Origin of the sequence: Haliea sp. (assembly GCF_040221975.1) — a bacterium.
Classification (GTDB): Bacteria; Pseudomonadota; Gammaproteobacteria; order Pseudomonadales; family Halieaceae; genus Haliea.
The window spans coordinates 112,900-169,865 of sequence record NZ_JAVJWR010000023.1; the positions used below are offsets into that span (position 1 = coordinate 112,900).

The window sequence follows — 56,966 nt, forward strand, 5'->3', positions numbered from 1 at the left end:
ATTGGCAGTTGTGTGGGCGGTGGCCAAGGGGTCCTTTCGCAACAAACTGATACTGGTGCCCGCCGCGCTGCTGGTCTCCGTGGTCGCCCCGGTCCTGATCCCCCTGGTGCTCATGCTGGGGGGGCTGTACCTGTGTTACGAAGGTTTCGAAAAGGTCGCTCACAGCCTGTTCGATTCTGCCGAGGACAAGGCGGCGCACCGGCGCGAATTGCGAGCGAAGCTGGCGGACCCGGCGGTGGATTTGGTGAAGGTTGAGCAGCAGAAAATTCGTGGAGCGATCCGCACGGACTTTATCCTGTCGGCAGAAATCATTGTCATCACCCTGGGTACAGTTGCAGACGCTGCACTGGGCAGCAAGATTGCTGTCGTTGCGGGAATCGCACTGCTGATCACGGTGGGCGTTTACGGTCTGGTGGCGTTAATCGTCAAGCTGGACGACGCCGGCCTGCATCTGGTGGAGCGCGAGGGCCGTGGCCTGGTGGCGGCGTCCGTTCGCGCTCTGGGTCGTGGCTTGCTGCTGTTTGCCCCGCGGCTGATGAAAACGCTGGCAGTCGTCGGGACCATCGCCATGTTCATGGTGGGAGGGGGAATCCTGGTGCATGGGCTGGCACCGGTCGACGCCGCAATCCAGGCTGTGACCGCCAGCCTGGCGACACTGCCGCTGCCAGGCTCTGTGGCGGCGGCCCTCGCCCCGACCCTGCTTGCGCTGTTGTTCGGTGTCCTCGCCGGGGGCCTGGCGTTGGGGCTGGTGCATGCCTTTGGCCTGCTGCGCCAGAAGGTTGCCAACTGACGCTGATTGTTATCGATAAGCTTAAGGTTTCACTAAGCTTGCGTCGTTAGAGTGGTCACCATCAACAGTCGCATGAGGCACGATGGTGGAGTCCACGACAATTGAGATGCAGAACGGCAACAGCGCCGTTCGACTGGCCCTCCCGGCCATGGCCACCCCCGGGCTGCCGGTGGTCGAGGCCTGCCCCGAGATCCACCCGCGGCGCGAGCGCCTGGAGCAGTACATTGCCAGCGTATTCCAGGCGGCCTGGGATGCGCGGGTGCTGGGGTTTCTGCCCCTGCTCTGCAGTTTGCAGCAGCGGGGACACTTCTCCGCTGCACTGGGCCTGCGCAGCGCCAACCACGGCCCCCTGTTTTGCGAGCAGTATCTGGCACGTCCCGCCCTGGAGGAGGTCGACGCCCTGCATGGGGGACGCTGCCTGCCCGGCAATCTCATGGAACTGGGCAATCTCGCCGCCTCTCACCCGGGCCAGGGGGCGCTGTTGTACCTGCTGGTCACCGCCGCCATCCACGATGCCGGCATCCGCTACCTGATCTTTGCCGCCAACCGTGCGGTGCGGCTCTCGATTCGTCGCAGTGGTTTCACGCCTCTGGCCATCGGTCCCGCCAGGCCGGAATGCCTCGGCGCAGCGGCCGCAAGCTGGGGGCGCTACTACGAGGGTGACCCCAGGGTCATGGTGGGCGATATGGCGCTGACCCGGCAGCAGGTACTGGCACAGCCGGCGCTGGCAAAGACTCTGTGCGACTACCGGGCCTCGATTGCCGTGCTGGCCAGCGCAATTCGCGAGCACTGTGCATGAACGCCCTGCTGCTGGCGCTGCACGAGCGGGCGCGACAGAGCCCGCGCGACATCGTGCTCAGCGACGGTGTTGCCGACACGACCGCGGCGGAGCTGGTGGATGAGGTTGAGGCGCTTTGCCGGCAACTGGGTGCACTGGGAATCGAGCGCCTGGCCCTGCTCGCGGACAATTCCCCGGATTGGGTGCGACTCGATCTCGCGGCGCAGAGCTGCGGCATCTGCCTGGTACCCGTGCCGACCTTTTTCAGCCCCGCCCAGCGCGACCATGTGTTGCAGGCGGCGGGCGTGGATGCGATCGCCAGCGACAGTAGCCTGCGTCCGTCTCTGGAGCTGCCGTCCGCCAGCGGCGAGCCGCTGGTACTGCGCCAGGGACTGCTGCTGGATCGGCTGCCCGTCACCGGGCGCGGGCAAGTCCCCGCGGAGACCGCCAAGATCACCTTTACCTCCGGTTCCACTGGTACCCCCAAGGGCGTCTGCCTGTCCACCGGGCAGTGTCTCAGGGTGGCGGCTTCACTGGTAACCGCGGTTGGCTTGGGGGCGCCGCGACATCTGTCCCTGTTGCCCCTGAGCACCCTGCTGGAAAATATTGCCGGCGTCTACATGCCCCTGCTGGCGAACGGCACGGTAGTGCTGCCGCCGTCTGCGGAGACTGGCCTGGCGGGCAGCTCCGGGGTGGATCCGCAGCAGTTGCTGCGGGCGCTGGAAAAGTGGCAGCCGCAGACCCTGATCCTGACCCCCCAGTTCCTGGCGCTGTTTGATCAGGCCCAGCGGGCCGGTTGGCAGCCCCCGGCGAGTCTGCGTTTTGTCGCAGTGGGTGGAGCCCGGGTGGCACCGGCCCTGCTGCAGCGGGTTCGCGCCGCGGGGTTGCCGGTCTTCGAGGGTTATGGCCTGTCCGAATGTGCGTCGGTGGTGAGCCTGAATACACCCGGTCTGGACCGACCGGGTAGCAGCGGCCACGTGCTGCCCCATGTACGGGTTACGGAACGCGACGGGGAATTGTGGGTCGAAGGGAATCGCTTCCTGGGATATCTCGATGACCCCGCCAGCTGGATGTCTGGGCCGGTCGCCACTGGCGACCTGGGCAGCATCGACAGCGATGGCTATCTGAGTATTTCGGGTCGGCGCAAGCACCTGTTGATCAGCAGTTTCGGCCGCAACATTGCGCCGGAGTGGGTGGAAAGCGAGTTGCTGGCGGACGGGCTTCTGCGCCAGGCAGTGGTGCTGGGAGACGACCGGCCCTGGTGCATCGCGTTGGTCTACCCCGCAGATGCCGGCAGTAGCGACAGCGCCATTGCCGCGGCCATTACTGCCGCCAACGAGCGTCTGCCGGACTATGCCCGGATTCGTGACTGGATTCGCTTGCAACAGCCGTTGTCGGCGGCCAATGACTTGCTGACGGCGAACGGACGCCCCCGTCGCCAGCGCATAGCGGTGCATTTTGCTGCCGCCGTGGATCAGTGTTATCCCCCTCTCAAGGAGTTTCGAGCCCTATGACCATGAATACACCGTCGACCGGGTTTTTCCAGCTGTTGCAGGACAGTACCCAGACTGAACGTGAAGCACTGCTCAATACCAGTCTGGTGCAGGATGCCCTGGCCGGGCGGGTCGGTACCGAGCGCTATGTCGCGTTTCTGGTACAGGCCTACCACCATGTCCGACATACCGTGCCCCTGCTGATGGCCGCCGGCGCCCGCATGCCCGGTGACAAGGAGTGGCTGCGCACGGCCCTGGCAGAATACATCGACGAAGAGCTCGGGCATCAGGAATGGATACTCAACGACATCGCTGCCTGTGGCTACGATGCGGACAAGGCGCGCCAGAGCACGCCCAACCGGGAAACCGAGCTGATGGTGGCCTATGCCTACCACATCATTGATCGCGTCAATCCGGTCGGTTTTTTCGGCATGGTCCATGTGCTGGAGGGCACCTCCATCAAGGTGGCTGACAGTGCCGCCGAAGCCATTGCCGCCACAACCGGCTTGCCGGGCAAGGCGTTCACCTACCTGCGTTCGCACGGTGCCCTGGATATCGAGCACGTACAGTTCTTCGAGAACCTGATGAATCGAATCGACTGCCCGCAGGATCAGCGGCAGATTGTGCACTGTGCGCGGCAGTTTTATCACCTCTACGCGGATGTATACCGCAGTGTCAGTGCCGAGCAGGCACTGCAGTTGGCGGCCTAGGAGTTGGGCATGCAATTGGCGGGCAAGCGTTTTATCCTGACCGGCGCTGCGGGCGGTATCGGCCAGGCTTTCGCCACCGCGCTGGCGGGCGCCGGCGTGCAGCTGCTGCTGGTATCACGCAGTGAGGATGCCCTGGAGGCCCTGCGCGGCCGGCTGCCGGGCAGCGGGCACCAGGTACTGGCAGCGGATCTGGCAACCACCGAAGGGCGTGCGGCGTTGATGGTGGCGGCGGGTGAGTCCGTCGACGGCCTGATCAACAATGCCGGCGCCAATGTCTTCGGCCTGTTCGAGGAGCGGAGTGAGGCCGAACTGCGCCAGACGCTGGAACTGAACCTGCTGCTGCCGATGCTGTTGGTCCGCGGTCTGCTGCCGGCACTGAAAGCCCGCAGTGGGACCATTGTCAATGTCGGCTCCGCGTTTGGCAGTATCGGTTTTGCGGGCAACGTCGCTTATAGCAGCAGCAAGTTCGGCCTGCGTGGCTTCAGCGAGGCACTGCGGCGCGAACTGGCGGACAGTGGAGTCAAGGTCCAGTATCTGGCCCCGCGAGCGACCAACACTGCGATGAACAGCCAGTCTGTGCAGGCCATGAATGTCGAACTCGGGACCGCCATGGATTCGCCGGAGCGTGTGGCCGGTGAACTGCTGGCTCTGTTGCGCGGGCACAAGGGCGTGCGCTTTGTCGGCTGGCCGGAGCGCTTCTTCATCAAGCTCAATAGCCTCTTTCCCGCCCTCGTGGACAAAGCGCTGCGGCGGCAGCTGCCGGTGGTGCGCCGCCATGCGCTGGCGGACGTCGGGGGGCGAGAGTAAACTCGGACGATGCGTATTCTCCTGGTTGAAGATGACAGTTCCCTCGCGGCGGGCCTGCAGGCGGCCCTGAGCCGGGAGGGGTTTGCGGTCAACCATGTTGGCTCGGGGAAGCAGGCACTCGCGGCTGTGCGGGCCGAGGTGCCGGATATGGTGGTCCTCGATCTGGGGTTGCCGGATATTGACGGACTGCAGGTGCTGGCGAACCTGCGCGAGACCAACCGCGGTCTGCCGGTGTTGCTGCTGACCGCCCGCGATGGTGCGGAGGACAAGGTCAAGGGCCTGGATCGCGGTGCCGACGATTACCTGGCCAAGCCCTTTGACATGAAGGAGCTGGCTGCCCGCCTGCGGGTAATCGAGCGGCGCCTGTCAGCCACCGCCGCAACCAGTCGGCTCAACGTCGGTAGCGTTGAGCTGGATACCGCTGCGCACGCTGTCACTGTCGCTGCACAGCCGCTGGAGCTGCCGCGGCGCGAGTACATGTTGCTGAAAGCCCTGATGGAGAGCACCGGCAAGGTCCTGACCCGGGAGGCGCTGGAGGGCAGGCTCTACAGTTGGGGCGAGGAAGTGAGCAGCAACGCACTGGAGGTGCATATCCATCACCTGCGGAAAAAGTTGCCGGAGGACTTCATCAAGACTGTGCGAGGTATCGGCTACACCGTGCCGCGACGATGAAGTCGATCCGTACCTCACTGGTCATCATGCTGGTTGCCGCATTCACGCTGGTGTCGTTTGTCGCGGCACTCAATGGCTACCGCGCCAGCATGGACAAGGCCGAGGTCCTGCTTGACGCGCAGTTGCGCTATGCCAGCGATATCCTCGTCAGTATCGATCCGGGCAGCAGCGCCATGCCCGCCAGTGTCGACGGCGCCGAGGGGTTCGTGTTTCAGGTCTGGGATGGCGATACGCTGTTGTTGCGCTCCGCCAGCGCACCGATTACCCCCCTGACACCGTTTGTCGATGGTTATCGCTATGTCAATTTTGGGGGCTACCGCTGGCGCACGCTTACCGTCGCCAGCGGAGAGAACCGCTGGAGCATGGTCGCCGAGCGCGCCGATGTGCGCCACCTGCTGGCGGAGAGCGTGGTCCTGGAATCGGTCACACCCCTGCTGCTGTGGCTGCCGGTGGCGGCACTGTTGATCTGGGTGCTGGTGGGCTGGGGCCTGGCGCCGCTGCGCGATTTGAGCCGGCAGATCAATCGCAAGGCCAGCGACGATCTGGCACCGCTGCAGTACACAGAACCGCCGGCCGAGCTGCGCCAGGTTATCGAGTCCACCAACGGTTTGCTGTTGCGCCTGGCAGCGGCCCTGCAGCGGGAGAAACACTTTGCCTCCCACGCCGCTCATGAATTGCGCACTCCCATCAGTGCGCTGAAGATCCACCTGCACAACCTGGAGGGAGAGATCGGCCCGGGCAGCAGCGCCCTGGCCCACGCCAACGCTGGCGTCGAACGCATGCAGCATCTGGTGGAGCAGCTACTTGATCTCGCCCGCACCCAGCCCGAGCTTATCAAGGCCAACTTCCACAGTATGGACCTGCATGTACTTGCGCAGCGGGTGACGGCGGACTGTTGGCCAGTATTTGAAGCGCGCGGGCAGTCCCTGTCGCTGACCGGTGAACCGGTTCTCATGCAAGGGGACGAAGCCATGCTGGAAATCCTGCTTCGCAACCTGCTGGACAACGCCCGCAAGTACACACCCGCTGGCGGTGAGATCGCGGTCTTTGCCGGCCGGCGTGGGGGCAGGGTAGTCCTTGAGGTGGCGGACAGTGGCCCCGGCATACCGGAGGGCGAGCGGGAGCGGGTATTTGAGCGCTTCTACCGGGTAAGTGAGCGGATCCAGGGCGGGGTGGCGGGAGCTGGCCTCGGGCTGGCGATTGTGCAACATATCGTGCAGTTGCATGGCGCCCGCATCAGCCTCGCTGGCAGCCCGCTCGGCAGCGGGCTGGCGGTGACCATCGAATTTACCGCCGGCGTTGGGGCACATGCGTAGCCCGGGGCGGCTCTGCCTGTTGCTGGCACTGGTTTTCGCCTGCGTGCCAGCAATGGCGAAAACACCGGTAATCGAGCTGGATATCCGCGATCACCTGTTCCATCCCGAGGAAATCCGGATTCCCGCCGACACCAAGGTGAAGCTGGTGGTCTACAACCGGGATCCGACGCCGGAGGAGTTTGAAAGCTACGAATTGAACCGGGAAAAGGTAATCATGGGGGGCAGCAAGGCCAATATTTTCATTGGCCCCCTGGCGCCCGGGGTGTATCCATTCTTTGGCGAATTCAACCCCCGCACTGCGCAGGGCCGGGTGGTGGTGGAATGAGGCGTCTGCATGTTGCTTAGTTCGGTCATCCTGGTGTTGCGCGAAGTGCTCGAAGCCGCGGTGCTGGTCAGTGTATTGCTCGCCCTGGCGCACAATGTGCGCCTGCGCAACCACTGGCTCTGGTACGCCCTGCCGCTGTCTGGCCTGTGCGTGCTTGCCTATTCGAGATCACTGGGCACCCTGACCGCGGCGCTGGACGGGGCTGGACAGGAAGTTACCAATGCCAGCCTGCAGGGTGCGGTGTTTCTGCTGATATTGCCCATACTGTGCCTGTGTACCGCCTTTCCCCTGTCCGGCCAGCGGCGACTACTGGCTGGCTTCATGACGCTCGCGGTGACTTTCGCGATAGTGCGCGAGTGCGCCGAAATCCAGATCTATGTGCAGGCATTTGCGGCTGCGGGAGATCAGGCAACGGCGGTGTGGGCGGGCAGTGGGCTGGGCGCGGGTATTGGGCTCAGTGCCGGTGTACTGGTTTATGCGACGTTGCGGGCGCTGGTACCCGCGACCTCGCGCCGTGCCTGTCTGGTGGCGCTGGGCCTGATCGGAGCCGGCATGGTCATGCAGGCCACGATGCTGCTGGAGCAGGTCGACTGGCTGCCCCACCAGGCGCCGCTGTGGGACAGCTCGGGTCTCGTCAGTGAGCAGTCTTTTCTCGGCGAACTGTTGTACGCGGTGCTTGGCTACGAGGCCACGCCGGGTGCACTGCAGGTGGTGCTGTATGGGGGTAGCCTGGCGGTCGCGGTGGCGGCTGTAGCGGTGGGCTGGAAATGGAGGGTGTCTCGTGAAACAACTGCCTAGAACGGCATGGGGCGCGGCGTTGTGCTGTCTGCTGCTCCTGCCTCTGCAGGGTCATGCCGATGGCAGCGTTATCGACAAGATCTATCATCCCTACGTGAATCAACTCGAGTGGGAACTGGAGTGGCGTGCAGTACAGCAGCGCGATGATCCGGCCAGCGGGGAGGCGCGTCACCAGACCCACAAGCTGGGACTGGGCAGAGCCGTTGGCGAATATGTGTTTGCGGAAATCTACTTGATTGGCGAGGCCAGTGCCGACCGCAGCCTGCAACTGCAGGCCTGGGAAGCGGAAGTGCTGTGGCAGATGTCGGAGCAGGGGGAGTACCTGCTGGATTACGGCCTTCTGTTTGAACTGGAAAAAGCCCGCGACGACGATATCTGGGAGTACGCCACCACGCTTCTGCTGGAGCGGGAGTTGGGCCGCTTCAGTGCCACCGCGAACCTGGGTCTGGTTTACGAGTGGGGCGATGATATCGCCGATGAGCTGGAAACCACGGCCGCACTGCAGGCCCGTTACCGGCATTCACCCCTGCTGGAGCCGGCCCTGGAGCTGTACCTTGGCGAGGATACCCGGGCCCTGGGCCCGGTGCTGCTGGGGATGACCCGGATCGGCGAGCGTCGGGCCCTGCGCTGGGAAGCCGGCGTGGTCTGGGGGCTGGACCACACCACGTCCGACTACAGCTTTCGCGCCCTGCTGGAATACGAATTCTGACACCGGGCTGCGGTTTACGGCAGCAAACCGTTGCTGCGCTCGATTCGAATGTCATGCACGGTCTGGGTCACGGGGGCGCCGAACTGGTTGAAGATGGCGACGTCGGCAGCGTCGCGGCCATAGCCGACCACAATATAACCGTGCTCGCGCTTGGCCTGGGTTGCGTCGAAGGTGTACCAGCGCCCGCCGACATAGGCCTCGAACCAGGCGTGCATGTCCATGGGTTCCAGGTTGTACAGGTAACCCACCACCATGCGCGCGGGAATGCTGAGGCTGCGGCACAGGGCAATGCCCAGGTGTGACAGGTCGCGACAGACTCCGGACTGACGCAGGTTGACCTCAACAGCGGACTCCGGGTATTCGCTGCTGCCTGGCAGATAACGGATGGTGCGGCGCAGCCAGTCTTCAATCGCCGCGACCTGATCGTAGCCCAGCAGTTGCCCGGCGGTGATTTCACTGGCCATGTTATAGAAACGGTCGGACTCACAATACCGGCTGGGCAGAATGAAACTGAGCACTGAATCGGGAAGGTCCTGCACTGGAACGCAGGGTGCCCCGGGGGCGACATCGACCTGGTCCAGGGTCATCACTTCTGCGGCAGCGTGGATGCTGAATGCGCCCGGCGGGGCAATCAGGCGCTGGCAGTAATTGCCGTAGCCGTCAGTGAACTCCGACACCGGCACGCTGGGAGAGAGGCGGTATTCTTCCTGGGCGACCCACTGCTGCGGGCCGCGTCGGGGCCGCAGCATCAGCATGAAGGGGGTCGGTTCGATGATCTCGAAGGAGAGATCACAGCTGGTGTGAAACCACATGCAGGAGTCGCCGCGTCAGTGTTCAAAAGCTCACTGTAACAAACCGCGTCCGGATTTACGCCCTGTTTTCAACGCTGTGCAATCAGGGCGTGGCGACAACCGCATCCAGGTACTCGCCGTAGCCTGCGGCTTCCATTTCTTCCAGCGGAATGAAGCGCATGGCCGCGGAGTTCATGCAATAGCGCAGTCCGGTCGGAGCTGGGCCGTCGTCGAATACATGACCCAGGTGGGAATCGGCGTAGCGACTGCGGACCTCGGTGCGGGTCATGAAAAACTTGCGGTCAGTCTTCTCCGTCACCATGGAGGCATCGATGGGCCGGGTAAAGCTGGGCCAGCCAGTGCCTGATTCAAACTTGTCCCGGGAAGAGAACAGGGGCTCCCCGGAGACAATATCGACGTAGATGCCCTCCCGCTTTTCGTCCCAGTAGGGATTGTTGAATGGGCGTTCGGTGCCGTCCTTGCGTGCCACCTCGAATTGCTCCTTGCTGAGCTGCCGTTGCAGGGTGGCGTCATCGGGGCGGCTGAATGTGGCGGGGTCAAAACCCGTGCCGGTGGTGGCCGGGGAGATTTTGTCGATGCTGCTCATGGCGGCGTTCTCCGGGTCGAAACGGGTGAAATCAACAGTCTGGTCATCGCCCCAGATCCGGTCGATAAACTGGTAGCGTCCCGAGTTGAAGGTATAGAGCTTGTAGCGCAGCGGGTTCTTCCTGTAATAGTCCTGGTGGTACTCCTCCGCCTCGTGGAAGGTGGTCAGCGGGGTGATGTCGATAACAACCGGCTTGTCGTAGCGGCCGGAAGCATCGAGGGCGGCCCGGGAGGCCTCCGCGAGCTTCCGCTGCTGCTCATTGTGATAGAAGATTTCCGGGCGGTACTGGCGGCCGCGATCGACGAACTGGCCGTCGGCATCGGTGGGGTCCATAAAACGCCAGAACCCCTCCAGCAGCCCTTCATAGGTGATGTGCTGCGGATCGTAGTAGACCTGCACGGCTTCGGTGTGGCCGGTGCGCCCTCCTGCGACCTCCTTGTAGGTCGGATTCTGTTCACGGCCGCCGCTGTAGCCGGAGACCGCTTCGATCACGCCCGGGATCTTCTCGAAGCCCTGCTCCACACACCAGAAACAGCCACCGGCAAAGGTTGCCACGGCCAGTCCGGGCCGGTCCGGGGCGTAGCGGGAGTCGGCGTGCGCAGGCCCCAGGGCCATCGCCAGCCAGGCTGCCATTGCCAGGGCGGAAATCATGCGCGCTGTCGCCCGTTTTGCCATCATATTGCTCCTGAATGTGTGCCTGTGGATACGCTAATGTGTGCCTGTGGATACGCTGCAGCGGCATATCTGGACTATCTGACAGTGGCGCGCCCCGGGAGTTCGGTCGTACCATGGGTACAGCTGCCGTTATTCGCGGTAGAGTCGGTCAGCCCTGCAGTGGGAAGGAGTGCGCCATGACGGTATCCCTGCCAACATTGCCTGCCAGCATGCGTGCGATGGTGCTGGAGCGTCCCGGTACGGCGCTGGTGCTGCAGGAGCGCCCGCTGCCGGAGCTGCGCGATGACGGCCAGGTACTGCTGCGGGTACGGGCCTGTGGCGTTTGCCGCACCGACCTGCACCTGGTCGATGGCGAACTCCCCGACCCGCTGCTGCCGGTAATTCCAGGCCACCAGATCGTGGGGGAGGTGGTGGCGACAGGCGCCGGCGTAAACCGGTTTCAGCTGGGCGCCAGGGTTGGCGTGCCCTGGCTGGGCTCTACCGACGGCAGCTGTCGCTTTTGCCTGCGGGGCCAGGAAAATCTGTGTCCGGAGGCGCGCTTTACCGGCTATACCCTGGACGGAGGCTATGCCGAATATGCGCTCGCGGATGCCCGCTACTGCTTTCCCCTGCCGGCAGCGGCAGAGGATCTGGCCCTTGCGCCCCTGCTCTGCGCCGGACTGATCGGCTATCGCACCTGGCGCCTGGCGGGGGGAGCCCGGCCGCAAAGGCTGGGCATTTACGGCTTTGGCGCCGCTGCCCATATCATCACCCAGGTCGCGGTCCACCACGGCCAGCAGGTGTATGCGTTTACCCGTGAAGGGGACCGCGAGGCCCAGGACTTTGCCCGCAGGCTGGGGGCGGTGTGGGCGGGCAGCAGCAATACCGCGCCCCCCGAGGTGCTCGACGCGGCGATGGTGTTTGCACCCGCGGGCGAGCTCATGGTGACGGCCCTGGAGCATGTTGACCGCGGCGGCACGGTGGTCAGTGGCGGTATTCACATGAGTGATATCCCGTCCTTTCCCTATCACCTGCTGTGGCAGGAACGAACCCTGACTTCCGTGGCCAACCTGACCCGGGAGGATGGGGAAGAGTTCCTGGCGCTGGCAGCCGCGATTCCGGTAAGCACCGAGGTGACCACCTACGCACTGGAGGACGCCAATCAGGCCCTGGCGGATTTGCGCCAGGGCAACTTTACTGGCGCTGCAGTGCTGCTGGTTTAGGTGCTATTTCAACAGCGAGCCCAGCAGGCCGCGGAACAGTTTCCTGCCCAGGCTGCTGCCGGCGGCGGAGCCGAGGCTGCGCGCCATGCTTTTGATGAAGGCTTCGCTGGTACTCTGGCGGCGGCTGGTGCGTTTGTTGCCGGTCCCGGCGCGCTTTGCCAGGACCTCCTCGTCCTTCGCTGCCTGGCGGGCGGCGGTGCGTTCCAGCAGGATTTCATGAGCTGATCTTGGGTCCACGGCGTCCCGGTACAGGCGCTGGTTGGGGTCGTGGGCGAGAATGGCGGCGCGTTCCCCTGCGCTGGCCGGCCCCATGCGGGAGCTGGGCGGTCGCACCAGTACCCGTTGCACTGGCGAGGGCACACCCTTGTCCTGCAGAGTGGACACCAGCGCTTCGCCCACGCCCATTTCAGTGATGGCGGTAACGGTGTCCAGCTCGGGATTTTCGCGGAAAGACTGGGCCGCAATCCGCACCGCCTTCTGATCTTTCGGCGTATAGGCGCGTAGCGCGTGCTGAATGCGGTTGCCGAGCTGGGCCAGTACCGCGTCGGGGATGTCGCTGGGGCTCTGGCTGATGAAGTAGACGCCGACGCCCTTGGAGCGGATCAGGCGCACCACCTGCTCGATTTTTTCCAGCAACGCCTTGGGTACGTCGCGAAACAGCAGGTGTGCCTCGTCGAAGAAAAACACCAGGATCGGTTGCTCCGGGTCACCGAGTTCCGGCAGTTCCTCGAACAGTTCCGACAGCAGCCAGAGCAGGAAGGTGGAATATACGCGGGGGTTCTGGATCAGGGTGTCCGCCGCCAGCAGGTTGATTACCCCGCGGCCGTCGCGGGTGGTCTGCATGAAGTCCTTGAGCTCCAGCGATGGCTCGCCGAAAAAAACCCGGCCGCCTTCGCGTTCCAGCATCAGCAGGCGCCGCAGTATGGCATTGACCGAGGCCCTGGCGACGCCAAAGCCCGGGCCCAGCTCGGCGCTGTGTTCACCCAGGTATTCGAGCGTGGTGCGCAGGTCTGCGAGGTCCACCAGCAGCAGACCCTCACTGTCGGCAAATTCGAACACCACGGTCATGACACCCTCCTGGGTGTCGTTCAAGTCCAGCAGGCGCGACAGCAGTTGCGGCCCCATTTCGGTGACGGTGGTGCGTATCGGCGTCCCCAGCTTGCCGAACAGGTCCCAGAAGGCCACCGGAAAACCGCGCTGCCGGTAGTCATCCATGCCGATGAACTGCACCCGCTCGTCCACCTTGGGGTGGGGCGTGCCGGCCTGGCTGATGCCGGAGATGTCGCCTTTGACATCGGCCATGAACACCGGGACGCCGAGGTCGGAAAAACCTTCGGCCAGGCACTGCAGAGTGACGGTCTTGCCGGTTCCCGTCGCACCCGCGATCAGGCCGTGGCGGTTGGCGTAGCGCGGTAGCAGCGACACCTGGCCGGCGGCGTTGCCGCCGATGAGAATAGTGTCTGTCATCGCGGGAATGCTATCTCTTTCCGGGGCCGGCAGCGGCCAGCTTTGGTTTTACTGCGGCGGTGGCTTTCTTGCGTACCCCGGGGGCCTTTGTCCCGGCTTGAGCCGCGGCTTTTGTCTTGCCCCTTGCGGTGGTTTTGCGCGCGGTCGTTTTCGCCCTGGCGGCAGCAGGTGCCTTGCGCCGTCGAACCACCTTTTTGGCCGGACCCGCACGCCGCAGCCCCGCGAGTTCCTCCAGTTCCTGCAGGGCGTCCTCCAGGTAATCAATGATGCGCTGCACCTGGGGTACGGAGCGGCGGCAGGCGACAATCCCGAAGTCCAGCTGCTTGCGGTAACTGACCAGGGTGATGTTCATGGCGAAGCCATCGAACACAATGGAGGCCGGGTACATGCCCTCGAGGCTGGCACCGTTCCAGTACAGCTGTTCCCGCGGCCCCGGGACATTGGAGATCACGGTGCTGAAGGCGGGGAAATGGCCCGCCAGCCCCAGTATCGAACTCAACAGGGCCGGGACCTGGGTCACCTGCATGAACAGGCTGGCCTCGCGGGCGGTCATGTTCCTGAGCAGGTCCTTGCCCGCTGCCATGGAAGCCTGAATCTTGCGCAGACGCTGTTCCGGGTCGAAGATGTCGGTTGCCAGGTCGGCGGTGATGAACCCCACTGCGTTGGACGAATCCAGGTCGGTTTCCTCGCGCAGGGAAACCGGCGCCATGGCCTTCAGCGAATGGGTCGGGCGCTCATTCTGGCTGGCGAGGTAGCGTCGCAGCGCGCCCGAGCACATGGCCAGGACAATATCGTTGACCGTGGCAGCGGTTGCCTTGCACACCTCTCGCACCCGCCCAAAGTCGAAGGACTGGGCAACGAAGCGTCGCGCGCCGGTAACATTGGTGTTGATGGAGGTGTGCGGCACCTGGTGCCAGGGGACGGAGAGATTGCCGCTGCGGCCGAAAAATGCGCCCCCGAACTGGCGGAAGGCACTGACCAGGTTGGCGGTGGTGTCGTATTGCTGGCGCAGCACTTCCATCACGTTCTTGAGTTCCTTGCCCCGGGGTTCCACCCGCGGCGCCTTTGCGCCCAGCTGCCGTTTTTTGTAGGCCTCGTAGGTGGCGAAAGACAGGGGCGAGTGTTTTGCCCTGGTGCGAGGGTCCCGCGAATACATGGCGTTGACCATGTGCATGGCCGAGACGCCATCCACTGCCGCGTGATGCATCTTGCTGTACAGCGCGAACTGGTTGTCCTGCAGGCCCTCGATCAGGTGAATCTCCCACAGCGGTCGATTGCGGTCGAGCAGGGTGCTGTGCAGGCGCGACACCAGCATGAACAATTCCCGGTACCTGCCCGGCTGGGGCAGCGCGGAGTGGCGGACGTGATAGTCGATCTCCAGGTGACTGTCCTGTTCCCAGTACAGCCGCAGCGGTCCTGCCCGGCCGGTGGTCACATATTCGCCAAAGGGTCGCCGGTACTCTTCCTGCACGCGCAGTGCCGCGAGTACCTCCTGCAGGAACTGGCGCTGGTCCACCCCCTTGGGGAAGTTGAACAGGTGTAGCCCGCCCACATGCATGGGGGTCTCGCGCTTTTCCATCATCAGGAAGCCGGCGTCTGCGAGGTTGACTGGACGCATTATTATTGAATCCTGTTATTGTAAATTCACCGCAACAATAGACCTTACAACCCTGCGAGGGAAGCCCCGGCGGATCTATTCTACAGCCAGCGGATTTTCCTGAACAGGAGCAACATGCCAATGACCAGGAAAAGCATGACGCCAAGCACCGCAAAGTAGCCGTAGTGCCATTGCAGTTCGGGAATGTACTGGAAGTTCATGCCATACAGTCCGGCGATGAAAGTGATGGGGATGAAAACCGCGGTGATGATGGTCAGGATCTTGATCGTGTTGTTCAGGTGGTGCGAGGTGATGGAAATATGGCTTTCCACCAGGTCGCCACAGATTTCATAGTACATGTGGCACAAGGTATAGAGCCGTTCGCAGCGGTCGTAGAGGTCCCGGCGGACGTGGTGGGTGTGGTCCTTGCCAGAACCCAGGTGCGCGGTGCCCCCATGCAGGATCTGCTCCGCCAGTGCCCGGTGGTAGCTGAAGACCCGGAGCAACTTGCGCAGGCGGGAGCGGTAGACCACCAGCTCCTTCATCACAGTATCGGTCTCGTCGGCGAGCAGTGCATCTTCCAGCCCCGCCAGGGTGTCCTCGAATTCCATCAGCTTTTCGAGATAGCGGCCACCGACGTAGTGCAGGATGCGCATGGCCAGGATGTTGGGAGTTTTCAGGAGCTTTTGCTCCTGCTCGCTGTCCCAGAAATGGCCTACGCTCACTGCATGCCCGGGATGCGCGGTGATCAGCAGTCGTTCACTGATCCACATGCCGACCGGCATGGGCTGCAGGCTCAGTTCCTCGTCCATGCCGCTCATGCCGCGAAACAGGATGAAGGTATCGTGATCAAATTCCTCGACCTTGGGCGGGTGACGCAGCCGCGAGCAATCCGCGATGGCCAGGCGGTCGCACTTCAGGGACACCAGCAGCTCCTGGATCTCCGCTGTGAGCTCCCCCTCGATGTCCAGCCATAGTATGCTGTCGCCTTGTTCTCGCCACTGATCGATCAGGCCCGCATCACCGTGCCGGTACTGCCCCTGCGCCGAGAGCAATTTGGTCCTGATCATCTGCCGCAGTCTCCCCGGGGAATTTTTACATGGAACAGCTTAACCGAATCCTGCAGACGCCTCTAATCGTTTTCGGCGACATCAGCATCAGTCTGGTACAGATCTTCACGGTTCTGGCTTTTCTCGTGATCGGGGTGATGCTGGTGCTGTGGTCAAGCAGTTTTTTGCGCCGTCGACTGGGCAAACGCGGCGTCGATGTCAATGTCGTGCAGCTGGTCTCGCGCGCCTGGCTGATCCTCGGCCTGGTGATTGTCGTCATCTCCACCCTGGATCTGCTGAGTGTGCCCCTGGCGGCTTTTGCCTTTGTTTCGGGTGCGGTCGCCATCGGTTTTGGTTTTGGCGCACAGAACATCATCAACAACTTCATCAGCGGCTGGATATTGATGTGGGAGCGGCCGATCAAGATTGGGGATTTTCTCGAGCTTGGGGAGGTGCGCGGTACCGTCGAGTCCATCGACACCCGCTCCACCCGCATCCGCCGCGTCGACGGTGTACACCTGCTGATTCCCAATAGCCAGCTGCTGGAGACCACGGTCACCAACTGGACCCTGGTGGATGATCTGGTACGCACGGCTATCCGCGTCGGCGTGGCCTATGGCTCGGATGTGCGCCTGACCGAGTCACTCATGTACCGCGCAGCGAAGGAGCACCCGGACGTTCTGGAGACACCTCCGACGCTGGTGATCTTCGACAACTTTGGCGACAGTTCACTGGAATTCGAGCTCAATGTCTGGCTGCACTCGACAGCCGAGCGCGGCCTGAGATTGATCCGCAGTGACCTGAGATTCAGCATCGACGAGCTGTTCCGCGAGCACGGTATCGTGATTGCGTTCCCGCAGCGGGATGTGCACCTGGACGGACAGCTGCGTATCGTCCGGGACCGGGGGGTCACCGCAGGTCAGTCAGACTGATTGCGCCGCGTACCTCGCCGAGGCTGTATCCTGTGGCCCTGTCTTCAGGGTAGTACTCGGCAATAGCCTGCTGGACCGGTTCCGACAGGTCGGTGCCGTGGCACATCAGGCAGACCGGCTCGACGCCCTGGGCCTGCATGTAGCGGTACCGGCCCTCGACCTTGCGCCCGTAATCAAGCGTCTGGGCCGGAGTGCCCGCCGCCTGCTGCGCACTGAGGCGCTCAAGCACCTCCCGCTCCCAGGCGTCGGGTATTGCCCGCTCCGTGTTGCGTGGTTGCAGGCTCACCCGGCGCACGCTCCAGCCGGAACTGGCGCTGAGCTCATCCATCAGGGCCGGGGCAATGTTGGCGCAGACAGCGGTGGCCTGACCGGGGCCGCCTTCGGCAATGGCCTGTTGCAGCTGCGGTTTGAGTTGCCCCACGAACTGCTGTACCAGTGCCTTCGCCTCGGCTTCCACGGCAGCGATATCGCGTCCGGTATCCCGCGGCTCGGCACAGGCCAGGGTGGTTGTGACCGTCAGTGCGATCGCCAGTACTCTGTACATGATGTCATCCTTTCGACGCGTTGGCGCCAGTATAGCCACCAGGCAGGCCGTGACCATGATCTGGCGCAAGTCTTTCTCCCGCAACTGTTGATCAAGTGCACTATACTGCGGCCATGGGTGGCGGAATGCACAGTGTAATGACCAAATTGTCCTGCGGCTGGCTGCTGTTGCTGCTGGTGCTGGCCTGGCCGGCGCGGGCAGAGGTGTGGACGGTTGATATCGAGGGCGCAATAGGTCCCGCCAGCGCTGACCACATGCTGCGCTCGCTGGACAAGGCGGTTGGTGCGGGCGCCACAGCGGTGGTTCTGCGGATCGACACGCCCGGTGGCCTGGATACCGCAATGCGCGACATGATCAAGGTCATTCTGGCGTCACCGGTCCCGGTGATCGCGCATGTTGCCCCCAGCGGCGCGCGCGCCGCCAGCGCCGGTACCTACCTGCTTTACGCCAGCCACATTGCCGCCATGGCCCCAGGCACCAACCTCGGCGCCGCTACGCCGGTGCAGATCGGGGGAACACCCAGCCTGCCAGGCATGCCCGGTCCCGGGGAGGGAACGGATGAGTCGCCGGAGGGCGACGGTCGGTCGGAACCGGCCGCAGGCAGTGCCATGGCGCGCAAGATCGTCAATGATGCCGTGGCCTATATCCGCAGTCTGGCCCAGCTCCGCGGGCGCAACGGCGACTGGGCGGAACAGGCAGTGCGCGAGGGCGTCAGCCTTTCGGCTGATGATGCCCTGGAAGCGGGGGTGATCGACCTGGTGGCGGCTGGCACCACGGAGCTGCTGGCGCAGCTCGATGGGAGGCAGGTCACCGTTGGCGAGACAACGGTCACCCTGCGCACGGCGGGCGTTCCCGTGGTGCACCAGCCGCTGGACTGGCGCAGCGAGTTCCTCTCGGTGATCACCAACCCCAACATTGCCTATATCCTGCTGCTGGTCGGTATCTATGGCCTGGTGATCGAGTTCTACAATCCCGGCATCGGCCTGCCCGGCATTGTCGGCGCAATCAGCCTGCTGGTCGCCCTGTATGCCCTGCAGATGCTGCCCATCAGCTACGCCGGTGTGGGTCTTATCCTGTTGGGCATCGCCCTGATGGCGGCGGAGGCCCTGGCCCCCAGTTTTGGCATCCTTGGGCTGGGCGGTGTGGCGGCTTTCGTCACCGGTTCGGTGATGCTCATGGATACCAACCTGCCGGCCTTCCAGCTGGCCATGCCGATGATTGTCGCGGTGACCGTCTTCAGTGCCGGTCTGCTGGTCTTTGCCCTGGGCATGATCCTGCGGGCACGCAAGCGGGCGGTGGTGTCCGGTGTCGAGCATCTGCTGGGCGCCACGACCACAGTCAGTCGGGTAGAAGGCCGGGACGCCTGGGTCTGGCTGGACGGCGAGATCTGGCACGCGCGCAGCGACGAACCGCTGGCGGCCAACGACCCGGTCACAGTAACCGCAATCGACGGTCTTACCGCCGTCGTGCGCAAACAGGCGGTCGCAACCGCCAGGGAGTAGATGAGAATGTTCGAGCTGCAAACGTTTGGCGGTGTCCTGCTGGTGCTGGTTATCGCCCTGTTGCTGTCCATGTTCCGGGTGCTGCGGGAGTATGAGCGCGGTGTGATTTTCATGCTCGGTCGTTTCTACCGGGTCAAGGGGCCGGGTCTGATCATCATCATCCCCGTGCTGCAGCAGATGGTGCGGGTGGACTTGCGTACCCTGGTGATGGATGTGCCGACCCAGGACGTTATCTCCCGGGACAATGTCTCGGTGCAGGTCAACGCCGTTATCTACTTCCGCGTGATTGATCCCGAGCGGGCGATCATCCAGGTCGAGAACTACCTGGAGGCCACCAGCCAGCTGTCCCAGACCACCCTGCGCTCGGTACTGGGTCAGCACGATCTCGATGACATGCTGGCCGAGCGCGATCGCCTCAACGACGATATCCAGGACATTCTCGACAAGCAGACCGAAGCCTGGGGTATCAAGGTCGCCAATGTGGAGATCAAGCACGTAGACCTGAACGAGTCCATGGTGCGCGCGATCGCCAAGCAGGCAGAGGCCGAACGCGAGCGTCGCGCCAAGGTCATCCACGCCATGGGTGAATCCGAGGCGGCGGAAAAACTGGCGGAAGCGGCCAAGATGCTGGCTACCGAAGAGTCCGCGATCCAGCTGCGCTATTTGCAGACTCTGGTGGAAATTGCCGGCGACAAGAGTTCCACCATCGTCTTCCCCTTGCCGGTGGATATCATGAAAAAGTTCACCTGAGCGTGACGAGAGACTCTATGCAGTGTATTGAAATCAGCCAGCCCGGAGGCCCCGAGGTGCTCACCCTGGTGGAGCGCGAGGCGCCCGGCGCGGGCGCTGGAGAGCTCTTGATCGAAGTGGTTGCCGCCGGGGTCAACCGGCCCGATGTCATGCAGCGCCGCGGCCTGTACCCGGCTCCTCCCGGCGCCTCGGATCTGCCGGGGCTGGAAGTTGCAGGTGTCGTGGCGGCAGTGGGCGCAGGCGTCTCCGGCTGGCAGGTCGGCGACCGGGTCTGCGCCCTGACCAGCGGTGGGGGCTACGCCGAGTACGTTACCGCGCCCGCGGGCCAATGCCTGCCAGTACCGGATAATCTGGACCTGGTGGCGGCCGCGGGCCTGCCGGAAACCTGCTTTACGGTCTGGACCAATGTGTTTGATCGCGGTCGCCTGCAGCCAGGGGAAAGCCTGCTGGTGCACGGCGGCAGTTCAGGTATCGGCACCACGGCCATTCAGATCGCCTCCGCGCTGGGGGCCACGGTCTACGCCACCGCTGGCAGCGAGGCGAAGTGCACGGCCTGCGTGGAGTTGGGCGCATCCCGTGCAGTCAACTACAGGGAGGAGGATTTCCGCGAGGTGCTCGATGCGGTTACCGGGGGCGCCGGCGTGGACGTTATCCTGGACATGGTGGGCGGCGACTATATCAACCGCAATATCCAACTCGCGGCCGTCGACGGCCGGATTGTCAACATCGCCTATCAGGGCGGGTTCGAGGCCACGATCAATTTTGTGCCGGTGTTGCTGAAACGCCTGACCCTGACGGCGTCAACCCTGCGGCCGCAGTCGGCAGAGGCCAAGGCGGCGATTGCGGCCAGCCTGCGCGAGCGGGTTTGGCCACTGCTGCAACAGGGCAGCTTCAAACCCGTGATTGCCGCCACTTTCCCTTTGACGGAGGCGAGTGCGGCCCATGAACTGATGGAGAGCAGCCGCCATATCGGCAAGATTATCCTCCAGGTTCAATAGCCGGCGGCAGCCCGCTTTCGGTGGCCTTGGCCCAGGCCTGGAATTCCGCGTATTCCGCCGCCAGGGAATCAGGGATTCGCTCATAGGCGTCGGCGAAGCTGCGCAGATCCGGGTCGCAGATGAACGCCCTGGCTTCGGCGCTGGTGCCACCTTCAATACCGAAATCGGTATACAGCGCGTCGAGGTCCCGCAGGTTCTCGCAGGCCAGCATCATCTCGTAGCCCGTGACCCCCACCACCACGGCCCAGCCCAGGTAGGGCACTGCCCCGGCCGGCAGTGAGCCGACGTTGGCCGCAGCACTCTGCATGGTGCGCTGGCGAATGGCCGTGCCGGTAGCCTGTATCCTGGCGCCGACCTCCGCGTTGCGGGCCTGCGCCAGTGCCAACTGTTGGGCCTGTTCCCGGTGGCTTTCCAGCATTTGGCCATGGACCGTGCTGATGCCCGCCCCCTCCAGCCATCCCGAGAGCGCGGCATTGGTATTGCTCGAAATCAGCGTCAGCAGATTGCTGACCAGCAGTACCGGAATGACCATGATCCATGCAATGAGTGTAAAAAACCTGCCCATGACGCTTGCTCCCTAGAGTTGTTGTTTTCGTTCAGCCAAATAGCCAGGGCACCAGTTCGGCGCGGTTTGCCACCACGATTTGCTGCGCCATGGGGTCATCCTGCGCCGCATCGGGGTCGATATGCAACAACTTGAGTGCATAGGGCACAAGCTTGCCGCGTACTGTCAGTGTCAGTGCCCCATTCCGCATGCCGTAATCGGTTTCCACCACCTGGCGCTGATCTTCGCGCAGGCGCGGATCTGGGGTGATGCAGATGGTCACCCGGGCATTCCACTCGCTGTCGCCCGCAATGCCGCGCTCGGAGTCGTCGAGAATCTCGGGTATGTCGCGAAACCGGCTCAAGACAAAATCACGGTACTCCTGGTTTTTTTCGCACCAGGCGCGCACGTGCCAGCGCAGGCCGGTATAGACCAGGGTATGGGGGACGATGATACGGCCCTCCCGGTCGGGGTGCTGGATGGATACATAGTCCACCTCCAGCCGCTTTTGCTGCCTGGCGGCCTGCATGATCGGGCGCAGCACCTCCGGCCTCACATCACGCAGTGGTACGGTCAGCACTTCCACGTTGGCCACATTCAGGGCCAGTGACTCAAACACGTTGGACAGCTCGTTGTTGCGTGCCATCAGGTGCAGGTACTCGTCCGCAACGCCCTGGGTGACCTGCGGTGTAAAAGCAGCAGTGGGTGTATAGCCCTTGAGGGATGTGTCGTAGAGCAGATTGCCGGGACCAATTTGACGGATATAGCGGTTGATGTCCTTGCTGGCCTGCTGCCGGCCGATGCCGAAGGTTTCGCAGAGATGGCGGGTGGTGAGGCGCCCCTCCCAGAGGACGATGGTCTCGATGAAGCGGTAGCGAACCAGCAGGTCCCAGCGGATGGGCCACTTGCCGTGGTTGGCGGTGATCACGCGGTTGCAGCTCCCCATGCCGACAGAATGCCTGTATCGTACACCGACATGTCGCCCGCGAATATAGAGCAAACCGCAATGACTCAGAGCAGGCCCAACCTGGGGGACCTGTACCGGTTGGCAGGACAGCTGGAACAGGATCGGGAACAGCCCGTGCCCGTGCTGCGGGAGCGGGATCGGGCTGCGGGGGCCGGCCAGTCCGAGGCTGCGCCGCTGCCGCGCCTGCTGCACTGGCTGGATACCGTGTCTCCGGCGGTTGAGACCACGGTCATGCAGCCACTGTCAGAGGCGTCGGCGGCACTGCTGGCGCGCCTGTTGGCGCTACTGGCTGGCTTTGCCGCCATGGCGGGCTTCCTGCTGGGCAGTGAACGCGCCCTGGTGAACGTATTCCTGTTTCTCGCGGTATTTGTCCTGTTGCAGTTTTTGCTCAGTTTGCTCGCCGCGGTGATGATGTGGCGCACTGTCCGCGGCCATGTGCCCATGGCGCTGCCGCTGCATCCCGGGCGCTGGATCGTGCAACGCAGCCTGCCGGATCGGCGCACCCTGCGGGAAGCGCAGCCGGTGCTGCGGATGCTGTTCCTGCGCTATGGCCAGGAATTGGGCGCCCTGTTCACCGTGGGTGCGGCGCTGGCTTTTCTGCTGGTGCCCGCCCTGGGAGAATTCAGCTTTGTCTGGGGCTCCACTTTCAATCCGGGAGCCGGTCTGGTGCAGCGTCTGGCCGAGACCCTGGCGCTGCCCTGGTCGAGCTGGTTGCCGCTGGCCACCGTGCCGCCCGAGGTGGTGGCCAATAGCCGCTTTCACCCGGCAACGGTAGCCCTCGACCGCAGCGATATCGAGGGCATGCGTGGTTGGTGGCCCTTCCTGTGGGCTTGCCTGCTGGTATATGCGCTGCTGCCTCGTGTGCTTTTGTGGGGCCTTTCACGGTTTTTCTTCCGCCGTCTGCTGGTGCGCAGCTTTCTTCATTACCCCGGTGCCGAGCAGGTGCTGGCGCGGATGCAGGCGCCGCTGGTCCGTACTCGCGCGAGTGCCGCAAGTGCGACCACAACAGCCCCGGATGTGGAGCCGGCCCCTCTGGGAATGGCAGCGGCGGACGCCAGCCTGCTGGTACTGGACTACGGCGGCGCCCTGGGCCCGGGCGGTCCCGCTGACTTTGAGGAACTGATGGCGGTACCGCCCGCACAGGTCGTACTGGTGGGTGCCGCCGCGCTGCAGGACGACCTCGCCCGCCTGGCCGATCTCCCGGTGCAGGCCAGCGAGCGACTGTTGCTGGTAGTTAAGGCCTGGGAGCCACCGCTGGCAGAGCTGCGCGACCTGCTGGAGCCCCTGGCCAGCGTGCCGCGCTGTACCGTCCTGCTGGCACCGCTGCCGGGCAGGGCCATTCCCCACCGCAAGGTGGAAGACTGGCGCAGCTTCGCGCGCGCGCTGCCCTTTGCCAGCGTCGATGTACAGTTGCTGAATCGGGTGCAGCACTGATGGTCGGGCCGCGAACGGTCGGGCCACGAGAGGCCGGGCCACGAGTGGCCGCCCCGCTGACGGCAGCCCCGCGGATGGCCGCCCCGACGTTTGCCGTGGTCGGGCGCCCCAACAAGGGCAAGTCCAGCATTGTCGCAACCCTGGCCCGGGACGACTCGGTGTTCATTGATGCCCGCGCCGGATCCACCCGGGACGCGCGTGAGTTCCCCATGCGCGTGGATCATGAAACCCTGTATGTGCTGGTGGACACACCGGGAATCCAGCGCGCGCGGGCGGTTCTGGACTGGCTCCAGGCCAACAGCGTCGATGCTTCCTCGCGACCGGCCGCGGTGCGCCAGTTTGTGGAGGCGCATCGCACAGACCCGCGCTTTCACGATGAATGCGAGCTGTTGCAGCCGATCGTCAATGGCGCCGGCATTATCTATGTCGTGGATGGCTCCGTTCCTTTCAGCGCAGACTACGAAGCGGAAATGGAAATCCTGCGCTGGACCGGGCGACCCAGTCTGGCGTTGATCAATCCCATCGACAGCGACGATTTCGCCGCTGAATGGACGGCGGGCCTGGGCCAGTACTTTCGCACCGTGCGCGAATTCGACGCCCAGCGCGCAGAGTTGACCAAGCAGCTGGAACTGCTGGAGCTGTTCGGGCACCTGGATCCGGACTGGCGTGACTCGCTGACCCGTGCCGTGGCCGTGTTGCGCGAGGAGCGCGCCGTCCAGCACCGCGCCGCCAGCCTGCTGATTGCGGACCTGATTGTCGAGGCGATTACCTTCGAGACTTCGCAGAAGGTGCCTCGGGGCCTGCCCCATGAGCCGGTACAGGCGTTGTTGTTCAAGCGTTACCAGCACCATCTGGCAGAGCGCGAGCGGCAGTGTCGGCGCCGGGTGGAGGAGGAGTTCTCCTGGACAAACCTGAACCGCACCGAGGAGGGCCTGGCGCTGGAGGAGTCGGAACTGTTCAATGTCGAGGACTGGTATCTTTGGGGCCTGGATCGGCGCTCCTTGCTGACGGTTGCGGGTTCGGTGGGGGCGGTGGTGGGCGGCGGCACCGGACTGGTGATCGACGGTGCTACCGGTGGCCTGCTGGGCGGTCTGGGTACCCTGGTGTCCGGTGCGCTGGGCGCCGCCGGCAGCGGCATTGCGGCGCTGCGTTACGCCAACGATATCGGCGAGATCAGGGTCCGGGGCATTCCCACCGGCGGCAAGGAGCTGCACTACGGCCCCGCACGCAACCTCAATTTCCCCTTCGTGGTGCTGGGCCGTGCGCTGTTGCACCACCAGTTGCTGTGCAGCCGTACCCACGCCGACCGCAGCGCCCTGGACCTGCGCGGCCAGCTGCTGGCGGACCTGGATGACAGCCTCCGGCGCCAGTTCGGGCGCCTGTTCGCTGACTTGCGCCGGGGCAGGAAGATGACTGAGAGCCGTGAGCAGCTGGCGGCGCTGATCGAGCAGCAGTGCCTGCAACGGGACAGCTGAAGGCAAAACCGGGAGGACCGTGTCATGAGTACGACTGGAAAGTCACGCAAGGCCCGCCGCTCGCCGGCGCCCCGGAGCACGGATACTGCTCCCACGCGCAGGACGGCGCTGATTACCGGCGCTTCGGCGGGTATCGGAGAGACCCTGGCCTGGCTGATTGCCGCGGAGGATTACGATCTGGTTCTGGTCGCCCGCAGCAGGGACAGGCTGGAGGCACTGGCCCAGGCCCTGCGCGAGAGTCACCCCATTGCCGTCACCGTGCTGCCGCTGGACATGGCGGCCAGCGGCAGCGCCCGCAAACTGTGGCTGGCGCTGCAGCGGCAGGGGGTGGCGGTGGATGTGTTGGTCAACAACGCGGGTGTGCTGCAACACGGCGCGTTCACAGCGATGACGCCCGCGGATCACCAGGCCATGATTCAACTCAATGTCGCCGGATTCACCGACCTGCTGGCCCACTTCGTGCCACCCATGGCGGCTCGAGGTAGCGGCAGAGTCCTCAACGTGGCCTCAATCGCCGCTTTCCAACCCGTTCCCAGTCTGGCGACCTACGCCGCCACCAAGGCCTACGTACTGTCGCTGTCGGAAGCGCTGGGGGAGGAGCTGCGCGGCAGCGGTGTAACCCTCACCACCCTGTGTCCGGGCATCACCGCGACCGACATGGTTGCCCGAGCCCAGGCGGGCTCCAGCGCGCTGCAGAATTTGCCGGCGATGCTGATCTCCGATGTGCAGGATGTTGCGGTGGAAGCCTGGCAGGCCTGTCTGAAGGGGCAGGCCATTGTTGTGCCGGGAACGCTCAATCTCGCCACCACCCTGGCGGCCCGGGCCACGCCCAAGTGGCTGCTGCGGCGCCTCACCGGCCTGCTGGGCCGCTCCACCCTGTAACCGCGGCGCCGCTCCACCCTGCAGGAGCCCGCTCCGCCCTGTAGGAGCCCGCTCCGCGGGCGATGTTATCGCCGACAGAGTCGGCTCCCACAATAGAGTCGGCTCCCACAACAGTGTCAGCGAATCTCCGACTCCGGGCGGCCCTGCCACCAGAAGGGCTGCAGGGCGCGTTCGCCGGTATGCACCTCGGTGAGTGACTCCGCCTCGTAGACACGCCCGTTCAGTACGATGTGACTGATACGGTCGGAGTGGCGGATATCCTCCAGCGGGTTCTGATCCAGGATCACCAGGTCCGCCAGCTTGCCGGGCTCCAGTGAACCGAGGTCCTGGTCCATGCCCAGGTAGGTGGCCGGATTGATGGTCGCCGCGGCCAGTGCCTGCATCGGGCTGAAGCCGCCGCGGACGAAGCTCCACATCTCCCAATGAGTGGCCAGGCCCTCGCGCTGACCGTGGCCGCCGGTGTTCACCAGAATGCCTGCGTCCAGCAATGCCTTGGCAGCGGCCGCGGCATCGTCGTCCCGGTAATCCGCTTCCGGCGCCATCGGGCGACGTACCGAGCGTGACTGCAACACGGTGGGCGGTACGAAGTTGGCGAGCAGCGGGTGCTTCCACACTTCCGAGTCCTGGTAGTAGTAGTCCTCCGAGGTCAGACCGCCAAACGTCACCACCAGGGTCGGGGTGTAGCCAGCCTGACTCTGGCGCCAGTACTGGATGACATCGTCGTACAGGGTCAGTACCGGCACGTTGTGCTCGATGCCGGTGATACCGTCGCCGATCAGGTTCATGTCCATGTGGTACAGCGCGCCGCCTTCCGCCACCGGCATCAGGCCTTCCTGTCGCGCCGCTTCAATAACCATCTGGCGCTGGTCCCGGCGCGGCTGGTTGTAGTTCTTCACCGTCACCGCGCCCTGGGCCTTGAGCCGGCGCACGTGGGCGAGGGCATCCTCGAGAGAGTCGACCGGGGACCAGCCGGTGGATTTGGCGCCGTAGATGATCTCCGCAGTGGAGAAGATACGCGGCCCCAGGATCTTGCCGGCCCGGGCGTACTCCGCCGCCGCAAACACCAGGTTGGCGCTACTGGACGGGTTGTGCACGGTGGTTACGCCCAGCGCCAGGTGCGCGAGCAGGTTCCAGTTCTGCTGCGGAATGATGTCGTTGCTGCCGTAGGGTCCGTGGGCGTGGATGTCGACATAGCCCGGCACCAGGGTCTTGCCCGCCATGTCGACGGTGTGGAAGCCATCCGGGATGACGAGGCCGCTGTCGCCCAGCGCGCGGATGCGGTTGTTTTCCAGCAGCAGGGTACCGTCCTCGATGACGTCGCGGGCCGCGTTCATGGTCACGATACGGGCGTTGACCAGGGCCAGACGGGCGTCCGGCGTGGCGGCGTCCATGTTCATGGAGAGGTCGATACCCGCGCTGCCGGGTTCGAACTCCTGCGCCATGGCGGCGTCCACAGTGACCGTTTTCAGTTCGGGCCCGGTGCTCCAGCTCACGGCGCTGCCATCCGCATTCCAGTTCAGGTAGGCGCCACCCACCTCGCTCAGGCGCACGGTGGGGAAGGCCGGCCTGGCTGCGTCCAGTGTCAGCGGCTTGCCGGTGAGCGCAATGGCGGCCAGGTAAATTTGTTGGCCGTTCTCGAACACTATGTGGCGGCCGTCGGGCGCCAGGCGGATTGCGGTTGCCAGTTCGGCGCTGGCCACCTCGCGCACATCGTGACCACTGCGGCTCATGGAGATCAGGGCAGTGCTGGCGGTGCTGCTGCCGCGACCACTGGCGCTGTCCGCTCGCTCCTGGGCATAGAGGCGGCCGTCGGGGCCGAAGTGCGGGTTGCGGCCACGCGCGCTGACAAAGCGCATGTTGCCGCTTTTGCGGTCCAGCAGGTAGAGACCGGGCTGTACCGCCCACTCCGGATTGAGCAGGCTGCTGCCGGGCAGCTTGCGCAGGGCGAGGGTGTCGCCATCGGCGGCAATGGCGAGTTCCGTGTACTGCCCCTTGGGGTGCTCCAGGGCGCGGGACTTGCCGCCGCGGATGCCGACACTGCGCACCTGGGTCAGGCCCCGGTCGCTCCAGCGCAGGAACAGGATCTCGCGACCGTCCGGGGCCCACACCGGGGCGTAGTCAAAACCGCTGCTGTTGTCGCTGGTCAGGCGCCGGGGGCCACTGTCACCGCGCTTGACGTAGAGCTGGCCCAGGGATTCGAACACGACCGCACTTCCGTCCGGAGAGGGCTGGGCAAAGCGGACCATGCGGGTGCGAAACTGCTCCGGCGCCACCTCTACGGGGAAGCGCACGGCGGGGTAGATGTCGCGGCTATCCCTTACACGGAACGGAATTTCCGCTACCTCGCCGGAGGCGACCGCCAGGCGCCATATCTTGCCCTGCGCCCAGAACACGATGTTGCGGCTGTCCGGGGTCCAGGCCATGTTCGGGTAGAGTCCGTGTACCGCCCAGGTTTCCTGCATGTCCAGGTCCAGGGCATCGAACAGCATGCGCTCGGCACCGGAGTCCAGATCCATCACGAACAGGCGCGAACTCGCCCGCACGCGCTTGACGTAGGCCAGCTGCTTGCCGTCGGGGGAGGGGGTGGCGCGCACGGCGCCGCCGGGGCCGCCTGCCGCGGTGCTGATGTCGCCGCTGGCGAGGTCGACGCGGCGGATCTGGAACAGTTCGGTATTGCTGTCCTGGTGATAGATGAACGTATTGCCAGGCGTTGTATTCAGCGAGTAGTACAGGCTCTTGCCGTCCGGGCTGAAGACAGGTTCACCCTGTTCTTTCTGGAAGGTGGGGCTGGGGCGCGGTACCACCAGCTGGCCACTGTTGTTCTCGCCACCGGCGGCGTGGTAGAGCCAGATCTCCCCGGTGCCCAGGGAGCGCGAGGTGGTGAAGTGCTTGCGCGCCGCCAGGTATTGCCCGTCCGGGCTCCAGCTCGGGTTGTTGAGCAGGCGGAAAGTCTCGAAGCTGATCTGCCTGAGGTCGCCACTGCTGCGCTCCAGGATCCAGATATTGTCGCCACCGGTGCGGTCCGAGGTGAAGGCGATACGGCTGCCATCGGGGCTGTAGCGTGGCTGCATGTCCCAGGCGTGGCCGGAGGTCAGGGCGCGCGCCTCGCCGCCGGCGATGGGCAGTTCGTAGAGGTCGCCGAGCAGGTCAAAGACCAGGTGGCGGCCGTCGGGGGCGACGTCCAGGCTCATCCAGGTACCCTCGCTGACCTCGAATTCGGCGCTGATGGGCTCTGCAGAAAAGGCTGGGCGATTGACGTCCCAGCCCGGTACATCGGTATCTGCAGTCGCCGGCAGGGCAGCCGCAAACAGCGGGCTGCTGCACAGCAGCAACAGACAAGAGCGCAGAGTTGACTTCATAGTGGCATCCTTCGGTTACACTGCTGAGGTATTGCGCAGCTGCGCGGGCGGAGAGTGATCCAGTCAGTGAAAGTGGCGTACCTTACTATGACTTCATCCGGTATTGAACCGGATCCCAACTTGCCCCGGAGAGCCCATGATCTACATCCGATCCCTGACCCTGTTGCTGACTCTTGTTTTTGCACTGCCGACGCTGGCGGCGGAGCTCGAGGTGGGCGACCCTGCCCCCGACTTCACGCTCGCCGCCAGCGATGGCAACACCTACACGCTGGCAGACTTCAAGGGCAAGCAGGCGGTAGTGTTGGCCTGGTTTCCACGCGCCTTCACCTCCGGCTGCACGGTTGAGTGCAAGTCCCTGGCCGAAAACGGTCACCTGATCCGCGAGTATGACGTCAGCTATTTCATGGCAAGTGTGGATCCGCTGGCGGAAAACCAGCGCTTTGCGGAGGAAACCGGCGCCGACTTCCCGTTGCTGAGTGATCCGGGCAAGGACGTTGCCGAGGCCTACGGAGTGTTGGCCGGCATGGGGTTTGCCAGGAGGCACACCTTCTACATCGGCGTTGACGGTACCATCCTCAAAATCGACACCGCGGTGCAGCCCGCCACTGCCGCCCAGGACATGGCCACCAGCCTGGGCGAGCTGGGTATCGCCCGACGCTGAAAGTCCGCCCCGGTTGTCCCGCACCGGGAGCGGCCGAGCGCAGCTCCCGTGCTGCTCATCCCGCCTGAATTCCCCTCCCTCCCGCTGGCGTTTTCACGCCCCTGGCCTATAATGCGCGCCTGATTTATTGACCCAGCGATCTCGCCCCCACCACAGGTGGGAGCGGCGCGGTCTATTGGCGCCTATCTGTGGAACGGGTAATGCTCAGCACCGGGCAAACACGCGAGCTGTTTCGTCTGGCACTGCCGATGGTGGTGTCACAGAGCGCGTTCGCCCTGATGGTTTTCACTGACCGCCTGTTCCTGTCGCGCATCGATGCCCTGCACATCGCCTCGGCTCTCGGTGGCGGCGTTACGTTCTTTGTCAGTGTGTCCCTGTTCCTGGGCGTCATGTCCTATGCCACGGCCCTGGTGGCGCAGTACTACGGCTCGGGCCAGATGGAAAAGTGTCCGCGCGTGCTGACCCAGGGCGTGCTGATGGCGCTGGCCTGCCAACCGCTGTTGCTGGCAATAGCCTGGCTCATGGGCGGGCTGTTCGCCGTGATGGGTCACTCGCCCGAGCAGGTGGTGCTGGAGCGGCAGTATTATTTCGTGATGATGGCCGGCGCCTTTTTTGTCCTGGTGAAGGCCTGCGCCGCGGCCTATTTCTGCGGCATTGGCCGCACCCGGGTGGTGATGATCACCGATACCCTGGGTGTGCTGCTGAACGTTCCCCTGAGCTACGTGCTGATCTTTGGCAAGTTCGGTTTTCCAGAACTGGGTATTCGCGGCGCGGCGCTGGGCACGGTGATTGCCACCGCCTTCAGTATCGGCATTTACGCGTTGTTCTACTTCAACCGCATACACCGCGAGATGTTCAAGGTAGCGAGCTCGTTCCACTACGACAGCGGCATCCTGCGACGCTATGTGCGCCTGGGGCTGCCGTCCGGTTTCGAGACCTTTGTCGGTGCGGCCACCTTCAACTTCTTCCTGTTGTTGTTCCAGTCCTACGGCGTGGCCGAGGGTGCGGCCATGGCCATCGTCTTCAACTGGGACATGCTCAACTACGTGCCCCTGATCGGCCTCAACATTGCGGTCACCAGCCTGATCGGCCGCTACGTGGGCGCCGGCGACATGAGCCGCACCAACCAGGTAATCGCCGCGGGCTTCGTGATCGCCCTGGGCTATTCCGTGTTGCTGGCGGTGTTCTTCGTCGTCTTCCGGCTGGAGCTGATGATGGTGTTCGCGACGCCCGGACAGGACTTTAGCGAGATTGCCGGGCTGGGCAGCCGCATGATGTTGGGTATGGCCACCTACGTACTGGCGGACGCGATCATTCTCGTCTCCAGCGGCGTATTGCGCGGCGCCGGTGATACCCGCTGGCTGATGAATACTTCCATGAGCCTGCACGTGCTGATGCTGGTAAGCCAGTACATCATGATCAAGCCCATGGGGGTGGGACCGCTGGCGAGCTGGTGGGGCTTTGTCGCCATGCTGCTGATCCTGGCCGTTGTCTACCTGCGACGCCTGCTGGGGCAGACCTGGCGCAAGCCCTCGCGGCTGGCCCGGGTCATGGCCGAGTAACACCTGTGGACGCGGCCGGCCTCAGAGGGTGAGGATGCGGCGCAGCAAGCTGTCCTCGCGACGTTCCTGCTCGCGCAACAGCAGGAGTTGCCGCAGCTGGTCCTCGATTTCCGCGGCCACCTGGTCGCGGATTTTCTGCTGCTGCACCTTGCCCGGCTTGCGCTTGCTGAAGCGGGCCAGGTCCACCGGCTGGCCAAAGCCCAGGTAGCAGCGCTGGGGCTTGGGCAGTAGTGTTCCCAGCGCTCCCAGTGGCAACGGCGGCAGGGCATCGGTGCGCGTGTCGTCGGTGAGCAGGCCCAACAGCCGCAACAGGCGCCCGGGCAGGGAATCGGGCAGGTCCTCGCTCTCGATCAGGTGGCTGTAGAACTCGTCCGGTCCGACAATGCCGAAAGGCATGATGGTATAGCCGTGCTCCGCCGCCATGCGGATGAAGCCGTAGCGTTCCTTCCACTGCAGCTGGTAGCGCTGGCGGCTGGGCTTGACCGCTTCATGAGCGCCGCCCGGGAACACCAGCAGGTCCTGGCCGTGGGCCATCAGGGCGCTGCAGACGTCGGGGTGGCCCATGGCCGCGCCGCGCGCCAGCAGGGCCTGTTCCAGGGCCGGATGGGTGAACAGGAACTTGTCGCCCAGCGGCCGCAGGAAGCGGTTGTAGCGCTGATGCATGATGGTGGCGACTACCAGGCCGTCGAGGGCGAACAGGCTGTGATTGCCGACAAACAGGCAGGGCTGCGGCGGAATGTTGTCGACGCCGCGCACCACGGGGCGGAACAGCCGTTGCACAATCTGCCAGGCGATCTTCACATCCCGGTTGTGGGGTATGCTGGTGACGGCGAGGGCACGTTCGATGTGGCGTTGCAGGCGATCGCCCTGCAGCGGCTGGTTATCCTTGTCCAGTAGGGTCATGGTGCAATCCGGTCGGCAATCTGTCGCCATTGTATCACTCGCTGCCGAGCAGACGGCCGAGCCCGCGCTGGTGCAGGGCGTCCTCGAACAGTCGGCGAATGTCTGCGCTGTTGTCCAGCGTCAGGGCCTGCTGCGCCAGCCCGGCGGCGTCACTGGCTGCCATGGAGCGCAGCAGCCACTTGATCCGCGGCAGTTTGGATGCGCTCATGCTGAGCTTGCGGATGCCGATGCCCAGCAGGAACACAACGGCTGCGGGGTCCGAGGCCATCTCGCCACACAGGCTCAGCGGCAGCCCGGCCCTTTTTGCAGTGGCGGTGATGCGCGCGATTTCCTGCAGTACCGCCGGGTGGATGTGGTCATAGGCCCCGGCTACCCGTGGATTGTTGCGGTCCAGGGCCAGCAGATACTGGCTCAGGTCATTGGAGCCAATGGAGACAAAGTCCAGCTTTGGCGCCCAGGCGGGCAGCAGGGAGATAGCCGCGGGTACTTCCACCATGATGCCTACCTGCGGCCGGAGCACTGAGACACCTTCGTCGCGCAATTGCTGCAGCGCATCCTGCAGCACATCGTGGAAAGCGTTGATCTCGCCGGTGTTGCTGACCATCGGCAGCAGGATGTGCAGTTCCTCGCCGCCAGCCGCCGCCCGCAGCATGGCCCGAACCTGGGTCATCAGCAGCGAGCTGTTGTCCAGGCAGAAGCGGATGCCGCGCCAGCCCAGGGCCGGGTTTTCCTCGTGGATGGGAAAGTAGGGCAGGGGCTTGTCGCCGCCAATGTCGAGGATGCGCATGTACACCGGGCGCCCCCGGTAGGCTGCCAATACCTGGCTGTAGATGTGCAGCTGCTCCTCCTCCGAAGGGAAGGTTTCGCTGACCATGAACGGCATCTCGGTGCGATACAACCCGATGCCCTCGGCGCCGTTGGCCAGCCCCGGCGAGATATCCGCCAGCAGCCCGGTATTCGCCAGCAGGCGCACACGCTCGCCGTCGGTGGTGGTGGCCGGTTGGTCGCGCAGTCCCGCCAGCTCCCCTTTCAGGAGTTGTTCCGCTCGCTGCAGGCGCTCGAACTCCAGCCGCACCGAGGAGCTGGGGAAGAGAATCACCTGGCCGGTGTTGCCGTCGACGATCAGCGGACTGCCGTTGTCGATGCCTTTCAGCTTGCCGGTGCCCATCACCGCCGGTATGCCGAGGGCGTTGGCCAGCACCGCGGTATGGGACAGGCTGGAGCCCTCATAGCAGACAATGCCCACCAGCCGCTGCGGGTCGCAGGCGGCGATATCGGACACACTGACCTTGGCCCCGGTCAGCACCAGTGGGCCGTGATCGTCTGCGGGCGTGTTCTCCGGTGCGCCGCTCCAACTCTGGTAGAGCTTGTTGCCGAGGTGGTGCAGATCCTCGTTGCGGGCCCGCAGGTAGGGGTCCTCCATCGCCAGGAAGACCTCGGCATAGTGGTGTACGACCTGGCGCAGCGCCCCCGGCAGCCACTGGCCCTGGGCGATGGCCTGCTCCACCCCCACGCGCAGGCCCGGATCGTTGAGCAACATCTGGTAGGCGGTAAATACGGCGCTGACGCCGTCGGACAGCTGTTCGCCGAGCGCCTTGCGCTCGCTGTCGACATCGGCGCTGACCTTGGCCAGCAGCTGGTGCCATTCGCGAATGCTGGCTGCCGGGTCCTCGCAGGGCCGGTCGGGTACCGCATACAGGTCTGCGGTCTCGCACAGCCAGGCACTGCCGATACCGGTGCCCGGCGCGCCCTTGACGCCGCGGACGCGGCGCAGGGCATTGGCCGGTGCATGGGCGGCCAGCGGTTCCGGCGGCAACACCAGGGCGAGCTGGGTAGAGAGCGTGACCAGGAACGCCTGTTCGTCCGCGGACATTACCCGTCCTTCCCGGGACTGCACTACCAGTACGCCGATGACGGCTCCGGCGCGTACCACCGGTACACCACAGAAACTGCGGAACTCGTCTTCCCGGGTTTCTGCGAGATAGCAGAAATCCGGGTGCGAGGCGGCATCGGCCACGTTGATCGGGTGCCGGCCCTGGGCCACGCGGCCGACCAGGCCGCGGCCCGGTGCGAGGCGACTGTAGCCAACGGCCTGCGGATCCAGGCCGTGGCTGGCTACCAGCACCATGGTGCCGTCGATGGCCGCGATATACAGGCTGCAGACGTCCACGTTGATGGCACGGTGGATCGCCTCCACGATCAGCTTGACCTGGTCCTCGGTCTGGTCGGCCTGGGCGGCAGCCTGCACGATGCGGGTCAGTTCCTGCAGTGTATTCATCAACGCGGTGTCCGTTCCTGTGTTGGCGCGGTTTTGGGGGCGGCGCACAGGTCTAGTATCCGCTATAGTGGCAGGCCCTTGCCAGTACACCGAGAGAGGAAAACACCATGGCGGATACCGGATTGCAGTTGCGCACGTGCGTCAATGATGACAACACCCTGACCCTGTGGCTGGAGGAAACGCCCATCCCGCAGCCGGGACCGGAGCAGGTGCTGATCCAGGTGGAGGCGGCACCGATCAATCCCTCCGATCTGGCGCTGCTGTTCGGCCCGGCCGACATGAATACAGCGCGGGTCAGCGGCACTCCGGAACGTCCGGTGGTGACCGCTGATATTCCCTCCCAGGCCATGCGTATTGTCCAGGCGCGGGTCGGCCAGGCGCTGCCTGCCGGCAACGAAGGTGCCGGCAAGGTGATCGCCGCCGGCAATTCGGAGGCCGCCCAGGCCCTGCTCGGCAAGACCGTAGGCGTATTTGGTGGTGAAATGTTCGGCCAGTACCGCTGTGTCAACGCCCAGGCCTGCCTGGTGCTCAATGACGACACCACGGCGGAGGAAGGCGCCTCCTGCTTCGTCAACCCCATGACCGCGCTGGGGATGGTGGAAACCCTGCACCTGGAGAACCACGGCGCGCTGGTGCACACCGCAGCGGCCTCCAACCTCGGGCAGATGCTGAATCGCCTCTGCATTGCCGACGGTATTCCGCTGGTGAATGTGGTGCGCAAGGACGAACAGGTAGCGTTGTTGCGGTCACAGAATGCGGAGCACGTGGTCAACTCCGAGGCCGGGGATTTCCAGCAGCAGTTGCTGGCGGCACTGGATGCCACTGATGCCACGCTGGCCTTCGACGCCATCGGCGGCGGCAAGCTGGGCGGCACCATTCTCAACAGCATGGAAGCCGTCGCCGCCCGCAAAATGACCGAGTACAACCGTTACGGTTCCAGTACCTTCAAGCAGCTCTACATCTATGGTGCCCTCGATCTGGGACCGACCGTGCTCACCCGCAATTTCGGCTTCGCCTGGAACATTGGTGGCTGGCTGCTGCCGCTGTTCCTGCAGAAGGTGGGCATGCAAAAAGCGGGCGAGATGCGGGCGCGGGTTGCTGCGGAGATCAAGACCACCTTCGCCAGCCACTACACCAGCAGGGTGTCCCTGGCCGAGGCCCTCAGCCTGGACGCCATAGGCGCCTACAATCGCCGCGCCACCGGCGAGAAGTTCCTGGTGCTGCCGCAGGCCTGAGATCCGGCAAGCCCCGCCATTTCGGGGTATCATGGCGGCCTTGCAGTTACCGGAGGCCACCATGAGCCGATTCATCCTCGCCCTGCTGCTGTGGGGCGCCACCCTTGCCGGCGCCGCGCCAGCGGACGACTTCCAGCGCATTGTCGATGCGCACTGGCAATGGCATCTGCAGCAATATCCCCAGCTTCGCACCCAGCTTGGCGACAGTAGCGCCAATGATCGCTGGGAGGACATGAGTCTCGCCGCACATATCGCCCGCGATGCCCGCCGCAGTGAGTTCCTGGCGCAGCTGGCAGCAATCGATGTGGCGGCGTTGTCCGACCAGGAACAGCTCAGCCACGCCATGTTGCTGCAGCGCCTGCAGGGGGAGCGCGCAGCCCAGGCGCTGGGCCTGCATCTGATGCCGGTCAACATACGCTCTGGCCCCCAGCATTTGCATACGCTGGCGGAGCAGATCGATTTTCGCCGCGAACAGGACTACCGCGCCTGGCTGGTGCGTCTGCAGGCACTTCCCGACCTGCTGCTGCAGTACCGGGAACTGCTGGAGGAGGGCATTCTGCAGCAGCGTACCCAGGCCCGCATCGTCATGGAGCGGGTACCTGGGCAGATCGATCGCCTGCTGGCAGGCCCACCTGAGGACAGCCCGTTTTATCAGCCGTTCCGCAATGCCCCGCCGGAACTTTCCGTCGCTCAGGTAGCGGAGCTTCGACGCAGCGCTGCCCAGGTGATTCGCACCCAGGTCAATCCGGCGCTGGCGGAGTTCCGGGATTTTCTCAGTGCGGTCTACCTGCCTGCCTGTCGTGATCAGCCGGGTATCGGCAGCCTGCCGGGTGGCGGGGAACTGTACCGTCACCTCGCCCGTCATTTCACCACCACCGACATGACCCCGGAGGCCATTCACGAGATCGGCAAGTCGGAAGTGGCGCGCATTCTGGAAGAGATGGAAGAGGTCAAGGACAGCGTTGATTTCGACGGTGACCTGCAGGCGTTCAACGACTTCCTGCGCACCGATCCGCAGTTCTACTACGACACCCCGGAAGCGCTGTTTGAAGGCTACCTGGCGGTCTCCAAGCGGCTGGACCCGGAGCTGGTCAAATTGTTCGGCAAGCTGCCGCGCATGCCCTACGGCGTGCGCCCGATTCCGGACACCATCGCGCCGGATACGACCACTGCCTACTACAGCCGTCCAGCCGCCAACGGCACCCGCGCGGGGTACTACTACGTCAACCTGCACCGCCCCGAGGTACGGCCGAAGTACGAAATGGAAGTCCTCAGCGTGCACGAGGCGGTGCCCGGCCATCACCTGCAGATCGCCCTGGCCCAGGAGCTGGAAGGGCTGCCCATGTTCCGCAGTACTGGCGGTGAGACCGCGTTTGTCGAGGGTTGGGGCCTGTACTCGGAGCGCCTGGGTTACGACATGGGGCTGTATACCGACCCTTACTCACGCTACGGCCAGCTCACCTATGACATGTGGCGGGCGGTGCGTCTGGTCGTGGATACCGGCATCCATTACTTTGGCTGGAGCCGGGAGCAGGCCATCGACTACTTCAAGGACAATGCGGCCAAGACCGAGACCGATATCGTCAACGAGATCGACCGCTATATCGGCTGGCCGGGACAGGCCCTCGCCTACAAGATCGGCCAGCTGAAGATACTGGAGCTGCGCGCACGTGCGGAACAGACGCTGGGCGAACGTTTCGATATCCGCGCCTTCCACGACCACCTGCTCAGTGCCGGGGCGATTCCGCTGGATGCGCTGGAGCAGCGCATGGACGCCTGGATCGGTGCCCAGCGCGGCTGATCAGGCTGACACAGCAGCCCGGTGGGGCAGGGCAGCCGCCGGGGACTGCCCCAGCAGGCTGCTGTAGCGTGCCTCCAGGCCGCTGCAGGTGTCCCGCACGCTGCCTGTCGCTGTGGGCTCCAGCGGCGGCAGCACACTGATGCGGATGGTCGCGGGGCGAATCAGGAAGCCGCCCTTGGGCAGGGCGTCTTTCACGTTGTGCAGTACGATCGGCACGATGGGCACGCCCATCTTGCGGGCCAGGAAAAAGGCACCGTGCTTGAAGGGCTGGATGTGGCCCAGGGTGCTGCGGGTGCCTTCAGGAGCAATGACCAGGGAGCGGCCGCTGGCCAACACTGCCTGAGCTTCCTGCAGAACCGCCGACTGGTTGCTGGCCTGGCGGTCGACGAAGATGGTTCCCGCCTGTTGCAGCAGCGATCCCAGTACCGGGATCGCCGCCATCTCCTGTTTGCAGAAGGGCACTACATCCCGTCGCAGGAGATGGGCAAGCACCATGGCATCCAGCAGGCTTTGGTGATTGAACACGAAAATCGCCGGGCGCCGCTGTTGCAGGTATTCGGCACCCTCAATATCAAACTCCAGCCCGGCAAAGCCGCTGCCCAGATCGCCCAGCAACTGGGTAACGCGATTGGCATTGGCAAAGCGGGGCAGCCCCAGACGCTTGCCGATCGCACCGACCATCGCCGTCGCCGTTACCGCCTGTCCGGTTAGCGCCGTGCGCAGCAGGGATTCGACATCCGGCAGGCCCCGGCTGGCGAAACTGAGCTGGGGCCAGCGTTGGCTGCGGGCGTGGGCGCCGAGACTGTCGGAGGGGTTCACCGCCACCGGGTGTCCCACCAGTTTCAGCAGCGGCAGGTCGGCGCTGGAATCGGTATAGAACCAGCACTTGTCCAGCCCGGTGTTGTCGCGCCGGGCAACCCGTCGCGCCGCCAGGGCCTTGCCCTCACCGTAGCACATGGGGCTGATCACCTTGCCGGTGAAACGTCCCTCGAGCACTTCCAGCCGGGTGCAGCAGATTTCCTCGATACCCAGCAGACGGGCGATGGGTTCCACCTGGTAGTGGCTCGCCGCGGTGACGATCACCAGTTTGTGGCCGGCGGCCCGGTGCGCTTCCACCAGGCTGATGGCTTCCCGGTACAGGCTCCTTGCGAGGTGTCGTTGGCAGGCCAGTTCACCCAGTTGTCGCAGGCTGTCCTCGGAGATGCCCGCCAGCGCCCGGCTCAGGCGCCGCACCAGCTTGTGGTAGTTGCCGCCGCTTTCCCGCTGGCGCTGCCCCAGCGCATCCCGGAGCATTTTCAGGGACTGGCGCAGCTCGCCGCGGCCGAGTCCGGCGCGGGCGGTTTCCAGCGCCAGTGCAAGAATCGAGTAACCTGCGATCAGGGTGCCATCGAGGTCGAAGAATGCCACGGCTCCCGCTCCCCTGGCGTTGCTGATGGCGTCGAGGTGCTGTTCCAGTGCCTGCTCGCTCATGCTGTGACTCCTGGTGGGCTGCAAGCCCTGCGGGTGGTGGCGGGAGGGTTACGCTTGCTCCTGTAGGCAGCAGCAAGAACCTTGCCAGTTCACTCAATCATGCATTGCGCCTGTGACAGCCGCATTAAACGGCAGGCCGGGAGGATGCTGATGCGATTACCGCAGCGTACCGCACCAGAGTGGTGCGGAAGCACAAGTCGCTGCACCGCCATTGGCCCCAACCCCGGCGTCGGCTACCATGGCGCAATGCTGCTCGCCGACCTGCCTCGCCTCCCCGTCACCGATGTGCTGCCCGCGCTGCGCACGGCCTTGGCGGCGGGCAGCGATGCGGTGCTGGAGGCGCCGCCGGGTGCTGGCAAGACCACACTGGTACCGCTGGCATTGTTGGCGGAAGACTGGCTGGCCGGGCAGATCATCCTGCTGGTGCAGCCGCGCCGGGTGGCTGCCCGCGCTGCGGCAGCGCGCATGGCTGAGCTGCTGGGGGAGCAGCCCGGCGGCCGGGTCGGTTACCGCATCCGGCTGGAAAACAGGGTCGGACCCGCAACCCGTATCGAGGTGATCACCGAGGGTATCCTGACCCGTCGTCTGCAACGGGATCCGGCCCTGGGTGGCGTCGGCCTGGTCATCTTCGACGAGTTTCACGAGCGCAACCTGGATTCCGAGCTGGGCCTGGCGCTGGTACTGCAGGGGCGGGCCCTGTTTCGGGAGGAGCCGCTGCGGCTGCTGGTGATGTCGGCCACCCTGCAGGGCGTACCGGTGGCGGGGTTGCTGGCCGCTCCGGTGCTGCTGCATTCCGAGGGCCGCCAGTACCCCGTGAAAGTGCTGCATGGCGCGGGTCTGGCTGCCGGCGCATCCGTAGTGGCCCCGGCAGTGGCAGCGATTCGGGAGGCTCTTGCCGAGCGCGCGGGCAGCGTACTGGTGTTCCTGCCCGGGCAGACTGAAATCCGCCGCGTTGCCCGGGAGTTGACGCCGCTGCTGCCCGCGGATGTGACCCTGGCGCCGCTTTACGGTGGCTTGCCGCTGGCACGCCAGCAACAGGCGATTTCACCCTGCCCGGAGGGACGGCGCAAGGTGGTGCTGGCGACCAACATTGCCGAGACCAGCCTGACTATCGAGGGCGTGACCACGGTGATCGACAGCGGCCTTGAGCGGCAGGCCCTGTTCGATACTGCAACCGGTACCACCCGTCTTGCCACCCGTCGCATCTCCCGCGCCTCCGCCGTCCAGCGTGCGGGCCGGGCCGGGCGCCTTGGGCCGGGCTTCTGCCTGCGCCTGTTCAGCGAGGAACAGTTCCAGCGCCTGCAGGAACAGCGTACCCCGGAAATTCTGCAGTCGGACCTGGCGCCGCTGGCACTGCAGCTGCTTGCCTGGGGGGTGCAGGACCCCGCTGAGTTGGCCTGGCTGGATCCGCCGCCGGCTGCGAACTACCAGCAGGGGCTCGATGTGCTGGTGCTGTGCGATGCCGCCTTCGGTCGCGACGATGGTAGCTGGCAGCTCACCCCCCACGGTGTGCGCCTGTCACAGATGCCACTGCATCCGCGCCTGGGGCACATGCTGCTGGTGGGCTGCGACATCGACGCACGCGAGACCGCGGCCCTGCTGGCAGCGGTGCTGGCGGAGCGCAACCCGCTGGCCGATCAGGGCACGGAACTGGGGGCGACGCTGGCGGTGTTGCTGGGTGAGCGGCCCTGTCCGTCCAGCTTGCAGGGTTGGTACCGCCGGAGCTGGCAGCAGGCTCGCCGCTATGCACAAATTGTCTCGGACATCTACCAGCCCCGCCGCGGGCCGCTGCAGGTGCCGGCGACGGGTGTCCTGGGCGTGCTGCTGGCCAGCGCCTGGCCCGATCGCATCGCGCGCGCCCGGGAGGGCGGCTGCGGCGGTGACTTCCAGCTGGCCAATGGCCGCAGTGCCAGTGTTCCCGCGGGCGACAGCCTGGGTACCGCCCGCTGGCTGGCAACTGCGGAAATCGGCGGCGCGCACGGTGATTCCGGAGACCGGATCTACAGTGCCACGGCGCTCGATCCGGCCCGCTTCGACGACATCCTGGCGCCGCTGGTGACGCTGGAACAGCGCGCCGAGTGGGATGAGCGTGGCGAACAGTTCGTGGCCCAGCGCCAGCGCCGGGTCGGGCGCCTGGTGCTGGAAAGCCGGCCCCTGGAGCGGCTGCCCGCGGAGGCGCTGGCCACCGCCCTGGCCAGCCTGGTGCGTCGCCGCGGACTGCAGTTGCTGCCCTGGACTCCCGCCCTGCAGCAGTGGCGCGCGCGGGTGCAGCTGTTGTACCGGCTACAGCAGGGTCAGCCGGACAACCCCTGGCCGGATCTGGCCGACGAGGCCCTGCTGGCAACTCTGGAGCAGTGGCTGTTGCCCTATCTGGGCCAGGTGCGGCGGCTGCAGGATTTTGCCCGCCTGGACCTGAAGCAGATCCTGCAGGGGCTGTTGCCCTGGCCATTGCCGCTGGAACTGGAGCGGTTGGCGCCAGAGCGTCTGGTGGTGCCCTCGGGCTCCAGTGTCGCCATCGACTACCATCCGGCAACGCCGGTGCTGGCGGTCAAGCTGCAGGAAATGTTTGGCTGCGCCGAGACTCCGCGCATCGCCGACGGCCGCCAGCCGCTGCAGATTCACCTGCTGTCGCCGGCGCAGCGCCCGCTGCAGGTCACCCAGGACCTCGCCACCTTCTGGCGCAACGTATATCCGCAAGTGAAAAAGGAAATGAAGGGCCGCTACCCGAAACATCCGTGGCCTGATGACCCGCTGACGGCGCTGCCGACGCGCCTGACCAAGCGCGGGGCCGGGACGGCGGGTACGGTGGGGTCTGGTCTCGCATAGTAACATTCCGCGGAATGCTATAATGCGGGGCTTGACCCCACCCCCGGCAGCAGGAGCGCGCAACATGGCAGTACTGGCAAGCGTCATTATTGTGTCTGACTATGACAGTGGTGATGACAAGGGCTGGGACGACCTGCGCAATACCCTGCGAGCGTTGGCAAGCCAGGATTACACCGGCCCCGTGGAATACCTGCTGGCGGAGTCCTCGGCCTTTGCCGCCGCGCTGCCCCCTGATCTGCAGACCCTGCTGCCCGGATTGCGCGTGGTCTTCTTCGATGTGGAGTCGTCCTATGCCCTCAAGAATGCAGGCGCCACCGTGGCGAGCGGGGCATATCTGGGAGTGCTTGACGGCGACTGTGCTCCCGCTCCCGGCTGGTTGCGGCATCTGCTGGCGACGTTTGAACGCTATCCGGATACCGCGGTGGTTAGCGGGCGCACGGTCTACGACAGTCGGGACCCGAAAGAGCGCATTCTCGGTCTCTTGAGTCGCGGCTATCTGGATGTCGGCCAGGCCGGCACCACGGATGGCGTGGCGAACAACAATGCAGGGTTCAGCCGCGAGGCTTTGTTGGCACACCCGTTTCAGGATGACATCGGTCCCTTTGGTGGCAAGTTGCAGTCCGAATCCATGCGTCGTGCCGGACTGCAATTGCGCTTTGAACCCGCGATGCGGGCTGTGCATGCCTATGAAGGCTGGGACATGGAGCGGGACATCCGCTGCAACAGTGGTTACGCCAGCATAATGGTGCGCAAGATTGATCCTGGAATCGAATACGCCTGGCTGTGCCGTCTCGGCGCCATCAGCATTCCGGTTTTCTTCGGCGGCAGGCTGCTGAAGAGCTGGATGACGCTCCTGCGCCTGTGGCGGTACTACGATGTACCGGTTGCCCGAATTCCCTATGCCCTTGGTCTGGCCGCCTACCTGCACTGGCTGGAGATTCCCGGCATGGGCCTGGCTTTCAGCAGAGGCAGGATCACTGCCACGGCCTATCGCTGATGGCGCGTTCCAGCCAGGCACGGAGACCCATTGGTCGCAAGGCTGTGCTGCGGATGCTGCGGGCTGCCACCCCGGCGCCATTGCGGGTGCTCCTCGCCGGGTGGTTGCCGTTGCCGAGCCGTCGCGCGAGTCCGGGCACCTCGGATGTGGAGAGCGCAGTGATCCGGCCGGGTGTCTCCCTCGATGTGTACTGGCTCAGTACCCAGGGCCGGCAGGGGCCGGCAGCGTCCCTGTTGATCTTTGGCGATGAAGTGATGCGGTTCGACTGTCTGGGTCCGGGGGCGGGCCACATGCACCTGAATCTCAAGCAGGTGCGCGGGGTTCCCCATGGTACGGCGGCAAGGCTGTACTTTCGTGAGCAGGACGTCATCGGCCAGATTGAACGGGCGTGCTTTGAGACCGAGCACAATCTCCCCTATGCGCTGACACTGAATGTATCGGCGCGAATCCGGCGCTTGCGCTTTACCAGCGCCGAGATACAGCGCGCGGTCACCTTCCTGCGACAGGCGATGCTGGCGCAGCAGGCTCGGCACGCGTTGCCGGCTGTTGTGGGTTCAGCGTCTGCGCAGCCAGTGCCGCAACCGCCGCCCAAGCCGGGAGACGTCAGCAAGGGCTCCCGATAGCACAGAACGGCGGTGCTCCCCGGGCTCCGGCGGCGAACACACATCTTCGGGCGTCAGCAGGTTCAGCAGTGGCTGCTCGGCGCGAAAGCGGCGCAGGTTTTCCAGCAGCAGATCCAGGGCCCGGCTGTCGCGGTCCGCCAGGCGCGGTGTGAAATGCGGTGTGATCAACAGGTTGGGTGCGTCCCACAACGGGCTGCCAGACGGCAACGGTTCTTCTTCCGCAACGTCTATGGCCGCTCCGGCCAGGTGCTGGCTGTCCAGCGCCTGTAGCAGCGCGGTTTCGTCTATCAGTCCGCCGCGGGCAATATTGATCAGGTATGAACCGGGGTTCATCCGCGCCAGCTCCCGTGCCCCGATGAGGTGCCGGGTGGAATCCGAGAGCGGCAGGGCCAGCACGAGGAAGTCACTGCAGCCCAGCACCTTGTCCAAAGTGTCGCCCGCATCCTTGCTGTAGGTTTCATCTACCCGGTCCGATGCAATGTTGCGGCGCCGATAGGCGACCACCCGCATGTCGAAGGCCCTGGCGCGTCGTGCGAGCTCGATGCCAGTGTGTCCCAGGCCGACGATACCCAGGGTTTTACCGTGCAGTGGCTGCAGGCTTCCCTGTCCGCTGATGCCCCAGCGATGCTGACGCTGCGCGTCGTAAAAGCGGTCCAGACGAAAGGCCAGGGCAAGCATGAACAGCAGCGCATGCTCTGCCAGCGCAGGTGCGGAACGACCGGCCGCTGAAGTGACCTGCAGCCCGCTCGCCAGGATGTCCGGGGTCGCGGACCGGTCGAGGCCGGCGTGCCCACAGTGTACCCACTGCAACCTGGGCGCCTGGAGATAGCGGCCGTCGACGTCACCGTCAATGAAAGCGACGTCGACCTGTTGCAGGGCTGCGGCGATTGCACGCCGATCGCGCCGGTTGACGACATGAACGTCAGCCGGCGCCAACGCCTGGCGCAGCGCAGCCAGCAGAGGCTCTTCCCACGCCAGGGTGACCAGCGCCGAGTGGATGTCTGCCACGGTTTGCGGCTAGTGCACCGCGCTGGCTGTCAAATCCGCAGTCAGGGAGTCGCGAATAACGCTGTCGATGGCGAATTTCTCGACCGGATAGGCGGGGTGGTCGATGCCGGCGTGGATCGGCTCGCCGTTTTTGGCCGCAGTGATCATGTCCGGCGTCAGCTCGAAGCGCATGAAATGCACCGACGAGGTCTTGGTCGCATTGCTGCGCTCCAGGTCTTCATCGGCAATCGGGTAGACCTTCTCGCAGTTGCCGACCTGCAGCCAGACCTTGTCTTCAATGCCGATCATCTTTGCCAGCTGCCGGGCACGTTCCTCGGGGTCGCCGTACTCGATCATGAAAGTGGCCTTCCAGTTGTGGCCGTCGGGAATCAGCGGGTTGTAGGCATCCAGTTCCTCGGCGATGCCGGCGGCCTCGAAAACCTTCTCGATCCGCAACATTTCCTGGATCTGGTACTTGATGGTTAGGGCATCCTCGAAGTAGAGGCGAGCGTGCTCCCCGAGCGCCAGCTGCCGGGTTTTCTTGTGCTCCATTACCCGGGCCCGGAAGTCGGGGCGCTGTTCCGCGTACTCCTCCAGGGACCAGAGGTCGGCGCGTGATAACTGTGTCATCGTGGTCTCCTTGCTCATTACAGGCCATAGGCCATGCGCAACAGGGTCATCGGGTGTTCCGCCTTGTCGACTTTTTCCGACAGATTGGCGATGTGGGTGGCCGCCATCGGGCAGTCGCTGATGAAGTGATCGGGTTCCTGCTGATCCACCTTGCGCACCACCGGCCGGGCAATCTTGACCGACTTGTCGCGGGTCTCCTGCTTGATGGCGTAGGTGCCGTCGTGGCCCGAGCAGCGCTCCTGGGCGGTCACCGTTGTGTCCGGCACCAGGTTGAGCACATCCCGGGTCTTGAGGCCGATGTTCTGCACCCGCTGGTGGCATGCGACCTGGTAGGCAATATCGCCCATAGCATTGGGGAACTCGGTGTTGAGAGCTCCGCCCTTGTGGCGCAGCCAGAGATACTCGAAGGGATCGTAGAAGGCTTTTTTCACCTTCTGTACGTCCGCGTCCTCCGGGAATAGCAGCGGCAGTTCCTGCTTGTACATCAGCACGCAGGAGGGGATGGGGGCGACCAGGTCATAGCCCTGGTCCACCAGTTTCGCCAGCACGGGGATGTTGGCCTCCTTGAGCTTCTGCACTGTCTCCAGGTCGCCCAGCTCAAGCTTGGGCATGCCGCAGCATTTTTCCCTGGGCACGATGTCGATGTGGATGCCATTGTGCTGGAATACCTTGACGAAATCCTCGCCAATTTCCGGACTGTTGTAGTTGCCGTAACAGGTGGCGTAGAGCGCAACCTTGCCGGTGGTTTCGCCCACCGTCTGCGGTTCCAGGTTCTTCACCATGGGCTTGAGGCGTTTGCGCATCGTGTGGCTGTGGAACTGTGGAACCGGTGCCTCGTGGTGAATGCCAAAACCGGATTCCAGTGCCTTGCGGAAGGTGCCGTTGCGGTTCAGGGCATTGACGGTCACATCCACCAGATGAATGGTGGCGAGGCCAAAGGTGGTGTCGGTGCTGGTCAGCACCCGGTCCCGCAGGCGCGCGCCTTCCTTGCGGAAGTGTACGGCCTTGGCCCGCAGCATCAGGTGCGGGAAGTCCACGTTCCACTCGTGGGGCGGGACATAGGGACACTTGGTCATGTAGCAGAGGTCGCAGAGATAACATTGTTCCACGACCTTGTGATAATCGGCTTTGGCGACGCCGTCCACTTCCATGGTCTCGGACTCGTCCACCAGGTCAAACAGGGTGGGGAAGCTGTCACAGAGGCTGACGCAGCGGCGGCAGCCGTGGCAGATGTCATACACGCGCTCGAGTTCAGCGTTGAGTTTGTCCTGATCCCAGAAATCCTCTGAGCGCCACTCGACGGGATGGCGGGTCGGTGCTTCCAGGCTTCCTTCTCTCACGGCAAGTCCTCGTCCACTGGTATCACGTATGAAAAACGGGCTCGCAGGGAGCTACGAACCCGTTCCGGGTGCTGCGTTGTGCCGCGAACCCGGGGCTCGCGGCGCTGTTGCGGGCGCTGCGATCAGGCGTCGAGCTGGTCCAGGGCCTTCTGGAAACGGTTGGCGTGGCTGCGCTCGGCCTTGGCCAGGGTTTCCATCCAGTCCGCGATCTCGTCGAAGCCTTCGTCGCGGGCGGTTTTGGCCATGCCCGGGTACATGTCGGTGTACTCATGGGTCTCGCCGGCAATGGCCGCCTTCAGGTTATCTGAAGTGCCGCCGATGGGCAGGCCGGTCGCCGGGTCACCGGTTTCTTCCAGATATTCCAAATGGCCGTGGGCGTGGCCGGTTTCGCCTTCGGCGGTGGAGCGGAACACGGCGGCCACATCGTTGTAGCCTTCCACATCAGCCTTGGCAGCGAAGTACAGATAGCGTCGGTTGGCCTGGGATTCGCCGGCGAACGCATCTTTCAGGTTCTGTTCGGTTTGGCTTCCTTTCAGGGACATGTTGGTTCTCCTGTTAATATTAACGATCCGTCACAGATGTGCGGTTGGGTAAAATTAGACGATCGGGTACTATTCGTCCAGTAGAAAAAATCATTAAATTTAATCGATAAAACCGATTGGGTGAGCATGAGCCGACAACCGACGCTGAAACAGCTGCGCTACCTCTGTGCGGTCGCGGAACAGGGGCATTTTGGCCAGGCCGCCCGGGCCTGCCACGTGTCCCAGTCCACCCTCAGTGCCGGCATCCTGGAGCTGGAGGAGACCCTGGGTACGCCACTGATTGAGCGCAACAGCCGCCAACTGCTGCTGACCAACCTGGGCGAAGACGTGGTGCGTCGCAGCCGGGATATCCTGAGTGGGGTGGACGACCTGGTAACGCTCTGCGCCGCCTCATCGGAGCCCTTCGCTGGCAAGATGCGCCTCGGTGTCATTCCCACCGTCGCGCCCTTTATCCTGCCGCGCCTGCTCAATCGCCTGCGTGAGGAATACCCGGGTTTTCAGCTATTCATTCGCGAGGACCTGAGCCAGCACCTGGTGGGCGCGCTGCATCACGGCGAACTGGATGTGCTGCTGCTGGCACTGCCATTCCCTGCCGACGGGGTGGAAACCATGGACCTGTTCAGCGATGACTTCCTGCTGGCCAGCCCACCGGGGCACGAACTCGCAGGCCACGGCAAGGTGCGTACCACGCAGCTGAAAGGGGAGGGCCTGCTGTTGCTGGAGGACGGTCACTGCCTGCGCGAGCATGCCCTGAAAGCGTGCAAGTTGCGCGACTCCGATGTGTCCGTGCCCTACCAGGCCACCAGCCTCAACACCATCGTGCAGATGGTGGCCAATGGCATCGGCATCACCCTGCTGCCGCGCATGGCACTGGACGCACAGATCCTGTCCGGTACCAACGTCTGCGTCAGCGAGTTCACCGAGCGCAACGTTGCGCGCACGATCGGCCTGATGTGGCGGCGGAAGACGCCGCGGCGAGCGGAGCTGCGGTTGCTGGGCGAGTTTATCAGAGGATGTCACGCAGAGTGATAGCAGCTGGTGGAGCTCTACCCCGGCCCATCCATTGGTCCTCCCGGCACCCACAAGTAGTCGGTCTAAACATGATCAGGATACTGTTTTCCGACACGAGGGAGCCGAGCAGTTTATTTATCTTCTTGAGGGAACAAATGTTTGGCTGTACTTTCTAACAGAGACATTACCGTCTGCGCGGTCGATTGTCGGCCTGTGTCCGGAGTAGCCTTGAGCAACAGAGATTTCAGGTGAGCAAATCCCTTATATACGTCTGGCTTTTCCTCTGCTCCTGCGGAATGCCGGAATCTGTTTTCGCTGGTGCCGGCGAAGATCCGGTTTACGCTCAAGCTGATTGTCTGGGAGAACAGGTTAACCAGGCATATCTGGATGCAGACGATGCGGATGCTTCCCTGAGTCGTTTCCATTTGCCGTCCAATCTATCCAGCTCCGAGACAAAGGCGGCAGCCATTGTGGCGGACATTTTGTCGTATCCTCACGCCGGCATTCATCCAATAAGAGCTCCCCCTGCCGTCCGGTAGACCAGTCACCCTGATTTTCGATGTTTGTAGAAGCACCCCTATCTGTGCTCGTGGTATCGATTGGCGGGTCCATGCTGCGCGCGTGACATGGGCTTTACTGATCTGGTGCGGCGAGACATGTGAATAATGGAGCGAGACCTGGTGAAAAAACTACACATGTACCCCACGTTTGAAATAGATGAGTTGGAATATCCCCAGGAGCCCAGCGGTTTGACACTGGCCTCTTCGGCGCTGGATTTTTTTACTGATTTTCGTGACATAACGCCCCTGGTCATTCTGGATTCCACGACGGCGGTTGAAGCCAATAAATTAATGCGCCAAACCCATGTGCGTATGAAGTTTGTTGTAAATAATGCGGGACACTTTGTCGGCGTCGTGGTCGCGGATGATCTTATCGAGCGCAAGATTGTCATGAAGGTTTCTGAAGGCCATGCAAGAGAGACGATCCCGGTCAGTGAGTTCATGACATGCAAAACAGCGATGAAAGCGCTTGATTTTGGCGAGATCGCAACTGCCAGAATTTCAGACGTCATTGCTGCGCTGAAACAGAGCGGGGAGCAGCATTGTCTGGTAGTGGACCGGCAAAACCATAGAGTCCGGGGTATTTTTTCTGCCAGTGACATTTCACGAAAGCTGCATCTTCCGATCAATATTCAGGAGAAATCGAGTTTCTACAAAGTATTCTCGGCTACTGCGTAATGATGCCCTCCCGGTCCACAGTTGCTCAATCTCGTGAAGGGCTTGGCAACTGTGGTCTGCTGAGATTCGAAGTCAATCCGAGTCCGCAGGAGTGACACCTGGACGGTCAAGATTGCTTTCCGAAGTAGTGGCGGCGGAAATTTTCTGCCTCGACCTGTTTGTCCTGATAAAAGCCAGGAATACCAGCAGAACTGAAAGTTGCGCCAGTATCCCTTGCCAGGTGGATTTGACACCTACCCATGCCATTTCAAAACTGACCGGTAAAGGGGTAATACTCATCAGTGCGGCTTCCTGTAGCGCCGACACTGTCTTGCCCATCAGGATAAATGCCAGGGCCAGCAACAGATAAGTGGTAATGGAGAAGAACCGGGCGACAGGTAGTTTTACCGAGTAGCGCACCAGCACCCAGGCCAGTATAGCCAGTAGGGAAACAGCCAGACCGAAGCCGCTGGCAATGACTGGGTACTGATTGATTCCCGCTTGCGTCAGCAGCGTCTGGTAAAACAGAACGGTCTCAAATACCTCTCGGTAGACAGCGATAAATGCCAATAGTGCGAGCCCCCACAAGGTTCCGGCGGTCAAGTGTGCGTTGATGTGTTGCTGGATATAGGCCTGCCACTGGGCAGCATGGGTTTTGCTGTGCATCCAGATTCCGACATATAGCAATACTATCGCCGCCAGCAGCGCCGCGGAACCTTCCATCACTTCCCGACTGGCGCCGCTGATGCTGATCAGGGACTGCGCGGCGGCCCAGGTCGCAATACCGGCTACTAAAGCGGAGACCCAACCGATGTGTACATACCGCATTCCATCCTGTCGGCCCGTTCGGGCCAGAACGGCCACAAGGGCAATGACGACCAGCAGGGCTTCGAGTCCTTCGCGCAGCAGAATGACCAGGCTGGCGCCAAACAGCGTCGCACTGGACAGCATTGAATCGGAAAGCAGGCGATCCGCCTCATCCAGCTGTGCCATGGTTCGCTCCATTGATGTTTCCAGCACGCCAGCTGGCTGCTGTTCTTTTAACAGTCGCGCATTTCCATCATCCCGGCTTCGATTTCCTGACGAAGCGGGGTATCCCGTGCATTCAGGCTGTTTTCTATCGGCTCGAATCCGTCGAGGTAGGCGCTCACCGCCAGCGCTTGTGCGGCAGGATAATCGCCCCGCTCATACGCTGCTTGTGCAAGCAAGAGGTAGTCGCGAGTAATTTTCAGGGGGTTGTCTGCCGCTGCGAACAGCGAGAGTGGATCAGCTCGCAGACTTTCAATTTCCTGCAGTGTTGTCATCGGGAGCTTGGCAGTCAGTTGAGCCGGGCTGTAGGTAACCAGCTGCTGCAGGGTAACACTGGACGCGCTACTCATGCCGGAAGCGCTGCTCTGAAACGCGATTCCGCCAACATGAAACGCCAGTGACCAGCGCTGCTGTTCCGACAAGTGGTCGAAGCCGGGCATCGCAGTTTCGTCGATACCATCGGATATGGCAGCATAGAGGCCCAGCAATGATCGATTCGAAGCCCTCTCTCTATCGCTGAAATTGGTTGGAGCCGGCTCCAGTTGCGCGGCCAACACACCGTCGCCTCTGCCGGAAGGGCCATGGCAAGAGGCACACTGACTTTCAAACAGGGAAGCAGTGGTTGCCGTTGGCAGCAGATGATCGGGTAAGGGTGAGCTCGACATCCGGGCCAGCAAGGCGGTCCGCAGGCTGGCACTGGTTTGTCGAACGGCTGCGGTATCACGTTTGCTTTCGATCGCGAGTTGTAGCGTTCTCGCCTGCTCAACAAGGGCCTCAGTGTTGGTCGAACCTTCCTGGATCAGGATTACGTTTTCCAGAATAAGTCGAGAAAATTCAAGCATTTCCTGATATTCGCCCTTGTTGACCACCTGCCCGTCCTTGACGGCTTCTACATAGTCGACCGCAATATATTCAACCATTTGTGCCAGTTGCGGCACATTGACACTACTGACGCCTGTCTCGGCCTGACCGACGCCAGGATACAGGCATGACAGTGCAAGCAGTAACACCGTGGTATTCAAAACCAGTGGCCTCACGCGTCCGCACGGGTATAGCCTGTGAACCAGCATTGAAGAAACTCCACGTCATTTTTGATAATGATAATCGATATCAATTGTAGCTCGCTGGCTTGTGGTAGAGTCAAGCAGTTCTCATGTAGGCTGTAACGCACCCTGCGGCCAGCGTTCCTGTTCAGGTTGCGGAATTCTGCAGACGTGAACTACGATCGAGTTTGGCTGCTATTGTGGATCAAAGGTGGCACTGTATGAGGTTTCGGAACGAAAGAGCCGGCTCGATGCCCAACAACGCGCAGAGATCACCCCGAACCTCCGCGGCGTTGCAATTCCTGCGCAAACGCACAACGCCATTGCATGCACAACTGGACCGTCGTTCTGATCTGACAACATTGCTCTCCCCTGGTTGCTCGCTGGCAGATTACGGGAAGGCAACGACATCGCTTGCTGAGGCCTTCCGGGGAGTGGATTCCGGTTTTGCCAGGGGTGCGGGACATTGCGCTCCGGCACTCCCGGCATACATGCCACGTCTACCACATCTGCTGACAGATATAGATCGACTCGGTTTAACCGCCTCTGCCTCCCTCGTCCCTGAGCTTTCAGCGCCCACAAGCAACGCGAGCTACCTGGGCATGCGTTACGTTGTTGAAGGCTCGAACCTGGGTTCCCGGGTGATTTATCGGGCGCTCCAGAACTCAATGATTGCCCGGCCCATTGGCGTTGACAAGTGTTACTGGTCGCACGCGCAAACCTGGCAAGATTCCTGGCCGATCCTGTTGCGGCTGCTGGCTAATCTGCGAACTCAGGATGAGTGGGATGAAGCGGCAGACAGCGCCTGTCTCGTGTTTGAACATTTCATCTGGTGTTTGACGCCGGATCGGAGATAACCCATGTCCCAAATTGCGCCAATTGATGATTGCAAGAATGCGGTATTGAAGCACACTGCGTTCATTCAGGGAGATGGTGCATTAGTTGGGGTTGATGCTCATACCCAACTGATCACGGTTTGCTCGGAAAACCTGTCCGAGCTGATGGGTGAAGCGCCGGAGTCGGTATTGGGAAAAGCTGCGGTAGAGGTTTTCGGCAAGCAATGGGGCCAGCTGGCACGGATTGCCGGTGAAGAAGGCAGACACCAGGTTTGTGAGCTGGTTCTTGCCGGAGAGCAGTCGCTCACCGTGGTTGGCCATCGGCGTGGTGATTTCCTTCTGTTTGAGATGAAGCCGGGTTCCCAGCGCATGTCGCCATGGTGGAATCATGCCACACGTACTTCCTTTCTCGATGATTTGGCGGCCACCCGGTCCGTAGAACAGTGCATTGCCCTGTTGGTAGACACCGTTTTTCACCATACCGGTCTTGATCGCGTGATGTGCTACCGCTTTCTGCCGGGCTGGCATGGAGAGGTGATTCGGGAAGCCTGCCGCCCGGGGATCGACGGTTATCTGGGGCTACGCTTTCCAGCCAGCGATCTTCCTGCCAACGCCCGCCAGTTGTATACGCTTAACGCGCACCGGATCATCGCGGGTCTTGAGGAAAAGAACGTACCGCTGTGCTATCGGGACGGTGACAGCCCTGTCCTGGACCTGACCTATTCTATATTGCGCGCGGTTCACCCTGTTCACATTCAATATCTTCGCAACATCGGGGTACAGGCCTCGCTCAGCCTTTCCCTGGTGGTGAACGGAAAACTCTGGGGGCTGGTGGCCTGTCACCACATGACGCAACTGACCATGAGTATCCATGATCGCTTTGCGCTTGAGGAAATTGCCAAGCTGGCTTCGCTTCACCTGAGGAACCTACTGAGCCTCGTCGACCAGGAGCGCGAGAGCAGTTTGCGAGAGAATCTCTCCCTGGTACGCGGCACGCTACAGGCCAGTAGCGACAACCCGCAGAATGGTCTCACCCTTATTCTCAGCAAGCTCCGGGATTTGTTCCACAGTGATGGGGTCTGGCTGCATTTCGAGGGCAAAGACCATTTTGTGGGATTGGTACCCGAGGAGCAGGCGCTTGCGCCGCTGCGCCACTGGCTCGATCTGCTGTCCAAGGAAGCGATCGGGCACTATTTCGAGTTACCGCAATCACTGGCGCGCCACCCCGCCATTGCGCATCATGCGAGTGGCGTACTGCACATCCCTCTCAACCCGTCCGATTATTTGGTGCTGATGCGTCAGGAGGTCGTGCATGTGGTCAATTGGGCGGGGCAGCCTGCCGCGCTGGATGATGACGACAGCTCCTCGCTCACTCCACGCACATCCTTCGCCTCCTGGGCAGAACAGGTGCGCAACAGCGCGGAACCCTGGCATGACAGTGAGGTCAGCTGTGCTGATACACTGCGGGAAGAACTGGTCGATTACATCAATCTGGCTCGACTGGAACAGATCGCCCTGCATGATCCGCTTACCGGGCTGGCAAATCGCCTTCAGTTTGACAAGCATCTTAACCTTGAAGTCCACCAGGTGTTCGCGCGCGGCGGCCAGTTTGCCGTGCACATGATTGATCTCGACAATTTCAAGCCAGTGAATGACACGCTGGGCCATGCCGCTGGTGACGATTTACTCAAGGCCGTATCGCAACGGTTGCTGCAACTGGTCCGCTCGCAGGATACCGTTGCCCGACTTGGCGGCGATGAGTTCGTCATCATCCAATCGGGTGTGTTAGACCAGGAAACCGCATCAGTCATGGCCGAGCGCATTGTGCGGGAGATCGCGAAGCCCTACGAAATCATGGGCACGAAGGTGGAAATCGGCGCCAGCGTAGGTGTGGCCCTGTTTCCAGCAGACTCATCGGATCAAGACGAACTGCTGCATCAGGCAGACATCGCGCTCTACGCCGTCAAGAACTCGGGGCGCAGTGCCTTTTCCTTCTTTACTCCCGCGATGCGCGACGAGGATAAACGAGAGCTGGATGCCAACACGCTGCTGACAGCCATGCAGCAAGAACAATTGGAGATGTTCTATCAACCTATTGTCGATGCCCGCAGTGGCGAACTACGCGGTCTGGAGAGTTTCATCCGTTGGTATCATCCGCAGCAAGGGTTTCTCATCGCTGAGCAGTTCATGCCACGAGTCGAGCACCTCCATCTGGGCCCCGCATTAGGTCGATGGGTACTCGATGAGGTCTTCAGGCAGTACAGACGCTGGCAAGCCTTGGGGCTGCCGAGCGTGCCCATCACCGTCAATATCGACTCTGCACAGTTCGCGTCGCAGGATCTGGCGGGCGATATCCTGGAGCTGGCCAGACACCACGATACGGGCCTGGAATGGCTGCGGCTCGATATCAAAGAAAGCGCCATCCTCAGAGACGTGAATTCCGCTATTCGCAAACTGAAAGCCCTCCGTGACAACGGCGTGGCAGCCCAACTCGACAACTTTGGGAAGGGCTTTGTTTCTCTCGGGTTCATGAATCGCCTGCCATTCATTGGCATCAAGGTGGATGTGTCAGTTCTGCAACAGGCTGATGACACCAAGATGAATATCGCTGTGCTGAGTGTGGTCAAGGCAATTGCCAGGTTATTAAACGCGAAATTGACCATCACCAGGGTTGAAAATGGAGATACTGCAACCTGGCTAGGCAAACAGGCAGTCGATCTACTGCAAGGGTATTGTATTGGCCACCCAATGCCGGCTGGGCAGGTCGCCGACTGGCTGACAATGTCCCGGTCTACAACACCCGCACCCTGAAGCTCTTTCCCTTCATCTTGCCCCGTTCCAATTTCTGTAGCGCGTCGCTGGCTACCGCCCGACGCACCGCCACGCAGGACCAGTTGTCGTACAGGGCGATTCTGCCTACGTCATTGCCGTCGATACCGTGTTCGCCGGTGAGGGCGCCGAGGATATCCCCGGGCCGGATTTTCTGTTTCTTGCCACCGGCAATTTCCAGGCTCACCATCGGCGGTTTATAGCCGGGTTTTTTCAGCAGGGCCGCCGGGGGCAGGGGAGCGGGCTCAATGGGCGTGCCCAGCATTGTCTCCAGTCGGGCCAGCTTGTGCCGCTCCGTGTCACTGAACAGGGTGCAGGCGAGGCCGCTACTGCCGGCTCGACCGGTGCGGCCGATACGGTGCACGTAGACGTCGAGGTCGCGCGGGATGTGATAGTTGATGACCGCATCGAGGGCGTCAATATCCAGGCCGCGGGCGGCGACATCCGTGGCTACCAGTACCGAGACGCTCTTGTTGGCGAATTGCACCAGGGTGCGGTCGCGATCGCGCTGCTCCAGGTCGCCGTGCAGGGCCATGACGCTGAATCCCTTGCGGGCCAGCTCCGTAGCAACTTCCGCACATTCCACTTTGGTGTTGCAGAACACTACTGCCGAGTCGGGGCGGTGCTCAAGCAGCAGCAGGCGCAGGGCGGTGGCGCGCTCATCATCGGCGACCAGATGGAACACCTGGGTGATGCTGGCGCTGTCGTGGGTGGATTCCACCTGCACGTGTTCCGGCTCGCGCAGTACGCGCTGCGCGATATCGGCGATACCCGGCGGGAAGGTGGCGCTGAACAGCAGGGTCTGGCGGTCCCCGGGGACATGTTCGAGGATGGCGTCCAGCGAGGGCTGGAAACCCATGTCCAGCATACGGTCGGCCTCATCCAGTACCAGGGTGGTGACCCAGTCGAGTTTCAGGGAACCCTTGCCCAGATGTTCCTCAATGCGTCCCGGCGTGCCCACGATGATGTGCGCGCCATGCTCGAGGGAGCCGATCTGGGGCCCGAAGGGCATGCCGCCGCACAGGGTCAGCACCTTGATGTTGTGGATGCCGCGCCCGAGGCGGCGGATCTCCTTGGCCACCTGATCCGCCAGCTCGCGGGTGGGGCAGAGCACCAGTGCCTGCACGGCAAAGCGCTTGACGTCCAGCTTCTGCAGCAGCCCCAGGCCGAAGGCGGCAGTCTTGCCGGAGCCGGTCTTGCCCTGGCCGATGACATCGCGTCCGGCCAGGATGGGCGGCAGGCTGCGGGCCTGGATCGGGGTCATGCGGTGGTAGTCCAGCGTGGCAAGGTTGGCCAGCAGGTCGGCATTGAGGCCAAGCGAATCGAAGGCAGTGGTCACGTGTTTGTCCTTGGGCCGTGGTTTGACGAAACGGCAACTTTGGTCTTGACTTGAGGTCACAGCAGGAAGACAGCTCAGGGCAGCGATGGCCACTGAACCCTGAGGGTATGGTACCACTTTCGGGACTGTTCCCGCTGATTCGTGGTCATCGATGGTTTTCTCCAGGTGCGAAAAGAGCCGCAAGGAGGGACGTGATGGCAACGACGACACACTATCGGGACCAGCAGTCTCTGCAGGTCAATCACCGCATGCACCTGTTTCGCCCCTTTGCCTGGCTGGTCGATGCCGGCAGGGATTTTCTGGCCCACCCTCTGGCGAGCATGGCCTATGGCGCGTTGGTCGCTGTGCTGGGTGCCCTGGTACTCGCCTATCAGCGCCATCCTCTCTTCATCGCGTCGGCAATATTGGGCTTTCTGGTAATAGGGCCGGTGTTTGCGGCTGGTCTTTGTGAACTGTCGCGCAGGCGAGCCCGCGGGGAGGTTGTCAATTTCGATACCTCGCTGCAGGTACTGGTGCGCTGCCGCCAGCCACTGGTCAAGCTGGTCTGGGCGCTGCTGGTGTGCGCCCTGGTCGTCGCTGGCTTCGCCACCTGGCTGCTGGGGCTGGTAGTCATCTTTCCCCTGCTGGGGCATGC

At 63.3% G+C, this 56,966-nt stretch carries 49 protein-coding genes (2 of these 49 only partly in view); 30 read left to right on the forward strand and 19 right to left on the reverse strand.

Going from position 1 to position 56,966, the window contains the following annotated elements:
- From RLO07_RS09085 to RLO07_RS09130, 10 genes are all read left to right on the forward strand, one after another.
- Positions 1 to 790 carry the 3' portion of a DUF808 domain-containing protein gene (locus tag RLO07_RS09085; RefSeq protein WP_462291811.1) on the forward strand. The gene continues 161 nt to the left of window position 1, outside the view, so only the last 790 of its 951 coding nucleotides appear in the window; its start codon lies off the left edge, out of view; its stop codon occupies positions 788 to 790.
- A gap of 85 nt (positions 791 to 875) precedes the next feature.
- Positions 876 to 1,589: a thermostable hemolysin gene (locus RLO07_RS09090; RefSeq protein ID WP_462291812.1), complete on the forward strand. Its 714-nt coding sequence runs from the start codon at positions 876 to 878 to the stop codon at positions 1,587 to 1,589.
- Positions 1,586 to 3,082, forward strand: coding sequence for an AMP-binding protein (locus RLO07_RS09095; RefSeq protein ID WP_462291813.1), 1,497 nt, complete (start codon positions 1,586 to 1,588; stop codon positions 3,080 to 3,082). Before RLO07_RS09090 ends, RLO07_RS09095 begins: the two co-directional genes overlap by 4 nt.
- Positions 3,079 to 3,771, forward strand: a complete 693-nt coding sequence (locus tag RLO07_RS09100) for a TenA family transcriptional regulator (RefSeq protein WP_462291814.1) — start codon at positions 3,079 to 3,081, stop codon at positions 3,769 to 3,771. The genes RLO07_RS09095 and RLO07_RS09100 overlap by 4 nt, the downstream gene beginning before the upstream one ends.
- A gap of 9 nt (positions 3,772 to 3,780) precedes the next feature.
- Positions 3,781 to 4,578: an SDR family oxidoreductase gene (locus RLO07_RS09105; protein ID WP_462291815.1), complete on the forward strand. Its 798-nt coding sequence runs from the start codon at positions 3,781 to 3,783 to the stop codon at positions 4,576 to 4,578.
- Between the two features lie 9 nt (positions 4,579 to 4,587).
- Positions 4,588 to 5,250, forward strand: coding sequence for a response regulator (locus tag RLO07_RS09110; RefSeq protein WP_462291816.1), 663 nt, complete (start codon positions 4,588 to 4,590; stop codon positions 5,248 to 5,250).
- Entirely contained in the window at positions 5,247 to 6,566 is a 1,320-nt protein-coding gene (locus tag RLO07_RS09115; RefSeq protein ID WP_462291817.1) for a sensor histidine kinase, read from the forward strand. Before RLO07_RS09110 ends, RLO07_RS09115 begins: the two co-directional genes overlap by 4 nt.
- Positions 6,559 to 6,891 carry a cupredoxin domain-containing protein gene (locus RLO07_RS09120; protein WP_462291818.1) on the forward strand — a complete coding sequence of 111 codons (333 nt, stop codon included), beginning with the start codon at positions 6,559 to 6,561 and terminating at the stop codon, positions 6,889 to 6,891. Before RLO07_RS09115 ends, RLO07_RS09120 begins: the two co-directional genes overlap by 8 nt.
- A gap of 9 nt (positions 6,892 to 6,900) precedes the next feature.
- Positions 6,901 to 7,689, forward strand: coding sequence for an FTR1 family protein (locus tag RLO07_RS09125; RefSeq protein ID WP_462291819.1), 789 nt, complete (start codon positions 6,901 to 6,903; stop codon positions 7,687 to 7,689).
- Positions 7,673 to 8,398, forward strand: a complete 726-nt coding sequence (locus RLO07_RS09130) for a hypothetical protein (RefSeq protein ID WP_462291820.1) — start codon at positions 7,673 to 7,675, stop codon at positions 8,396 to 8,398. The genes RLO07_RS09125 and RLO07_RS09130 overlap by 17 nt, the downstream gene beginning before the upstream one ends.
- A gap of 14 nt (positions 8,399 to 8,412) precedes the next feature.
- Here the strand turns inward: RLO07_RS09130 and RLO07_RS09135 are convergent, their stop codons facing one another.
- Both RLO07_RS09135 and msrB read right to left on the reverse strand, forming a co-directional pair.
- Complete coding sequence (locus tag RLO07_RS09135) at positions 8,413 to 9,210, reverse strand: transglutaminase-like domain-containing protein (protein ID WP_462291821.1); 798 nt, start codon at positions 9,208 to 9,210, stop codon at positions 8,413 to 8,415.
- An 82-nt stretch (positions 9,211 to 9,292) separates the two neighbouring features.
- A complete protein-coding gene (gene msrB, locus RLO07_RS09140) occupies positions 9,293 to 10,471 on the reverse strand; it encodes a peptide-methionine (R)-S-oxide reductase MsrB (RefSeq protein WP_462291822.1) in 1,179 nt (392 codons plus the stop codon).
- Between the two features lie 176 nt (positions 10,472 to 10,647).
- Here msrB and RLO07_RS09145 point away from each other — a divergent pair, with 176 nt between their 5' ends.
- A complete protein-coding gene (locus tag RLO07_RS09145) occupies positions 10,648 to 11,673 on the forward strand; it encodes a zinc-dependent alcohol dehydrogenase family protein (protein WP_462291823.1) in 1,026 nt (341 codons plus the stop codon).
- Positions 11,674 to 11,676: 3 nt separating this feature from the next.
- Here RLO07_RS09145 and RLO07_RS09150 read toward each other — a convergent pair whose 3' ends face one another.
- The 3 genes from RLO07_RS09150 to RLO07_RS09160 form a co-directional block, all read right to left on the reverse strand.
- Positions 11,677 to 13,140 (reverse strand): helicase HerA-like domain-containing protein, encoded by a 1,464-nt coding sequence (locus tag RLO07_RS09150; protein WP_462291824.1) that lies wholly within the window; start codon positions 13,138 to 13,140, stop codon positions 11,677 to 11,679.
- A gap of 10 nt (positions 13,141 to 13,150) precedes the next feature.
- Positions 13,151 to 14,758 carry a WS/DGAT/MGAT family O-acyltransferase gene (locus RLO07_RS09155; protein WP_462291825.1) on the reverse strand — a complete coding sequence of 536 codons (1,608 nt, stop codon included), beginning with the start codon at positions 14,756 to 14,758 and terminating at the stop codon, positions 13,151 to 13,153.
- Positions 14,759 to 14,838: 80 nt separating this feature from the next.
- Positions 14,839 to 15,807 (reverse strand): magnesium transporter CorA family protein, encoded by a 969-nt coding sequence (locus RLO07_RS09160; protein ID WP_462291826.1) that lies wholly within the window; start codon positions 15,805 to 15,807, stop codon positions 14,839 to 14,841.
- A 29-nt stretch (positions 15,808 to 15,836) separates the two neighbouring features.
- Here RLO07_RS09160 and RLO07_RS09165 point away from each other — a divergent pair, with 29 nt between their 5' ends.
- Positions 15,837 to 16,718 (forward strand): mechanosensitive ion channel family protein, encoded by an 882-nt coding sequence (locus RLO07_RS09165; protein ID WP_462291827.1) that lies wholly within the window; start codon positions 15,837 to 15,839, stop codon positions 16,716 to 16,718.
- On the opposite strand, the gene RLO07_RS09170 is transcribed toward RLO07_RS09165, so the two are convergent.
- Positions 16,696 to 17,331, reverse strand: coding sequence for a Tll0287-like domain-containing protein (locus RLO07_RS09170; RefSeq protein WP_462291828.1), 636 nt, complete (start codon positions 17,329 to 17,331; stop codon positions 16,696 to 16,698). The two genes, RLO07_RS09165 and RLO07_RS09170, sit on opposite strands and share 23 nt — an antisense overlap.
- A gap of 68 nt (positions 17,332 to 17,399) precedes the next feature.
- On the opposite strand from RLO07_RS09170, the gene RLO07_RS09175 reads away from it, so the two are divergent.
- From RLO07_RS09175 to RLO07_RS09185, 3 genes are read left to right on the forward strand one after another with little or no spacing between them, the layout of a single operon-like run.
- Positions 17,400 to 18,764: an NfeD family protein gene (locus RLO07_RS09175; RefSeq protein WP_462291829.1), complete on the forward strand. Its 1,365-nt coding sequence runs from the start codon at positions 17,400 to 17,402 to the stop codon at positions 18,762 to 18,764.
- Between the two features lie 6 nt (positions 18,765 to 18,770).
- Complete coding sequence (locus RLO07_RS09180) at positions 18,771 to 19,514, forward strand: slipin family protein (protein ID WP_462291830.1); 744 nt, start codon at positions 18,771 to 18,773, stop codon at positions 19,512 to 19,514.
- 17 nt (positions 19,515 to 19,531) lie between these two features.
- The gene (locus tag RLO07_RS09185) at positions 19,532 to 20,512 is read left to right on the forward strand and encodes an NAD(P)H-quinone oxidoreductase (RefSeq protein WP_462291831.1); all 981 of its coding nucleotides are present in this window, start codon (positions 19,532 to 19,534) and stop codon (positions 20,510 to 20,512) included.
- On the opposite strand, the gene RLO07_RS09190 is transcribed toward RLO07_RS09185, so the two are convergent.
- Together RLO07_RS09190 and RLO07_RS09195 are read right to left on the reverse strand one after the other, a co-directional pair.
- Positions 20,493 to 21,077 carry a hypothetical protein gene (locus tag RLO07_RS09190; protein ID WP_462291832.1) on the reverse strand — a complete coding sequence of 195 codons (585 nt, stop codon included), beginning with the start codon at positions 21,075 to 21,077 and terminating at the stop codon, positions 20,493 to 20,495. The genes RLO07_RS09185 and RLO07_RS09190 overlap by 20 nt on opposite strands.
- A gap of 31 nt (positions 21,078 to 21,108) precedes the next feature.
- A complete protein-coding gene (locus RLO07_RS09195) occupies positions 21,109 to 21,984 on the reverse strand; it encodes a helix-turn-helix transcriptional regulator (protein WP_462291833.1) in 876 nt (291 codons plus the stop codon).
- A gap of 78 nt (positions 21,985 to 22,062) precedes the next feature.
- Between RLO07_RS09195 and RLO07_RS09200 the strand changes: the two genes are divergently transcribed.
- From RLO07_RS09200 to RLO07_RS09210, 3 genes are all read left to right on the forward strand, one after another.
- A complete protein-coding gene (locus tag RLO07_RS09200) occupies positions 22,063 to 23,457 on the forward strand; it encodes a DUF2868 domain-containing protein (protein WP_462291834.1) in 1,395 nt (464 codons plus the stop codon).
- Positions 23,458 to 23,531: 74 nt separating this feature from the next.
- Positions 23,532 to 24,932 (forward strand): DUF3482 domain-containing protein, encoded by a 1,401-nt coding sequence (locus RLO07_RS09205; protein ID WP_462291835.1) that lies wholly within the window; start codon positions 23,532 to 23,534, stop codon positions 24,930 to 24,932.
- Positions 24,933 to 24,956: 24 nt separating this feature from the next.
- A complete protein-coding gene (locus RLO07_RS09210; protein WP_462291836.1) occupies positions 24,957 to 25,814 on the forward strand; it encodes an SDR family NAD(P)-dependent oxidoreductase in 858 nt (285 codons plus the stop codon).
- Positions 25,815 to 25,930: 116 nt separating this feature from the next.
- On the opposite strand, the gene RLO07_RS09215 is transcribed toward RLO07_RS09210, so the two are convergent.
- Entirely contained in the window at positions 25,931 to 29,173 is a 3,243-nt protein-coding gene (locus RLO07_RS09215) for an amidohydrolase family protein (RefSeq protein ID WP_462291837.1), read from the reverse strand.
- Between the two features lie 136 nt (positions 29,174 to 29,309).
- On the opposite strand from RLO07_RS09215, the gene RLO07_RS09220 reads away from it, so the two are divergent.
- Entirely contained in the window at positions 29,310 to 29,834 is a 525-nt protein-coding gene (locus RLO07_RS09220) for a peroxiredoxin (RefSeq protein ID WP_462291838.1), read from the forward strand.
- A gap of 200 nt (positions 29,835 to 30,034) precedes the next feature.
- Positions 30,035 to 31,396, forward strand: a complete 1,362-nt coding sequence (locus tag RLO07_RS09225) for an MATE family efflux transporter (protein WP_462291839.1) — start codon at positions 30,035 to 30,037, stop codon at positions 31,394 to 31,396.
- A 21-nt stretch (positions 31,397 to 31,417) separates the two neighbouring features.
- Here RLO07_RS09225 and RLO07_RS09230 read toward each other — a convergent pair whose 3' ends face one another.
- Together RLO07_RS09230 and ptsP are read right to left on the reverse strand one after the other, a co-directional pair.
- Positions 31,418 to 32,299 carry a lysophospholipid acyltransferase family protein gene (locus tag RLO07_RS09230; protein ID WP_462291840.1) on the reverse strand — a complete coding sequence of 294 codons (882 nt, stop codon included), beginning with the start codon at positions 32,297 to 32,299 and terminating at the stop codon, positions 31,418 to 31,420.
- A gap of 34 nt (positions 32,300 to 32,333) precedes the next feature.
- Positions 32,334 to 34,577 (reverse strand): phosphoenolpyruvate--protein phosphotransferase, encoded by a 2,244-nt coding sequence (gene ptsP, locus RLO07_RS09235; RefSeq protein ID WP_462291841.1) that lies wholly within the window; start codon positions 34,575 to 34,577, stop codon positions 32,334 to 32,336.
- 107 nt (positions 34,578 to 34,684) lie between these two features.
- Here ptsP and RLO07_RS09240 point away from each other — a divergent pair, with 107 nt between their 5' ends.
- Both RLO07_RS09240 and RLO07_RS09245 read left to right on the forward strand, forming a co-directional pair.
- Entirely contained in the window at positions 34,685 to 35,812 is a 1,128-nt protein-coding gene (locus RLO07_RS09240; protein ID WP_462291842.1) for a zinc-binding dehydrogenase, read from the forward strand.
- Positions 35,813 to 35,873: 61 nt separating this feature from the next.
- Positions 35,874 to 37,613, forward strand: coding sequence for a DUF885 domain-containing protein (locus tag RLO07_RS09245; RefSeq protein ID WP_462291843.1), 1,740 nt, complete (start codon positions 35,874 to 35,876; stop codon positions 37,611 to 37,613).
- Here RLO07_RS09245 and RLO07_RS09250 read toward each other — a convergent pair whose 3' ends face one another.
- A complete protein-coding gene (locus tag RLO07_RS09250) occupies positions 37,614 to 39,083 on the reverse strand; it encodes an HAD-IB family hydrolase (protein ID WP_462291844.1) in 1,470 nt (489 codons plus the stop codon). It lies immediately after the preceding gene.
- Between the two features lie 150 nt (positions 39,084 to 39,233).
- On the opposite strand from RLO07_RS09250, the gene hrpB reads away from it, so the two are divergent.
- From hrpB to RLO07_RS09265, 3 genes are all read left to right on the forward strand, one after another.
- Positions 39,234 to 41,909 carry an ATP-dependent helicase HrpB gene (gene hrpB / locus RLO07_RS09255; protein WP_462291845.1) on the forward strand — a complete coding sequence of 892 codons (2,676 nt, stop codon included), beginning with the start codon at positions 39,234 to 39,236 and terminating at the stop codon, positions 41,907 to 41,909.
- A gap of 64 nt (positions 41,910 to 41,973) precedes the next feature.
- A complete protein-coding gene (locus tag RLO07_RS09260; RefSeq protein ID WP_462291846.1) occupies positions 41,974 to 42,906 on the forward strand; it encodes a glycosyltransferase in 933 nt (310 codons plus the stop codon).
- Positions 42,906 to 43,529 (forward strand): hypothetical protein, encoded by a 624-nt coding sequence (locus RLO07_RS09265; protein WP_462291847.1) that lies wholly within the window; start codon positions 42,906 to 42,908, stop codon positions 43,527 to 43,529. Before RLO07_RS09260 ends, RLO07_RS09265 begins: the two co-directional genes overlap by 1 nt.
- Here RLO07_RS09265 and RLO07_RS09270 read toward each other — a convergent pair.
- The 4 genes from RLO07_RS09270 to RLO07_RS09285 all read right to left on the reverse strand — a co-directional run bounded on the left by RLO07_RS09270 (position 43,461) and on the right by RLO07_RS09285 (position 47,028).
- Positions 43,461 to 44,537 (reverse strand): D-2-hydroxyacid dehydrogenase, encoded by a 1,077-nt coding sequence (locus RLO07_RS09270; protein WP_462291848.1) that lies wholly within the window; start codon positions 44,535 to 44,537, stop codon positions 43,461 to 43,463. The two genes, RLO07_RS09265 and RLO07_RS09270, sit on opposite strands and share 69 nt — an antisense overlap.
- Before the next feature lie 9 nt (positions 44,538 to 44,546).
- Entirely contained in the window at positions 44,547 to 45,146 is a 600-nt protein-coding gene (locus RLO07_RS09275) for a DUF3501 family protein (protein ID WP_462291849.1), read from the reverse strand.
- A 17-nt stretch (positions 45,147 to 45,163) separates the two neighbouring features.
- Positions 45,164 to 46,486, reverse strand: a complete 1,323-nt coding sequence (locus tag RLO07_RS09280; protein WP_462291850.1) for a heterodisulfide reductase-related iron-sulfur binding cluster — start codon at positions 46,484 to 46,486, stop codon at positions 45,164 to 45,166.
- A 122-nt stretch (positions 46,487 to 46,608) separates the two neighbouring features.
- Positions 46,609 to 47,028: a rubrerythrin family protein gene (locus tag RLO07_RS09285; protein WP_462291851.1), complete on the reverse strand. Its 420-nt coding sequence runs from the start codon at positions 47,026 to 47,028 to the stop codon at positions 46,609 to 46,611.
- A 126-nt stretch (positions 47,029 to 47,154) separates the two neighbouring features.
- On the opposite strand from RLO07_RS09285, the gene RLO07_RS09290 reads away from it, so the two are divergent.
- Together RLO07_RS09290 and RLO07_RS09295 are read left to right on the forward strand one after the other, a co-directional pair.
- On the forward strand, positions 47,155 to 48,057 hold the full coding sequence (locus tag RLO07_RS09290) for a hydrogen peroxide-inducible genes activator (protein WP_462291852.1): 903 nt from the start codon (positions 47,155 to 47,157) through the stop codon (positions 48,055 to 48,057).
- A gap of 662 nt (positions 48,058 to 48,719) precedes the next feature.
- The gene (locus RLO07_RS09295) at positions 48,720 to 49,277 is read left to right on the forward strand and encodes a CBS domain-containing protein (protein WP_462291853.1); all 558 of its coding nucleotides are present in this window, start codon (positions 48,720 to 48,722) and stop codon (positions 49,275 to 49,277) included.
- 72 nt (positions 49,278 to 49,349) lie between these two features.
- On the opposite strand, the gene RLO07_RS09300 is transcribed toward RLO07_RS09295, so the two are convergent.
- Together RLO07_RS09300 and RLO07_RS09305 are read right to left on the reverse strand one after the other, a co-directional pair.
- Positions 49,350 to 50,249 (reverse strand): FTR1 family iron permease, encoded by a 900-nt coding sequence (locus tag RLO07_RS09300; protein WP_462291854.1) that lies wholly within the window; start codon positions 50,247 to 50,249, stop codon positions 49,350 to 49,352.
- 47 nt (positions 50,250 to 50,296) lie between these two features.
- Positions 50,297 to 51,307: a c-type cytochrome gene (locus RLO07_RS09305; protein WP_462291855.1), complete on the reverse strand. Its 1,011-nt coding sequence runs from the start codon at positions 51,305 to 51,307 to the stop codon at positions 50,297 to 50,299.
- A 272-nt stretch (positions 51,308 to 51,579) separates the two neighbouring features.
- Between RLO07_RS09305 and RLO07_RS09310 the strand changes: the two genes are divergently transcribed.
- A complete protein-coding gene (locus tag RLO07_RS09310) occupies positions 51,580 to 52,185 on the forward strand; it encodes a biliverdin-producing heme oxygenase (protein ID WP_462291856.1) in 606 nt (201 codons plus the stop codon).
- Positions 52,186 to 52,188: 3 nt separating this feature from the next.
- Positions 52,189 to 54,975 (forward strand): bifunctional diguanylate cyclase/phosphodiesterase, encoded by a 2,787-nt coding sequence (locus RLO07_RS09315; RefSeq protein WP_462291857.1) that lies wholly within the window; start codon positions 52,189 to 52,191, stop codon positions 54,973 to 54,975.
- Here the strand turns inward: RLO07_RS09315 and dbpA are convergent.
- A complete protein-coding gene (gene dbpA / locus RLO07_RS09320; protein ID WP_462291858.1) occupies positions 54,956 to 56,332 on the reverse strand; it encodes an ATP-dependent RNA helicase DbpA in 1,377 nt (458 codons plus the stop codon). The two genes, RLO07_RS09315 and dbpA, sit on opposite strands and share 20 nt — an antisense overlap.
- Before the next feature lie 194 nt (positions 56,333 to 56,526).
- Here dbpA and RLO07_RS09325 point away from each other — a divergent pair, with 194 nt between their 5' ends.
- Positions 56,527 to 56,966 carry the 5' portion of a DUF2189 domain-containing protein gene (locus tag RLO07_RS09325; RefSeq protein ID WP_462291859.1) on the forward strand. The gene runs 43 nt beyond the window's last position, so 440 of the gene's 483 nt are visible here — the first part of the coding sequence; its start codon is at positions 56,527 to 56,529; its stop codon lies beyond the right edge, outside the window.

Bases quoted from the DNA above. Each gene is read 5' to 3' on its own strand.
- RLO07_RS09095 (WP_462291813.1), top strand. From the start codon at position 1,586: ATGAACGCCCTGCTGCTGGCGCTGCACGAGCGGGCGCGACAGAGCCCG.
- RLO07_RS09100 (WP_462291814.1), top strand. From the start codon at position 3,079: ATGACCATGAATACACCGTCGACCGGGTTTTTCCAGCTGTTGCAGGAC.
- RLO07_RS09105 (WP_462291815.1), top strand. From the start codon at position 3,781: ATGCAATTGGCGGGCAAGCGTTTTATCCTGACCGGCGCTGCGGGCGGT.
- RLO07_RS09110 (WP_462291816.1), top strand. From the start codon at position 4,588: ATGCGTATTCTCCTGGTTGAAGATGACAGTTCCCTCGCGGCGGGCCTG.
- RLO07_RS09115 (WP_462291817.1), top strand. From the start codon at position 5,247: ATGAAGTCGATCCGTACCTCACTGGTCATCATGCTGGTTGCCGCATTC.
- RLO07_RS09120 (WP_462291818.1), top strand. From the start codon at position 6,559: ATGCGTAGCCCGGGGCGGCTCTGCCTGTTGCTGGCACTGGTTTTCGCC.
- RLO07_RS09125 (WP_462291819.1), top strand. From the start codon at position 6,901: ATGTTGCTTAGTTCGGTCATCCTGGTGTTGCGCGAAGTGCTCGAAGCC.
- RLO07_RS09135 (WP_462291821.1), bottom strand. From the start codon at position 9,210: ATGTGGTTTCACACCAGCTGTGATCTCTCCTTCGAGATCATCGAACCG.
- msrB (WP_462291822.1), bottom strand. From the start codon at position 10,471: ATGGCAAAACGGGCGACAGCGCGCATGATTTCCGCCCTGGCAATGGCA.
- RLO07_RS09145 (WP_462291823.1), top strand. From the start codon at position 10,648: ATGACGGTATCCCTGCCAACATTGCCTGCCAGCATGCGTGCGATGGTG.
- RLO07_RS09150 (WP_462291824.1), bottom strand. From the start codon at position 13,140: ATGACAGACACTATTCTCATCGGCGGCAACGCCGCCGGCCAGGTGTCG.
- RLO07_RS09155 (WP_462291825.1), bottom strand. From the start codon at position 14,758: ATGCGTCCAGTCAACCTCGCAGACGCCGGCTTCCTGATGATGGAAAAG.
- RLO07_RS09160 (WP_462291826.1), bottom strand. From the start codon at position 15,807: ATGATCAGGACCAAATTGCTCTCGGCGCAGGGGCAGTACCGGCACGGT.
- RLO07_RS09165 (WP_462291827.1), top strand. From the start codon at position 15,837: ATGGAACAGCTTAACCGAATCCTGCAGACGCCTCTAATCGTTTTCGGC.
- RLO07_RS09175 (WP_462291829.1), top strand. From the start codon at position 17,400: ATGACCAAATTGTCCTGCGGCTGGCTGCTGTTGCTGCTGGTGCTGGCC.
- RLO07_RS09180 (WP_462291830.1), top strand. From the start codon at position 18,771: ATGTTCGAGCTGCAAACGTTTGGCGGTGTCCTGCTGGTGCTGGTTATC.
- RLO07_RS09185 (WP_462291831.1), top strand. From the start codon at position 19,532: ATGCAGTGTATTGAAATCAGCCAGCCCGGAGGCCCCGAGGTGCTCACC.
- RLO07_RS09190 (WP_462291832.1), bottom strand. From the start codon at position 21,077: ATGGGCAGGTTTTTTACACTCATTGCATGGATCATGGTCATTCCGGTA.
- RLO07_RS09200 (WP_462291834.1), top strand. From the start codon at position 22,063: ATGACTCAGAGCAGGCCCAACCTGGGGGACCTGTACCGGTTGGCAGGA.
- RLO07_RS09205 (WP_462291835.1), top strand. From the start codon at position 23,532: ATGGCCGCCCCGACGTTTGCCGTGGTCGGGCGCCCCAACAAGGGCAAG.
- RLO07_RS09210 (WP_462291836.1), top strand. From the start codon at position 24,957: ATGAGTACGACTGGAAAGTCACGCAAGGCCCGCCGCTCGCCGGCGCCC.
- RLO07_RS09215 (WP_462291837.1), bottom strand. From the start codon at position 29,173: ATGAAGTCAACTCTGCGCTCTTGTCTGTTGCTGCTGTGCAGCAGCCCG.
- RLO07_RS09220 (WP_462291838.1), top strand. From the start codon at position 29,310: ATGATCTACATCCGATCCCTGACCCTGTTGCTGACTCTTGTTTTTGCA.
- RLO07_RS09225 (WP_462291839.1), top strand. From the start codon at position 30,035: ATGCTCAGCACCGGGCAAACACGCGAGCTGTTTCGTCTGGCACTGCCG.
- RLO07_RS09230 (WP_462291840.1), bottom strand. From the start codon at position 32,299: ATGACCCTACTGGACAAGGATAACCAGCCGCTGCAGGGCGATCGCCTG.
- ptsP (WP_462291841.1), bottom strand. From the start codon at position 34,577: ATGAATACACTGCAGGAACTGACCCGCATCGTGCAGGCTGCCGCCCAG.
- RLO07_RS09240 (WP_462291842.1), top strand. From the start codon at position 34,685: ATGGCGGATACCGGATTGCAGTTGCGCACGTGCGTCAATGATGACAAC.
- RLO07_RS09245 (WP_462291843.1), top strand. From the start codon at position 35,874: ATGAGCCGATTCATCCTCGCCCTGCTGCTGTGGGGCGCCACCCTTGCC.
- RLO07_RS09250 (WP_462291844.1), bottom strand. From the start codon at position 39,083: ATGAGCGAGCAGGCACTGGAACAGCACCTCGACGCCATCAGCAACGCC.
- hrpB (WP_462291845.1), top strand. From the start codon at position 39,234: ATGCGATTACCGCAGCGTACCGCACCAGAGTGGTGCGGAAGCACAAGT.
- RLO07_RS09260 (WP_462291846.1), top strand. From the start codon at position 41,974: ATGGCAGTACTGGCAAGCGTCATTATTGTGTCTGACTATGACAGTGGT.
- RLO07_RS09265 (WP_462291847.1), top strand. From the start codon at position 42,906: ATGGCGCGTTCCAGCCAGGCACGGAGACCCATTGGTCGCAAGGCTGTG.
- RLO07_RS09275 (WP_462291849.1), bottom strand. From the start codon at position 45,146: ATGACACAGTTATCACGCGCCGACCTCTGGTCCCTGGAGGAGTACGCG.
- RLO07_RS09285 (WP_462291851.1), bottom strand. From the start codon at position 47,028: ATGTCCCTGAAAGGAAGCCAAACCGAACAGAACCTGAAAGATGCGTTC.
- RLO07_RS09290 (WP_462291852.1), top strand. From the start codon at position 47,155: ATGAGCCGACAACCGACGCTGAAACAGCTGCGCTACCTCTGTGCGGTC.
- RLO07_RS09300 (WP_462291854.1), bottom strand. From the start codon at position 50,249: ATGGCACAGCTGGATGAGGCGGATCGCCTGCTTTCCGATTCAATGCTG.
- RLO07_RS09310 (WP_462291856.1), top strand. From the start codon at position 51,580: ATGCCCAACAACGCGCAGAGATCACCCCGAACCTCCGCGGCGTTGCAA.
- RLO07_RS09315 (WP_462291857.1), top strand. From the start codon at position 52,189: ATGTCCCAAATTGCGCCAATTGATGATTGCAAGAATGCGGTATTGAAG.